The 54798-nt window shown below is 72.7% G+C and carries 54 protein-coding genes, 1 rRNA gene, 2 pseudogenes and 1 riboswitch (1 of these 58 only partly in view); of the genes and pseudogenes, 23 read left to right on the top strand and 34 right to left on the bottom strand.

The window, feature by feature from the left end; genetic code table 11:
• The 5 genes in view from ACFYUS_RS12560 to ACFYUS_RS12540 are tightly spaced (each overlapping or abutting the next) and all read left to right on the top strand, a layout consistent with a single transcriptional unit that may run on beyond the window.
• On the top strand, positions 1-1350 hold the 3' portion of the coding sequence (locus ACFYUS_RS12560) for a glycosyltransferase (protein WP_388849343.1). The gene continues 1278 nt to the left of window position 1, outside the view; the window shows 1350 of its 2628 coding nt (coding positions 1279-2628); the start codon falls outside the window, past its left edge; the stop codon is at positions 1348-1350.
• Positions 1347-3002: an ArnT family glycosyltransferase gene (locus tag ACFYUS_RS12555; protein ID WP_388849340.1), complete on the top strand. Its 1656-nt coding sequence runs from the start codon at positions 1347-1349 to the stop codon at positions 3000-3002. The genes ACFYUS_RS12560 and ACFYUS_RS12555 overlap by 4 nt, the downstream gene beginning before the upstream one ends.
• On the top strand, positions 2999-4387 hold the full coding sequence (locus tag ACFYUS_RS12550) for an alkaline phosphatase family protein (RefSeq protein WP_388849337.1): 1389 nt from the start codon (positions 2999-3001) through the stop codon (positions 4385-4387). Before ACFYUS_RS12555 ends, ACFYUS_RS12550 begins: the two co-directional genes overlap by 4 nt.
• Positions 4384-5643 carry a hypothetical protein gene (locus tag ACFYUS_RS12545; RefSeq protein WP_388849334.1) on the top strand — a complete coding sequence of 420 codons (1260 nt, stop codon included), beginning with the start codon at positions 4384-4386 and terminating at the stop codon, positions 5641-5643. The genes ACFYUS_RS12550 and ACFYUS_RS12545 overlap by 4 nt, the downstream gene beginning before the upstream one ends.
• Positions 5640-6854: an endo-1,3-alpha-glucanase family glycosylhydrolase gene (locus tag ACFYUS_RS12540; protein WP_388849332.1), complete on the top strand. Its 1215-nt coding sequence runs from the start codon at positions 5640-5642 to the stop codon at positions 6852-6854. The genes ACFYUS_RS12545 and ACFYUS_RS12540 overlap by 4 nt, the downstream gene beginning before the upstream one ends.
• On the opposite strand, the gene ACFYUS_RS12535 is transcribed toward ACFYUS_RS12540, so the two are convergent.
• Positions 6796-8580, bottom strand: a complete 1785-nt coding sequence (locus ACFYUS_RS12535; RefSeq protein ID WP_388849330.1) for a fibronectin type III domain-containing protein — start codon at positions 8578-8580, stop codon at positions 6796-6798. The genes ACFYUS_RS12540 and ACFYUS_RS12535 overlap by 59 nt on opposite strands.
• Positions 8581-8876: 296 nt before the next feature.
• Between ACFYUS_RS12535 and ACFYUS_RS12530 the strand changes: the two genes are divergently transcribed.
• Both ACFYUS_RS12530 and ACFYUS_RS12525 read left to right on the top strand, forming a co-directional pair.
• Positions 8877-10010, top strand: a complete 1134-nt coding sequence (locus ACFYUS_RS12530; RefSeq protein WP_388849328.1) for a cytochrome D1 domain-containing protein — start codon at positions 8877-8879, stop codon at positions 10008-10010.
• A gap of 7 nt (positions 10011-10017) precedes the next feature.
• Positions 10018-10680 (top strand): annotated as a pseudogene (locus ACFYUS_RS12525) (DedA family protein); the annotation flags it as partial.
• Between the two features lie 16 nt (positions 10681-10696).
• Here the strand turns inward: ACFYUS_RS12525 and ACFYUS_RS12520 are convergent.
• The 6 genes from ACFYUS_RS12520 to ACFYUS_RS12495 form a co-directional block, all read right to left on the bottom strand.
• A complete protein-coding gene (locus ACFYUS_RS12520) occupies positions 10697-11404 on the bottom strand; it encodes a DUF6230 family protein (protein WP_388849325.1) in 708 nt (235 codons plus the stop codon).
• Entirely contained in the window at positions 11401-12021 is a 621-nt protein-coding gene (locus tag ACFYUS_RS12515; RefSeq protein WP_388849322.1) for a hypothetical protein, read from the bottom strand. Before ACFYUS_RS12515 ends, ACFYUS_RS12520 begins: the two co-directional genes overlap by 4 nt.
• Positions 12018-12404, bottom strand: a complete 387-nt coding sequence (locus ACFYUS_RS12510; protein WP_388849319.1) for a DUF6114 domain-containing protein — start codon at positions 12402-12404, stop codon at positions 12018-12020. The genes ACFYUS_RS12515 and ACFYUS_RS12510 overlap by 4 nt, the downstream gene beginning before the upstream one ends.
• A complete protein-coding gene (locus ACFYUS_RS12505) occupies positions 12398-13162 on the bottom strand; it encodes a DUF6230 family protein (RefSeq protein ID WP_388849316.1) in 765 nt (254 codons plus the stop codon). Before ACFYUS_RS12505 ends, ACFYUS_RS12510 begins: the two co-directional genes overlap by 7 nt.
• On the bottom strand, positions 13159-13638 hold the full coding sequence (locus tag ACFYUS_RS12500) for a DUF6114 domain-containing protein (protein ID WP_388849313.1): 480 nt from the start codon (positions 13636-13638) through the stop codon (positions 13159-13161). Before ACFYUS_RS12500 ends, ACFYUS_RS12505 begins: the two co-directional genes overlap by 4 nt.
• 86 nt (positions 13639-13724) lie before the next feature.
• Positions 13725-14411 (bottom strand): cholesterol esterase, encoded by a 687-nt coding sequence (locus tag ACFYUS_RS12495; RefSeq protein ID WP_388849310.1) that lies wholly within the window; start codon positions 14409-14411, stop codon positions 13725-13727.
• A gap of 135 nt (positions 14412-14546) precedes the next feature.
• On the opposite strand from ACFYUS_RS12495, the gene ACFYUS_RS12490 reads away from it, so the two are divergent.
• A complete protein-coding gene (locus tag ACFYUS_RS12490; RefSeq protein ID WP_388849307.1) occupies positions 14547-15209 on the top strand; it encodes a TetR family transcriptional regulator in 663 nt (220 codons plus the stop codon).
• Here the strand turns inward: ACFYUS_RS12490 and lepB are convergent.
• Both lepB and ACFYUS_RS12480 read right to left on the bottom strand, forming a co-directional pair.
• A complete protein-coding gene (gene lepB, locus ACFYUS_RS12485) occupies positions 15153-15758 on the bottom strand; it encodes a signal peptidase I (RefSeq protein WP_388849304.1) in 606 nt (201 codons plus the stop codon). The genes ACFYUS_RS12490 and lepB overlap by 57 nt on opposite strands.
• 103 nt (positions 15759-15861) lie before the next feature.
• Complete coding sequence (locus ACFYUS_RS12480; protein WP_388849301.1) at positions 15862-16902, bottom strand: AraC family transcriptional regulator; 1041 nt, start codon at positions 16900-16902, stop codon at positions 15862-15864.
• A 152-nt stretch (positions 16903-17054) separates the two neighbouring features.
• Between ACFYUS_RS12480 and ACFYUS_RS12475 the strand changes: the two genes are divergently transcribed.
• Positions 17055-17468: a Rieske (2Fe-2S) protein gene (locus tag ACFYUS_RS12475; RefSeq protein ID WP_388849298.1), complete on the top strand. Its 414-nt coding sequence runs from the start codon at positions 17055-17057 to the stop codon at positions 17466-17468.
• Here the strand turns inward: ACFYUS_RS12475 and ACFYUS_RS12470 are convergent.
• Complete coding sequence (locus tag ACFYUS_RS12470) at positions 17455-18135, bottom strand: cysteine hydrolase (protein ID WP_388849295.1); 681 nt, start codon at positions 18133-18135, stop codon at positions 17455-17457. The two genes, ACFYUS_RS12475 and ACFYUS_RS12470, sit on opposite strands and share 14 nt — an antisense overlap.
• A gap of 76 nt (positions 18136-18211) precedes the next feature.
• Here ACFYUS_RS12470 and ACFYUS_RS12465 point away from each other — a divergent pair, with 76 nt between their 5' ends.
• Complete coding sequence (locus ACFYUS_RS12465; RefSeq protein ID WP_388850573.1) at positions 18212-18679, top strand: pyridoxamine 5'-phosphate oxidase family protein; 468 nt, start codon at positions 18212-18214, stop codon at positions 18677-18679.
• Between the two features lie 3 nt (positions 18680-18682).
• On the opposite strand, the gene ACFYUS_RS12460 is transcribed toward ACFYUS_RS12465, so the two are convergent.
• Positions 18683-19585 carry a LysR family transcriptional regulator gene (locus ACFYUS_RS12460; RefSeq protein ID WP_388849292.1) on the bottom strand — a complete coding sequence of 301 codons (903 nt, stop codon included), beginning with the start codon at positions 19583-19585 and terminating at the stop codon, positions 18683-18685.
• A 73-nt stretch (positions 19586-19658) separates the two neighbouring features.
• Here ACFYUS_RS12460 and ACFYUS_RS12455 point away from each other — a divergent pair, with 73 nt between their 5' ends.
• Positions 19659-20699, top strand: coding sequence for a DMT family transporter (locus ACFYUS_RS12455; protein WP_388849289.1), 1041 nt, complete (start codon positions 19659-19661; stop codon positions 20697-20699).
• A 95-nt stretch (positions 20700-20794) separates the two neighbouring features.
• On the opposite strand, the gene ACFYUS_RS12450 is transcribed toward ACFYUS_RS12455, so the two are convergent.
• The 3 genes from ACFYUS_RS12450 to ACFYUS_RS12440 all read right to left on the bottom strand — a co-directional run bounded on the left by ACFYUS_RS12450 (position 20795) and on the right by ACFYUS_RS12440 (position 23481).
• Positions 20795-21073 (bottom strand): hypothetical protein, encoded by a 279-nt coding sequence (locus ACFYUS_RS12450; RefSeq protein ID WP_388849286.1) that lies wholly within the window; start codon positions 21071-21073, stop codon positions 20795-20797.
• The gene (locus ACFYUS_RS12445) at positions 21070-21933 is read right to left on the bottom strand and encodes an oxaloacetate decarboxylase (RefSeq protein ID WP_388849283.1); all 864 of its coding nucleotides are present in this window, start codon (positions 21931-21933) and stop codon (positions 21070-21072) included. Before ACFYUS_RS12445 ends, ACFYUS_RS12450 begins: the two co-directional genes overlap by 4 nt.
• Positions 21934-22146: 213 nt before the next feature.
• Positions 22147-23481, bottom strand: coding sequence for an aminotransferase class I/II-fold pyridoxal phosphate-dependent enzyme (locus ACFYUS_RS12440; RefSeq protein WP_388850570.1), 1335 nt, complete (start codon positions 23479-23481; stop codon positions 22147-22149).
• 35 nt (positions 23482-23516) lie between these two features.
• Between ACFYUS_RS12440 and ACFYUS_RS12435 the strand changes: the two genes are divergently transcribed.
• Complete coding sequence (locus ACFYUS_RS12435; protein ID WP_388849280.1) at positions 23517-24221, top strand: pyridoxamine 5'-phosphate oxidase family protein; 705 nt, start codon at positions 23517-23519, stop codon at positions 24219-24221.
• A gap of 45 nt (positions 24222-24266) precedes the next feature.
• The gene (locus ACFYUS_RS12430; RefSeq protein WP_388849277.1) at positions 24267-24911 is read left to right on the top strand and encodes an FMN-binding negative transcriptional regulator; all 645 of its coding nucleotides are present in this window, start codon (positions 24267-24269) and stop codon (positions 24909-24911) included.
• A 46-nt stretch (positions 24912-24957) separates the two neighbouring features.
• On the opposite strand, the gene ACFYUS_RS12425 is transcribed toward ACFYUS_RS12430, so the two are convergent.
• From ACFYUS_RS12425 to ACFYUS_RS12415, 3 genes are all read right to left on the bottom strand, one after another.
• On the bottom strand, positions 24958-25923 hold the full coding sequence (locus ACFYUS_RS12425) for a DMT family transporter (RefSeq protein WP_388849274.1): 966 nt from the start codon (positions 25921-25923) through the stop codon (positions 24958-24960).
• Positions 25924-26101: 178 nt separating this feature from the next.
• Positions 26102-27118 carry a DMT family transporter gene (locus ACFYUS_RS12420; RefSeq protein WP_388849271.1) on the bottom strand — a complete coding sequence of 339 codons (1017 nt, stop codon included), beginning with the start codon at positions 27116-27118 and terminating at the stop codon, positions 26102-26104.
• A 41-nt stretch (positions 27119-27159) separates the two neighbouring features.
• Complete coding sequence (locus ACFYUS_RS12415) at positions 27160-27744, bottom strand: Clp protease N-terminal domain-containing protein (RefSeq protein ID WP_388849268.1); 585 nt, start codon at positions 27742-27744, stop codon at positions 27160-27162.
• Positions 27745-27940: 196 nt separating this feature from the next.
• Here ACFYUS_RS12415 and ACFYUS_RS12410 point away from each other — a divergent pair, with 196 nt between their 5' ends.
• Together ACFYUS_RS12410 and ACFYUS_RS12405 are read left to right on the top strand one after the other, a co-directional pair.
• On the top strand, positions 27941-28165 hold the full coding sequence (locus ACFYUS_RS12410; protein WP_189803716.1) for a hypothetical protein: 225 nt from the start codon (positions 27941-27943) through the stop codon (positions 28163-28165).
• 69 nt (positions 28166-28234) lie between these two features.
• Positions 28235-28663 carry an SRPBCC family protein gene (locus tag ACFYUS_RS12405; RefSeq protein ID WP_388849265.1) on the top strand — a complete coding sequence of 143 codons (429 nt, stop codon included), beginning with the start codon at positions 28235-28237 and terminating at the stop codon, positions 28661-28663.
• A gap of 64 nt (positions 28664-28727) precedes the next feature.
• On the opposite strand, the gene ACFYUS_RS12400 is transcribed toward ACFYUS_RS12405, so the two are convergent.
• Complete coding sequence (locus ACFYUS_RS12400) at positions 28728-29336, bottom strand: PadR family transcriptional regulator (RefSeq protein WP_388849262.1); 609 nt, start codon at positions 29334-29336, stop codon at positions 28728-28730.
• A 110-nt stretch (positions 29337-29446) separates the two neighbouring features.
• Positions 29447-30646 carry an erythromycin esterase family protein gene (locus tag ACFYUS_RS12395; RefSeq protein ID WP_388849259.1) on the bottom strand — a complete coding sequence of 400 codons (1200 nt, stop codon included), beginning with the start codon at positions 30644-30646 and terminating at the stop codon, positions 29447-29449.
• 69 nt (positions 30647-30715) lie between these two features.
• Between ACFYUS_RS12395 and ACFYUS_RS12390 the strand changes: the two genes are divergently transcribed.
• Both ACFYUS_RS12390 and ACFYUS_RS12385 read left to right on the top strand, forming a co-directional pair.
• Positions 30716-31459, top strand: a complete 744-nt coding sequence (locus ACFYUS_RS12390; protein WP_388849256.1) for a TioE family transcriptional regulator — start codon at positions 30716-30718, stop codon at positions 31457-31459.
• Positions 31456-32241 carry a GNAT family N-acetyltransferase gene (locus ACFYUS_RS12385; RefSeq protein WP_388849253.1) on the top strand — a complete coding sequence of 262 codons (786 nt, stop codon included), beginning with the start codon at positions 31456-31458 and terminating at the stop codon, positions 32239-32241. The genes ACFYUS_RS12390 and ACFYUS_RS12385 overlap by 4 nt, the downstream gene beginning before the upstream one ends.
• 30 nt (positions 32242-32271) lie before the next feature.
• On the opposite strand, the gene ACFYUS_RS12380 is transcribed toward ACFYUS_RS12385, so the two are convergent.
• Positions 32272-33237 (bottom strand): MarR family transcriptional regulator, encoded by a 966-nt coding sequence (locus tag ACFYUS_RS12380; RefSeq protein ID WP_388849250.1) that lies wholly within the window; start codon positions 33235-33237, stop codon positions 32272-32274.
• Between the two features lie 283 nt (positions 33238-33520).
• On the opposite strand from ACFYUS_RS12380, the gene ACFYUS_RS12375 reads away from it, so the two are divergent.
• From ACFYUS_RS12375 to ACFYUS_RS12365, 3 genes and pseudogenes are all read left to right on the top strand, one after another.
• A complete protein-coding gene (locus tag ACFYUS_RS12375; RefSeq protein WP_388849247.1) occupies positions 33521-34753 on the top strand; it encodes a hypothetical protein in 1233 nt (410 codons plus the stop codon).
• Positions 34754-34866: 113 nt separating this feature from the next.
• Positions 34867-35205, top strand: a pseudogene (locus tag ACFYUS_RS12370) (GNAT family N-acetyltransferase); the annotation flags it as partial.
• 289 nt (positions 35206-35494) lie between these two features.
• Positions 35495-36304 carry a PhzF family phenazine biosynthesis protein gene (locus tag ACFYUS_RS12365; protein WP_388849244.1) on the top strand — a complete coding sequence of 270 codons (810 nt, stop codon included), beginning with the start codon at positions 35495-35497 and terminating at the stop codon, positions 36302-36304.
• A 240-nt stretch (positions 36305-36544) separates the two neighbouring features.
• Here the strand turns inward: ACFYUS_RS12365 and ACFYUS_RS12360 are convergent, their stop codons facing one another.
• Both ACFYUS_RS12360 and ACFYUS_RS12355 read right to left on the bottom strand, forming a co-directional pair.
• Positions 36545-37336, bottom strand: coding sequence for a CPBP family intramembrane glutamic endopeptidase (locus tag ACFYUS_RS12360; RefSeq protein ID WP_388850567.1), 792 nt, complete (start codon positions 37334-37336; stop codon positions 36545-36547).
• Between the two features lie 129 nt (positions 37337-37465).
• Positions 37466-38965 carry a glutamate--cysteine ligase gene (locus ACFYUS_RS12355; protein ID WP_388849241.1) on the bottom strand — a complete coding sequence of 500 codons (1500 nt, stop codon included), beginning with the start codon at positions 38963-38965 and terminating at the stop codon, positions 37466-37468.
• A gap of 479 nt (positions 38966-39444) precedes the next feature.
• Between ACFYUS_RS12355 and ACFYUS_RS12350 the strand changes: the two genes are divergently transcribed.
• Both ACFYUS_RS12350 and ACFYUS_RS12345 read left to right on the top strand, forming a co-directional pair.
• Positions 39445-40035: a hypothetical protein gene (locus tag ACFYUS_RS12350; protein WP_388849238.1), complete on the top strand. Its 591-nt coding sequence runs from the start codon at positions 39445-39447 to the stop codon at positions 40033-40035.
• Between the two features lie 332 nt (positions 40036-40367).
• Positions 40368-40574: a DUF5999 family protein gene (locus tag ACFYUS_RS12345; protein ID WP_388849236.1), complete on the top strand. Its 207-nt coding sequence runs from the start codon at positions 40368-40370 to the stop codon at positions 40572-40574.
• A gap of 78 nt (positions 40575-40652) precedes the next feature.
• Here ACFYUS_RS12345 and gcvP read toward each other — a convergent pair whose 3' ends face one another.
• The gene (gene gcvP / locus ACFYUS_RS12340; RefSeq protein WP_388849233.1) at positions 40653-43538 is read right to left on the bottom strand and encodes an aminomethyl-transferring glycine dehydrogenase; all 2886 of its coding nucleotides are present in this window, start codon (positions 43536-43538) and stop codon (positions 40653-40655) included.
• Between the two features lie 179 nt (positions 43539-43717).
• A riboswitch (glycine riboswitch) is annotated at positions 43718-43817 on the bottom strand.
• Between the two features lie 113 nt (positions 43818-43930).
• Here gcvP and ACFYUS_RS12335 point away from each other — a divergent pair.
• Entirely contained in the window at positions 43931-44305 is a 375-nt protein-coding gene (locus tag ACFYUS_RS12335; RefSeq protein WP_388849230.1) for a PRC-barrel domain-containing protein, read from the top strand.
• A gap of 51 nt (positions 44306-44356) precedes the next feature.
• Here the strand turns inward: ACFYUS_RS12335 and ACFYUS_RS12330 are convergent, their stop codons facing one another.
• From ACFYUS_RS12330 to rrf, 11 genes are all read right to left on the bottom strand, one after another.
• Positions 44357-45712 carry a DNA polymerase IV gene (locus ACFYUS_RS12330; RefSeq protein WP_388849227.1) on the bottom strand — a complete coding sequence of 452 codons (1356 nt, stop codon included), beginning with the start codon at positions 45710-45712 and terminating at the stop codon, positions 44357-44359.
• Between the two features lie 83 nt (positions 45713-45795).
• Complete coding sequence (locus tag ACFYUS_RS12325; protein WP_388849224.1) at positions 45796-46407, bottom strand: MerR family transcriptional regulator; 612 nt, start codon at positions 46405-46407, stop codon at positions 45796-45798.
• Positions 46408-46599: 192 nt separating this feature from the next.
• Positions 46600-47073, bottom strand: coding sequence for a bifunctional nuclease family protein (locus tag ACFYUS_RS12320; protein ID WP_030686418.1), 474 nt, complete (start codon positions 47071-47073; stop codon positions 46600-46602).
• 89 nt (positions 47074-47162) lie between these two features.
• On the bottom strand, positions 47163-47909 hold the full coding sequence (locus tag ACFYUS_RS12315; protein WP_388849221.1) for a MerR family transcriptional regulator: 747 nt from the start codon (positions 47907-47909) through the stop codon (positions 47163-47165).
• Between the two features lie 31 nt (positions 47910-47940).
• Positions 47941-48882 carry an FHA domain-containing protein gene (locus ACFYUS_RS12310; RefSeq protein ID WP_388850563.1) on the bottom strand — a complete coding sequence of 314 codons (942 nt, stop codon included), beginning with the start codon at positions 48880-48882 and terminating at the stop codon, positions 47941-47943.
• A gap of 80 nt (positions 48883-48962) precedes the next feature.
• A complete protein-coding gene (locus ACFYUS_RS12305) occupies positions 48963-49982 on the bottom strand; it encodes a DUF881 domain-containing protein (RefSeq protein WP_388849218.1) in 1020 nt (339 codons plus the stop codon).
• On the bottom strand, positions 49979-50311 hold the full coding sequence (locus ACFYUS_RS12300) for a small basic family protein (protein WP_015032176.1): 333 nt from the start codon (positions 50309-50311) through the stop codon (positions 49979-49981). Before ACFYUS_RS12300 ends, ACFYUS_RS12305 begins: the two co-directional genes overlap by 4 nt.
• Positions 50308-51237: a DUF881 domain-containing protein gene (locus ACFYUS_RS12295; protein ID WP_388849215.1), complete on the bottom strand. Its 930-nt coding sequence runs from the start codon at positions 51235-51237 to the stop codon at positions 50308-50310. Before ACFYUS_RS12295 ends, ACFYUS_RS12300 begins: the two co-directional genes overlap by 4 nt.
• 101 nt (positions 51238-51338) lie before the next feature.
• On the bottom strand, positions 51339-53834 hold the full coding sequence (locus tag ACFYUS_RS12290) for a sugar phosphate nucleotidyltransferase (protein WP_388849212.1): 2496 nt from the start codon (positions 53832-53834) through the stop codon (positions 51339-51341).
• A gap of 116 nt (positions 53835-53950) precedes the next feature.
• Positions 53951-54559 (bottom strand): CDP-alcohol phosphatidyltransferase family protein, encoded by a 609-nt coding sequence (locus ACFYUS_RS12285; RefSeq protein ID WP_388849209.1) that lies wholly within the window; start codon positions 54557-54559, stop codon positions 53951-53953.
• 147 nt (positions 54560-54706) lie between these two features.
• Positions 54707-54798 (bottom strand): 5S ribosomal RNA (gene rrf, locus ACFYUS_RS12280); the annotation flags it as partial.

Genomic DNA, 54798 nt, shown 5'->3' with positions numbered 1-54798 from the left:
GCCCCCGGCTCCGCGCCCCCCTCCCCCACCGCCTCCGCGCCGGCGGCTCCGGAGCATCCCAAGAACACCAAGCACCCCAAGCACCCCAAGTACCTGACCTACCGTTACGACATCGCCGGCACCGTCACCATCGGCTCCCAGATCCGCCTGCCCGAGCTGGAGTTCTTCCGCGCCCAGTGGGTGCCGCCCGGCGCCTGCGACATCACCGTCCGCGTCGGCGACGTGGGCCGCCGGCTCCCCCGCCACCGCGCGGTGATGACCGAGATCCCCGGCCTCGGCGAACCGCAGCCCACCACCGTGCAGTACGAGGAGCAGCTCGGCCGGCTCGGCGCCAACTTCCGCGTCGACATCGGCGACCCCATCGACGTCCTCGTCAGCCCGCTCCTCGCCCGCTCCCCGCACGTCGTCTACACCAACGTCCTGGAGGCGCTGCTGCGCTTCGTGCTCGTCTCCCGCGACCGGATGCTCCTGCACTCCGCGTGCGTCGAGCTGGGCGGCACGGGCGTGATGCTCTCCGCGCTCACCGACACCGGCAAGACGTCCACCGTCCTGCGGCTGCTGAGCGAACACGACGGACGGTTCCTGTCCGACGACATGACCGTCGTCGACGCCGGCGGCAACGCCCTGTGCTTCCCCAAGCCGCTCACCATCAGCGCGCACACCCTGCACGCCGTGCGCTCCGACGACCTGACCCCCCACGAATGGCACCGGCTGCAGCGGCAGAGCCGCCTGCACTCCAAGGAAGGCCGCTCCTTCGCCTTCACCCTCGCCCGCCACAACCTGCCCATCATGGGCATCAACGCGATCACGCAGATCCTGGTGCCCCCGCCGAAGTACGCCGTCGACAGGCTCGTGGACTGCCGGCTGAGCAGCGCGGTCAAGGTGAGCGAACTGTTCGTCATCGAGCGCGGCGAGCCCCGCCTGAGCGACCTCGGCCACGACGAGACCGTGAACCGGCTGCTCGTCAACACCGAGGACGCCTACGGCTTCCCGCCCTTCCGGTACTTCGCCCCCGCCATCACCGTCGACGGACTCGACCACGCCCAACTGCGCGGCCGCGAGCGGGACATCCTGTCCGGCTTCCTCTCCGGCGTGCGCACCCGCGTCCTGGCCTCCGACCGGTTCGGCTGGGCCGACGAGATACCGCGGCTCCTCGCCGCGGACCGGCCCGCGGTCAACGGCCACTCGATCCCCCTCGCCGACGGACACCCGTGGCCGCACTGGGCGCCGGAGGCACCGGAACGCGAACGGCCCCTGTCCGTACGCTCCGGACTCCTGCCCCTCCACCACGCCGTCCCGACCGACTCCGGCGCCTCCCGCCCGGAGGACCCCGGCGGGAGGACGCCATGAACCGTCCCGCGTACTCCGCCACGGACACGACGGCCGCCCCCGGCACGGGGGGTGCCTCCGGCGGCCCCCTGAGGACGGCCGGGACCGCCTCCACCGGCACCGCCGCCCGCCCGCGCCGCCCCACCGCCTCCTGGGCACTGCGCAGCGCCCTGCCGCTCACCGCCATCCTCGCCCTGGCCGCCTTCCTGCGGTTCTGGCAGCTCACCGCGATCGGCTTCAACAGCGACGAGGCCGTCTACACCGGCACCGCCGCCTCCCTGGCCGGCGACCCGAGCATGCAGACGGTGTTCCCCGTCTTCCGCGCCCACCCCGTGCTCTTCGCGAGCGTCCTGTCGCTCTTCCTGCGCGGCGGTGCCGACGAGTTCACCGCCCGCGCGGTCGCGGCCGGGATCGGCGTCGTGACCGTCGCCGTCACGTATCTGCTGGCCCGGAGGCTCTACGGCCGCGCCGCGGGACTCGCCGCCGCGCTGCTGCTCGCCGTCATGCCGTACCACGTGGTGGTGACCCGGCAGGTGCTGCTCGACGGGCTGATGACGCTGTGCGCCACGGTCGCGCTCTACTGCGTCGTGCGGTACGTGCAGGCGGGCCGCGACGGACTCCCCTGGCTGCTCGGCGCCGCGGGGGCGCTGGGTGCCGCGGCGCTCTCCAAGGAGACGGCGCTGGTCCTCGTCTGCGGTCTGTACGTCTTCTTCGTCCTCAGCCGCTCGGTGCGGATGCGGTGGCGGCACGCCGTTCTCGCCACCGGCGTCCTCGTCCTCGTCTTCGCCGCCTTCCCGCTCGCGATGTGGCTCGCGGGCCGCGGCGCCACCGGGCAGAACTACCTGTTGTGGCAGCTGTTCCGGCGCGCCAACCACCCGATGGGGTTCTACGCCTCGACGGTGCCGCAGGCCCTCGGCTGGGCCGTGCTCGCGGCCGCCGCGATCGGACTGGTGTGGCTGCGCCGTCGCAACGGCTGGCGCGAGGGCCTGCTGCTGTGCTGGATCGCCGCGCCCGTGCTGTTCTTCACCCTGTGGCCCGTCAAGGGATTCCCCTATCTGCTGCCGATCGCACCGCCGCTCGCCGTGCTGGCCGGGCGCACGCTGGGCGCGCTCGCCGGGCTCCGGATACGGGCCGGCCGGCTGCGGGTGCCGGCCCGCCGGCTGACCGCCGCCGGAGCCGTCCTCGTCGCGCTCGCCGTCGCGCTGTCCCTCGCCCTGCCTTCCGCCGCCCGTGTCACCGCCGTTCCGAAGGGCTCGTTCCTGGCCGGTTCCGGCGGCCTGCCGGGCGGCCGCGAGGCGGGCCAGTGGGTGCGCGGCCACGTGCCCGGCGGGGCACGGCTGCTCGCCGCCGGCCCCTCGGTCGCCAACGTGCTCCAGTTCTACGGGGGCAAACCGGTCTCGGCGCTGTCGGTGAGCGTCAACAAGCTCTACCGCAACCCCTCGTACACGCCGGTGCCCAACCCCGACCGCTCGCTGCGCGACGGCGAGTTCCAGTACCTCGTCTGGGACTCCTACACGGCCCACCGCGCGCCCTTCTACGGCGCGAAGATCAAGAAACTGGTCGACAAGTACCACGGCTCGGCCGTCTACACCTCCGCCGTGCGCGTTCCCGTGTCCGCCACCGACCCGACGCCCACTCCGGTCATCGTCATCTATCAGGTGCGTGCGTCATGAAGCCGCTGACCGTCCGTCTGCTGACCGCGCTGGCCGGCGCGGCGCTGCTGCTCGGCCCCGCCTCGGCCGCGGCCTCCGCCTCCGCCGGCACCGGCACCGACCCGGGCGGCGGGACCGCCGCCGAGCACCGCGCGACCACCCCCGTCCAGCACTTCATCTACGTGATGCAGGGCCCCCGGACCTTCGACAACTACTTCGGCACGTACCCCGGGGCCGACGGCGTCCCCGCCGGCGCCTGCCAGCCGCGCACCGTCCACGGCCCCGCCTCCGACTGCGTACGGCCCTACGCCCTGCACGCCAAGGCGCCCGCCCCGCTCTCCCCGAGCCGGAGCATCATCGCGCAGCAGATCAACGGCGGCCGGATGGACGGCTTCGTGTCCGCGTACACCCGGCAGGGCAGGGACGGCACGACCGTCATGGGCCACTACGACGCCCGGGACCTGCCGTTCGACTGGGCCGCCGCCCACCGGTACGTGCTCTTCGACAAGTTCTTCTCCGCCGTCCCCTACGGCACCGCCACCGAACGCTCCTACTGGGTCTCGGGGTCCGCCCCCACGGCGGGCGACCACGCCACCATCTTCGACCGGCTCCAGCAGGCGGGGGTCAGCTGGAAGTTCTACGTCGAGAACTACCGGCCCGCCGAGAACTACCGGGTCCCCGGCGCCACCCAGCCGGTGCGCGCCCCGCTGCTCGGCCACGCCCGCTTCGTCGACGACCCCGCCCTCGCCTCCCACATCGTGGACCTGGACCAGTACTACCGCGACCTCGACAACGGCACCCTGCCGTCGGTGGCCTACATCGCCAGCTCCGGCTCCTCCGAGCGCTCCGCGCGGTCCATCCCGCCCGGCCAGAAGCTCATCCGCTCGCTGGCCACGCAGCTCGCCCTCAGCCCGTACTGGGACAGCTCGGCCCTGCTGTGGAGCCACGACGGCTCCGGCGGCTGGTACGACCACGTGGCCCCGCCGGCCGCCGCCGACGGTCCGCGCGGCCTGCGCGTACCGGCCGTCCTGATCAGCGCCTACGCGCCGGCCGGGCACATCGACCACCGGGTGCTCGACTCGTCCTCGGCGCTGCGGTTCATCGAGGACAACTGGAACCTGGCACCGCTCGGCGGGCGGGACACCACCGCCGCCAGTCTCGCCGCCGCCTTCGACTTCTCCGCCGCTCCCCGGCCCCCCGAAGTGCTCGCCGGCCCCACCGAGCGGCCCTCCGTCCGGCCGGTCGACACGGCGCTCGTGTACGGGGTCTACGGCGGGATGATCGGCGGAGCCGCGCTGCTCGTCACCGGCACCGCCCTGTACGCCGCCCGCCGACGCTCCGCGGCGGCGCCGGCCCCCGCGGGCCCGTCGGAGCCGTCCCCCGTGCCGGAAGGGAGCCGGCCGTGAACCGCCGTACCGCCCGCCGTACCGCGGTCGCCGTCCTCGCCCTGCTCACGGCCCTGCTGCTGGCCTTCGCCGGGCCGGCCGCCGCCGCCCACCGCTCCGCCGACCCGCCGGTCACCGTCACCTTCCGCACGGTCCCGGCGGTGCCCGGGGTCCGGCTGGTCTTCGCCGGCACCTCCCTCGTCACGGGCGCCGACGGCACCGCCTCGTACACCGGCGCCCGGACCGCGGACCGCAAGTCGCTCCAGCTGCTCGACACCTCGGTCAGCACCCCGGACGCCCGCTACCGCTTCGCCCGCTGGGCCGGCCAGCGCGACCCGGACCAGACGTTCCGGCCCCGCGTCGACGGGCTGCCGCTGCGCGCCGACTACACCATCACGGCCGGGTTCGCCGTGCAGTACCCGGTGACCGTCTCCTTCACCGACCAGCACGGCACTCCCCTGGACCCGTCCCGGGTCTCCGCGGTGAAGGTCAAGGGCTCCGACGCCCGCACCACCGACCTGTCCGTGTCCGGCACCACCTGGCTGGACGGGACCGTGCCCGTCTTCCGCAACAGCCGTCTGACGCCCGTCCCGGTCGACTACACCCTGCGGAGCCTCGTCTACGACGGCGCCGAACTCGCCGACGCCGGACGGCAGGGCTTCCGGCCCGGCGCCGACCGGCACCTGACGTTCACCGGCGCCTTCCACGACCTGACCGTCACCGCCCACGACGCGCTGTTCGGCTCCGCCGCGGGCGACCGGGCCACCGTCACCGGCCCCGGCGGGCAGGCCACGACGGTGGCGCTCGGACCGGACCACACCGCCGTCCTCCCCCATCTGCCGCGCGGCCGGTACACCATCGAGGTCAAGGCCCCCGGTGGCACCACGAGCCCGCGCGAGGTCCAGCTGTCCCAGGCGGTCACGGCCGATGTGACCGTGGTCAGCCTGACCGACGTCCTCGTCCTCGCCGGTGCCGGCCTGCTGGTCGTCGGGATACCGGTCGCGATCAGGCTCCGGCGCCGGACCCGCCGCACCGCCGCGGGCCCGGCACCGGACGACGGGGCGAAGCCGGGCCCCACCGAGCCGCGTGGTCCCGTACCGCCGGAAGGTCCGGAGTCACCACCGGAAGGTCCGGAGTCACCGAGGGAAGAGACGGTGTCACCACCGGAAGAGCTGGTGTCACCACAGGAAGAGCCGGAGTCACCGCCGCTGCCCGAGCAGTCCGAAGGAGAGGAGAAGGCACCCAGCTCCTCGCGCCCCGGGGCGGCGGCCCGATGATGAGGCGGCTGTGGGCGCTCCTCGCCGCGCTCGTCCTGTGCTGGCCGGGCCTGAGCGCCGCGTCGCCCGGCCCTCCGCCCGCCGCGCCCGTCCCCTCGGACGCCTCCAGGCCGCCGCTGCTGGCCTACTACTACCAGTGGTTCAACCCCGAATCCTGGCAGCGGGCCAAGACCGACCTGCCGCTCGCCGGCCCGTACTCCAGCGACGACGCCCAGGTGATCGACCGGCAGATCGCCGAGGCGAAGTCCGCCGGGATCGACGGGTTCCTCGTCGGGTGGAAGCACGGCGCCGTGAACGACCGGCGGCTGCGCAAGCTCGTCGACGCCGCCGAGGCGAGCGGCTTCAAGCTCGGCTTGGTCTACCAGAGCCTGGACTTCCACCGCCGCCCGCTGCCCGTCGCCCGGGTCGCCGCCGACTTCCGGTACTTCCGCGACCACTTCGCCGACAGCCCCGCCATGCTGCGCGTCGCCGGACGCCCCCTGACCGTCTGGAGCGGCACCTGGCAGTACTCCCACGCCGACGTCGCCCGGGTCACCTCGGCCGTCCGCGGCCGACTCCAGGTGCTGGCCAGCGAGAAGAACGTCGCCGGCTACCAGCGGATCGCCGACGTCACCGACGGCGACGCCTACTACTGGTCCTCCGCCACCCCCGGGACCACCCCCGGATACGCGGAGAAGCTCCAGGAGATGGCGCGGGCCGTGCACGCCGACCACAAGACCTGGGTGGCGCCCTGCGCGCCCGGCTTCGACGCACGGCTCGTCGGCGGCACCCAGCCGGTCCCCCGCAGGGACGGTGCGACGCTGAGGGCCGAGTACGCCGCCGCACTCGGCTCCTCACCGGACGTCATCGGCCTGATCAGCTGGAACGAGTACTCCGAGAACACCCACGTGGAGCCCTCCCGGGACCACGGCGACTTCTTCCTGGGGGTGCTGCGCGGGCTGCGCGGCGTCCCCGCGGGCGTCCCGGCCGTGCAGAGCCCGAGCAGTCCCGCCCGGCCGGTCGCCCGGCCGGACCCCTCCCGCAGCTACTGGGCGTTCGTCGGCGTGGCCGCCCCCATGCTGCTGATCACCCCGCTCGCCGTGCGCCGCCTGCGCGCCGCCCGGCGTGGGCCCGCCCCGGTCGCCGGGGAGCGGACGGGCCCGGGCCGAGCTGTCAGCAGGTCACCGGAGTCGACGTCCCCGCCGTGTTCCCGGCCAGATCGCGTGCCCTGACCTCGTAGGTGTACGAGGCCGGGCACACGGCCGTCTTGTCGCTGAAGGTGAGCACCTCCCGCGGGACCGTGGCCATGTACGTGCCGTCGCGGTACACGTCGTAGGTCGCGAGCTGCGTGTCGTCGGTGGCCGCGCCCCACGTCAGCTTCATGGTGGTGGAGGCGGTGCGGGTCACCGTCAGGGGGGAGGGCGCGGTGGGCGCGGTGCCGTCGGCGGAGAGGTTGTAGGTCTGCGCGTCGAACGTGTTGCCGAGGGAGTCCGTCGGGGTCACCGTCAGCGTCGAGCCGTTGACCGAGACCAGCAGGAAGTGGTGCACATTGGCGTCGGCGGCGGGCACCGGAATCGAGGAGGGGCAGCGCTTGCCGACGTTGGAGCTGTAGGACCAGCCGAGGGCGTACGCGTCCGTCGGGGAGCAGCCGTGGCCGCCGATCGAGCTGAGCTTGGCGCCGGCGCCGCCGGTCACGTAGCTGGGCACGCCCCCGGGCGGGGCGACGTTGCGCTGGTAGATGTGGGAGTGGCCGTTGAAGACCAGGCCCACGCCGTTGTCGTGCAGCAGCTGCTCCAGGGAGTTGCTGCTGCCCGGGTTGTTCTTCAGGTACTCGTCGTCCGGCTCGGTCGGGTCGTCGGAGCGCAGCGGGAAGTGGAAGGCGGCGACCTTGACGCCGCCCGGGTGCGCGGCGAGGTCCTGCTGGAGCCACTGGTACTCGGCCGAGGTGGTCGACCAGTGGGCGGCCGCGTCCACCTGGTAGATGGCGCAGTGGTCGGTGCCCTCGCAGTTGTTCCCGTCGGCGTCGCCGACGTTGCCGTCGCTCCAGGACGCGTCGAGCACGTAGAACCGGACTCCGCCGCTGCTGAAGGCGTAGTACGTCGTCGGGTAGGTCGCCGGGGTGCTGTTGAAGAACGACGGGTAGCCGACCTGGGCGTAGACGCCGTTCGAGGCGGCGGCGACGGCGCTCTCGGGCCAGGTCGACAGGAGGGTGGCGGTGCGGCCGTGGTTGCCGGTGGTGGCGAACATCGGCAGGACCTGGCCCGGCGCCGCGTAGTACTCGGGTGCGAAGACCCCGCTGATGTTGACGCCGGACTGCTGGAGGTCGCCGTAGTTGGTCGGGCTGCCGCTGGGGTAGGCCACGTCGCCGGTGGACAGCGCGAAGCGGGCGCCGCTGGCGGCCAGCCGGGACATCACGTTGGCCTGGTCCTGGTTGACGGCCCCGCTGTTGACTCCGTTGCTGGTGGTGTCGCCCCAGTCGCCGAACACCGCGAACGTGAAGGGCGTCGGGGAGCCGTCCGGCACCATCGTGGTGAAGGAGGGCGAGGGGTTGGTGCCGAGCAGGTCGATGGGGGTGGCGTCGCCGGTGAAGACCCGGTAGCAGTACGGGGTGTCGGGGCTGAGGTTCGGCACGGTCACCGAGTTGCTGTACTCGGTGACCCCGTTGACGGTCATGGTGGTGCCGAGGGTGGCGGAGGTGACCGAGTTGGCCGTGCAGTTGCCGAGCGGCCCGTACTTCACGGTCTGCCGACTGCGGGTGGTGGTCGCCCACGTCACCCGGGTGGAGGTGGGGGTCAGGTCCGTCAGATAGGGGGCCCGGGTGAGGACCGGGGAGGCGCCCGGCAGGTCGGCCAGGGCGGGCGCGGGCGCGGCGAGGGCCGCCGACAGGGCACCGAGCGCCACGGCGGCGCCGGCGAGGTGGAGGCCTCGGCGGCGTCCGACGGATGCGAACACAGGCATGTCACGGGTCCTTTCAGCCTCCGCTGCGGCCTGTCTGGGGCGTCGGCCGGGCGACGGGGACGGAGGCACCCCCGGGAACGTATGCGCGGCCGGAGGCCGGGACGGGCCAGCGCGGCCGGACCGCGGTCCCCGAACCGCCGCATTCACCCGGTCGGGGGCCATGGCGTGGGCCGGTCGGGCGACTCGGCGTGTCCTTCGGTCTCTCCCCCCGTCCGGTGCGGGAAGAAGGGACAGGACCCATGCGCTCCCGCGCCCTCGCCGGGGGTCGCCCCATCGCGCCCCCTTGGAGGCCCCCCGTGCCGGCTCGCGACTCGCAGGAAGCCACCCGCCGTCGGTCCGTCGGCCGGCTCCGCGCGGCACTGGCCACCGCGGCCGTCGCCGCCTCGACGGCCGTCGCGCCCGCCACGCCCGCCGCGGCGACACCGCGGCCGCACGACGACACGCCGGCGTCCGACCGCGCCTACGTGGCCAACACCACCGCCAGGACGCTGTCGTTCCTCGACACCGACGACCGGACCGTCACCCACACGGTGGCCGTGCCGTCCGGCGCGGCCGACGTGGGGGTCTCCCGGCGCATGCACCGCGCCTACGTGACCGGCGGCAGCGGCTCGCACACCGTCAGCGTCGTCGACACCGACCGGGCCAGGGTCGTCGGCACGATCCGGGTCGGCGACCGGCCCGAGGGCATCGCCGTCAGCCGCGACGGCCGGCGCGCCTACGTCGCCAACGCGGACTCCGGCACCCTGTCGGTGATCGACACCGCCCACGACCGGGTCATGCGCACGGTGCGGGTCGGCTCGTTCCCCCGGGGCGTGGCGGTCTCCCCCGACGGGAAGCGCGTGTACGTCGCCAATCTGCTGTCCGGCAGCGTGTCGGTGATCGCCGCCGCCCCCGGCCGGGTCGTGGCGACCGTGTCGCTGGGCGCCGGCACCGCCGCGTACGACGTGGCCCTCAGCCCGGACGGCACGCTGGCGTACGTGAGCACGGGCAACGGGACGGAGTACGTGTCCGTCCTCGACGCCCGCGCGGCCACCTTCCTCGACGCCGTGCCGGTCGAGGCCGGCGCGGAGTCGCTGGCCGTGTCGCCCGACGGGGCGTCGGTGTACGTGACCTCCGGCTTCGGGAGCGAGGAGGTGTCGGTCATCGACACCGAGGTCGGCACCGTCGCCCGCAGCTTCCGCGTCCCCGGCGGCGCCGAGGGCCTCGCGCTGGGCTACGAGGGGCAGCAGATGTACGTCGCCACGGGGATCGGCTCGCACTCCACGGTCTACGTCGACACCGAGACCGACCGGGTCATGGGCACCACGACGGTCGGCTCCGGGCCGATGAGCGTGGCCGTGGAGTCCGAGCCGGAGCCGGTGGAGTCGCGGGCCGGTACCGGTCGGCGGGTCCACTGGAAGACGGGGCAGAAGCAGGCGGCCGCGCACTGACGGTCCTGTGCACACGACGATCCTCGCGTCCGGGGTCTCCGACTGGTGGTCACCCGACCACTGGATCTCCACGTTCGGCCTGATCGGCATCCTGGTCATCGTGTTCGCCGAGTCCGGGCTCTTCGCCTTCCTCCCGGGCGACTCGCTGCTCTTCACCGCCGGCCTGCTGGTGGCCGACGGCCGGTACATCCACCAGCCGCTGTGGCTGGTGATCGTCCTGGTGGTGGCGGCGGCCGTGCTCGGCGACCAGGTGGGCTATCTGGTCGGCGCGTTCCTCGGGCCGAGGATCTTCAACCGGCCGGACTCCAGGTTCTTCAAGCGGGAGAGCCTGGACAAGGCGCACGGGTTCCTCGAGAAGTACGGGCCGAAGGCGATCGTGCTGGCCCGTTTCGTGCCGATCGTACGGACCTTCGCGCCGATCGTGGCGGGTGCCGGGCGCATGAGGTACCGCACGTTCGTCACGTACAACGTGATCGGCGCGATCGGCTGGGGCGCGGGCGTCACGCTCGCCGGCTACTGGCTCGGCCAGGTCGGCTTCGTCAAGGACCGTGTCGAGCTCATCCTCGTCTCGATCGTCCTGCTCTCGCTGGTCCCGGTGGTCTTCGAGGCCGTCCGGGCCCGCCGCAGGGCGAAGGACGACCGCGCCGACGCGACGGGGCCGCCTCCTCCGGACGGGCCCTGACGGGTCACGGCGTGCCGGGCGTCCCGGTGGGTGCCGCCGGGGCCGGGCAGGCGACCGTGCCGGGCCGTACGGAGAGCGAGAGCTTCGGGGTGGTGAGCAGGCCCGGGATCTGGAAGTCCTGGGCGGTGCCGGTGATCCGGTCGAACTTGGCGTAGCGCGCCTGGATGCCGAAGCGGTGCTGCGGGCTGTCCAGCGGGTTGGGGACGTACGCGCCGGTGGCGTCCTTGACGGTCCGCACGTCGGCGCCGTTGACGTTGAGGTCGACGATGCCGTCCATGTCGAGGACCCCGGTGGCGTCGCGCAGGTCGAGGACGGTGTTCTTCGTCCTGATCTCCCAGGAGCCCGGGTTGTCGTCGCCGAGGGTGAGCAGCAGGGTGTACGTGGCTCCCGCGATCTGCTGGCGCTGGCTCAGGCAGAGGCCGTTGATGACGCCGTCCGCGAAGCCCATGCGCAGGACGCGCTCGCTGCCGGTGGAGCCGTCGGGCCGTACGACGGTCTGGTCGATGACGGCGGCGCCGTACTGCGTCCCGTACAGGCTGCTGGTGGTGAAGTCGACGGGCCGGTCCTGGATCCGGAGGCCGACGGCGAGCGCCCCGCTCGCCATGGCGGTGCCGAGGCCGCCGGCGGCGAGGAGCGCGGGCAGGGCGACGGCGAGGGACCGGCGCCAGTGGGTGCGCCCTTCCTCACGGGTCCTGATGTCACGGGTCCTCATGGCGTGGTCACCGAGATGGTTCCGGGGAGGTGGACGGGGTTGTCGGTGGAGTCGAGGGCCGCGTGGTCGTCGACCGTCCGGATCGCGTAGATGTCGCCGGTGAAGTCCTCGGCCCCGGCGGTGAGCGGGATGAGGGAGCCGAAGAAGTCGAGCAGTCCCTGCACGCCGCAGATCTTGACGAGGACGCGGACGCAGACGTTGGTGATGTTCCCCCACATGGTGGTGGTCTCGGCCTTCCCTGCGCTGTCGTAGCCGCCGAGCGAGCCCTCGGCGGGCACGTCGATGGTGACGGTGTGTCCGGCCGCCCGCTGGACCACGTTCATGTGCGAGCGGATCTGGAGCTTGGTGAAGGTGTACTTGGTGGTGGTGCGCGTGGAGCCGTCGGAGAGCCGGATGGTGACGTTCTTCTCGACCGTCATGGAGACCGCGACCATGCTGCCGATGGTGACGTGCAGCGGGTCCGGGGAGGGCAGGAAGGGCACGCCGAGGGGATCGACCGCTGCGGTCTCGCCGGAGGCGCTGCTCGGCTGCCCGGACCAGACGGCCGTGACGACGGCGAGGAGCAGGGCCGCCGCCACGGCGAGGGCCCGGTGGCGCCCGCGCACCCGGGCGGTCATCCTTCCACCGCCCGGCCGCGCGGGCGTTTGACGCCCCAGCCGACCATCATGGAGCCGCCGAGCACGCCGAGCACCATGCCGAGCAGGAAGCCGCCCAGGTTGGAGACGACGAGCGAGACGACGGCGAGGACCGCGCCGATGAGCCCGAAGGTGTACCGCTGGGCGGGCAGTGCGAGCGGGATGAGGCCGCACAGGATCATCCCGCCGCCGACGAGGTAGCCGGCCACCCCGCCGAAGCCGGTGCTCACGATCAACTGCAGGGAGCTGAGGGAGAACTTGAGGACGGTCCAGCCGCCGGCGACCAGCCACACCCCGCCCCAGAACGGCCGGGTGCGGCGGAACGCGCGGAACCAGGCGTACGCGGCCCTCGCCCGGCTCAGCACGCGTTCACCGTTCCCGCGACGACCCTGAGCTTCAGGTCGGGCAGTACGAGCGCCCCGGCCATCTCGGCGTCGTACGCGGTGGCGTTCAGTCCGTGCAGGGTGATGGAGCTGCCGCCCTCGCCGCCGGCCGAGCCGAGTCCGAAGCCGCCGGGCAGGGCGCCGGTGAGCGGTTTGCCGGCGACGGTGACCTGGTCGGCGGACTGGCCGAGCACCGCGTTCTGGAGGGTGGTGGGCCCGTACGCCTGGAGTTGGGTGGCCTGGATGTAGAGGTTCGAGGCGTCGATGTCGGTGGTGAAGGCGGCGGGCGGGGTCGCCGTCACCGTCTGGCCGCCCGTCAGGAGCAGCGAGTACGGGACTCCGGCGATCGTCTGGTGGACGATGCCGCACAGTCCGGCGAGATGGGCGCTGGCGAAGCCGACGCGCGCCATCGCGGTGGTGGTGGTCGAGGTGCCGTCGGGGCGTCCGACGGCGGGGGTGTTGACGATGGCGCCGAAGCCGCTGCCCTCGACCCCGTTGGAGGTCAGGGTGAAGGGCTGCCCGGTGACGCTGAAGTTGGCGGCGAGGGCGCCCTGCGCGAGGGCGGTGCCGAGGGCGCCGATGGCGAGGACGGAGGGGACGAGGGCGAAGGCGCCGCGCCCCCAGCGGGTGCCGCGGCGGGTGCCGTCGGCGGCCTGGGCGAGCATCCGGGCGTTCCAGTCGGCCGCGGCGCGGCCGCCGGCGCGCAGGCCCGCCCGGGCCTTGGAGGTGAAGGGTTTCACGCGACCCCGCTCCCTTCGGCGGTCGGAGCCGTACGGCGGAAGAGGCCCCGGTTCCTCCGGGCGGGCTTCTCCGGGAGCCAGGCGAAGGCCATGGAGCCGCCGAGGACCGAGAGGACCATCCCGACGAAGAGGCCACCGAGGTTGGAGAGGGGGAAGGAGGCGACTCCCGCGATCACCGCGATGACGCCGGCGGTGTGCCGCTGCCCGGGGAGCAGCAGGATGAGCAGGGCCATCGCCATCAGGAGGACGCCGCCGGCCATGCCCGCGATGCCTCCGACGCCGACCTGGAGGATCTTGCCGAGCGGTGCCATCGGCAGGAAGAAGATGACGAAGCCGCCGAGTCCGGTCCAGAGGGCCGCCCAGAACGGTCGGGTGCGGCGCCAGCGGCGGAAGGCCAGGCGTGCGCGGCGCGGCCGGCCCGTGGTGGGGCCTTCGGTCGGCTCGGTCGACGGATCGGTCGGCGGATCGGTGGTCATGGGGGCCTCGCAGCGGTGGGTCGGGGTGGGAGGGCCGGGGCCCCGCGCCGCAGGGAAGGCGCGGAGCCCCGAGGTGGTGCGTGCGGTCAGGCTCCGCAGGTGGTGTCGCCGTGGGCGATTCCGATCGCGAGGTCCGGCAGGGTGATCGCGCCGGCGATCGTGGCCCCGTTGGCGTCGGCGTTGAGGTTGGCGATGTCGGTCCGGCCGCCGGTGGCGTCGAGACCGAACTGGCCGGGGGTGCCGTCGTTGATGCCGGTGCCCTTGATCGCGGCGCCGTCGGCGGCCGCGCCGATGACGTTCGGGGTGGTGTCGCTCGCGTTCAGCGTGGCCTTGGCCGCCTTGAGCGCCTGCGCGTCGAGGACGAGCTTGTTCGCCTGGAGCCCGGCACCAGCGACGAGCTGGTCGCTGGTGAGCGGGGTCGCGGCGGCGGGCGAGGAGATGTTGAGCGACCAGGTGCCGAGGTTGCCGATCACCGGGAGGTTGACCGACTGGACGGCGTGGACGCAGATGCCGTCCAGGCCCGCCTTGGCGATGCCGACCTCGGCGGCGCCCTTGGCCCCGCCGGCGTCGATGGTGTGCATGACCGCGCCGATGCCCTGCGGCGCGGCGACCGTCTTGGAGCTGAGGGTGAAGGGGACGCTCGTGAGCGAGAGGTTCGCGGCGAGCGCGCCCTGCACCATGGCCGTGGCCATGGCGGCGATGGCGGCGGTGGCGGGCACGGCGAGGAACGCCGATCTGCGCCAGCGGGTGATGCCTCTGGTCTCGTGCTGCATGGGATCTCCAACCTTCGTGCCGCACCGGTCGAATGACACTTCGCGGCTGCCTGTTCGAGAATTGGACACTCTCTCTAGAAGTGTCAACACTTCTGACAATCCTGGGGAGTTTTCCGCCTGGACTAGGCTTGGCCGATGCCACGGTTCAGGGAGACGGTCCGGACGCTGCTGCGGGAGCGCCTGCTGGACGCCGCGTACGAGGCGGTCGCCGACCGCGGCTTCGGCAAGCTGCGCATGGCGCACCTGGCCGGCGCGGTCGGTGTCAGCCGGCAGACGCTGTACTCGGAGTTCCCCTCCAAGGAGGCGGTCGGCGAAGCCCTGTTCCAGCGCGAGCTGGAGCGCTGCCTCGTCGGCATCCAGCAGGGCCTGGACGCGCACCCGGACGACCTGCGCGCGGCCGTGGAGGCCGCCGTCGGCTTCACCCTCACGCTGGCCGGCCGGAACCCGCTGATCAAGGCCGTGCTGACCAGCACCGGCGAGGACGGACTCCTCTCGTACCTCACGACCCGGTCCGCGGCCGCCTTCGACACGGCGACGGAGATGTGCGACGCGTACGTCACGGACGCCTGGCCCGCCATCGACCCGGTGGCCCGCGAACTGGCCGTGGACGCCGCGGTCCGGCTGACCGCCAGTCACATCGTCCAGGCCGGCCCCTCCCCCGAGGAGTCGGCCCGCCGCATCGCGGACACCGTGGTCCGGGTCGCCCTGAGCACGGGCCGGGAGCGGATCCCCGAGCAGGCGTCAGGGGCTCGGCCCCCGGTACTCCTCCAGGACGGGCCGGTTGCCGATCTCCGGTGACGCGGAGACGGGGAAGGCCCGCACGCCGACCCGGCCCTCGATCCGGTCGAGCGCCCCCCAGCCGTACGTCCGCGAGTCGTCCGACAGGTCGGGGTTGTCGCCCAGGTAGAAGAAGGCGCCCCCGGGCACGGTCACCAGCTCGGGCCGCGCCGACCGGGTCCCGTCGGGCCCGCAGCAGGCGCCCGTGCGACGGACCCCCGCCCACTGGGACGCCACCACCCGGCGCACGGGCCCCCGCCCCCGCTCCTGGACGAGGACCTGGAAGGGCTCGTCCGGTGTGGAGACGATCCCGACCCGGTCGCCGGGCAGGGCGATCACCCGCTTGACCAGCAGGGCGTCCCTCCCGGTGGCCCGCAGGAGCACGACGTCGAACCGGTGGGCCCCGCCCGCCGAGCCCGGGGCGGCGAGGACCCGGTCGCCCTGGTGGAGGGTGGGGGTCATGCTGGTGCCGTCGACCCGGACGCCGAGGGCCGTGACGGCGACCCCGGCGATCAGGCAGAGCAGGACACCGGTCCCGAGGACGGCGCCGGCCGCCCGGCGCGGGTTCATCGGCGTCGGGTGAGGTCCGGCGGCCAGGCGGCGCCGGGCCGGTCGATTTCGGTCATGGCGGGAAGGTAGGCCGGGCGGCGGGCGGCGGCTGTGACCGTACCGCTCAGGGTTGTTGACCGCGCGTCTGATAAGACCTGGGCGTCTCTCCGGTCCACCGCCTGAACGCCCGGTGGAACGCGCTCGGTTCGGAGAAGCCGAGCTCCCGGGAGAGCCGCTCGATCGACACCCGGCCGCCGGCCAGCTCGGCGATGGCGTGGTCGCGCCGCACCTGGTCGCGGAGCCGCTGGTACGTGGTCCCCTCGGCGGCCAGTTGGCGCCGCAGGGTCTGCGGACTGACGGACAGCCGGTCGGCGAGCTGCTCGGGCGTCGGCACCGGCCCGGCGGGCAGCGCCCGGCCGATCAGATGCCGCACCCGCCCGGTCACCGTACTGTCGTGGTCGGCGCAGACGAGCACGTCGGCCGGGGCGCGGCGGAGGAAGGCCTTCAGCGCCGCCGCGTCCCGCAGGACGGGTTCGTCGAGGTCCGCGCGGTCGAAGAGGGCCGCCGTCCGCTCGGCGCCGAAGACGCAGGGCGCGCCGAAGAGGAGGGCGTACTCGCGGGCGTGCGGGGGCTCGGGGTGGACGAACTCGACCCGGCGCAGGCCGATCCGGCGGCGGACGAGCCAGCCGGCGAAACGGTGCGCCACCAGGACGGTGGACTCCGCGGCGAAGTGGAGGGGGTCGTCGTACCCGGAGACGTCGAACTCCATCCGCGCCTCGTCGAGTCCCCCCGCATCACCGCCCTCCCCCGCGGCGGGCTCGACGAGCCGGAAGCGCGGGCCGGCCGGGAAGAGGGAGTAGAAGGTCCGCGCGCGCCGGAACGCCTCGCGCAGGTCCCGGCTGCCGTGGACCACGACGTGGGCCATCATCGCGAAGGTCCCGACCTTGCTGGGCGCGCCGCCGAAGCCGATCAGCTCGTCGTCCAGCGTGGCCCACGCCATCCTGACGAGCTGCGAGAACTGCTCCGCCGGGACCCTGGCCCGGGGTTCCTCCAGAAGCGCGGAGGGCAGTCCGGCGCGGGCGAGGAGCGGGCCCGGGGCCACCCCGCGCCGTTCCGCGCCGAGCAGCACGGCCCGTACGTGATGGGTACCAACCGACGAGTTCACCGAAGCTAGACACTTTCATCGAAGGATGTCCAGGTTCCGACACTCTACTCAGAACTGTAAGGCTCTCGAAGTACGCATCCCGCGAACGGGACACAGCTCACAGCCGTACCGTCACCCATGCAACAGGCACACCGAGGAAAGAGGGGCAGTACATGAGCGGAGTGGCACGCCGGACGGTGGTCGCGGCGGCGGGCGGCGCGGGCCTGGCGGCGGCGCTCGCCGCCTGCGGGAGCGGCGCGGACGACAAGGGCGCGGCGCCCGGGGAGGCGGCGCCCGGGGGCACGGCCCTCGCGCGGACCGGGGACATCCCGGTGGGCGGCGGGAAGATCCTCGCCGACAAGGGCCTGGTGATCACCCAGCCGAAGGCGGGCGAGTTCAAGGCCTTCTCCTCGAAGTGCACCCATCAGGGCTGCGCCGTGAGCAGCATCAAGGACGGCGCCATCGTCTGCCCGTGCCACCAGAGCCGGTTCGACATCTCGGACGGCAGCGTGAAGTCCGGCCCGGCGACCGCGCCGCTGCCGCCGGAGCCGATCCAGGTGGTGGGCGAGGAGATCAGCCCCGGCTGACGCCGCCCCCGGAACTCCCGGAGCCCCTGGGGGCCTTCCAGCACCCCAGCACCTCGTCGGTCGTGGTGACGGTGGCGACGAGCGCGAGGGTGTGACGGATCATCGCGGGGGTGTAGTCGGCCGGCACTCCCGCGATGGCGTCCCCGGGCACGACGACCGTGTAGCCGAGGTTCACGGCGTCGAAGACCGCGTTGGGCACGGCCACGTTGGCGGAGACCCCCGTGACGATCAGCGTGCGGCAGCCGAGGTTGCGCAGCAGCGCGTCGACGTCGGTGCCGGCGAGCGGCGAGAGCCCGTGCAGGCGCCGGACCACGAGGTCCTCGTCGGCGACCTCGATCGGTTCGGCGATCCGTACGGCGCTGCTGCCGCTGTGCTGCTGCACCGGCAGCCGGGCGGCGGCCCTGAAGAGCCGCGCGTTGCTGTTGGCGCCCCGGCCGTCGGGGCGCCGCTCGGCGACGGCGTGGATCACCTGGACGTCCGCCGCGTGCGCGGCGGCGACGAGCCGGGCGACGTTCCGCAGGGCGCCCGACGCGCGGGCGACGGCGGCCAGTTCGGGCAGGGCGCTGTCGGGGCCGACGACCCCGCGCTGACATTCGACGGTGAGCAGCGCGACTCCGCCGTCCGGGCGGATCCGCTCCCCGAGCCGTTCTCTCGGACTCTGACCCATGGTCCCCCCTTGCACGCGTGCGGATGGCCCCCCATGCTTTCTGACGTCTCGTCAGAAATCCAGAAGGGTGCGGATGATGACCGTCGCACAGCGCCGTGGACGCCGGATCATGATGACCCCGGCCGAGCTCGACTCGTTCCTCGCCGAACAGCGCACCTGCCGGGTCGCGACCGTCTCCGCCGACGGCCGTCCGCACGTGAGCGCGCTCTGGTTCGCCTGGGACGGCTCCTCGCTGTGGCTGTACTCGATCACCCGCAGCCGCCGCTGGGCGGAGCTGCGCGCCGATCCGAGGATCGCGGTCGTGGTGGACGACGGCGAGGAGTACGGGGAGCTGCGCGGCGTGGAGCTGTCGGGCACCGCCGTCTTCGTGGGCGAGGCGCCGCGCACGGGCGAGCCGTGCCCCGAGCTCGACGCGCCCGAGCAGCTCTTCGCCGCCAAGAACTTCGGCCTGGACGCCATGCCGCACGACGGCCGGCACGCCTGGCTGCGGCTGACGCCGGAGAAGATCGCCTCCTGGGACTTCCGCAAGCTCGCGACGCTCTGAGGGTCAGTTCCCCAGCGGCTCCGCCGCCGCCCGCAGCGCCTCGACGACCGCCCGCACGGAGGGGCGGCGGCCCGCGTCGGCGCGCCAGGTGGCGTAGATGTGGCGCCGCACCTTCTGCCGTACGGGCACGAAGGCGACCCCGTCGGGCACGGGACGCCCGAGCCGGGGCGTGACGCACACCCCGAGCCCGGCCGCGACCAGGGCCAGCTGGGTGTGGTGCTCCCCCGCCAGGTGCGAGATGCGCGGCTCGATGCCCTGCGAGCGGAGCGTGAACATCAGCCAGTCGTGGCAGAACTCGCCCTCGGGCCAGGAGACCCACTCCTCGTCGGCGAAGTCCACCAGGTCCACCGCCTCCCGCCCGGCCAGCGGATGCCCGGCGGGCAGGGCGACGTCGGCGGAGTCGTCGAGGAGGTGGGCGCGCTCCAGGCCGCCGGGGACGGGCGCCCGCTTGTTGCTCCAGTCCAGGACGATCGCCAGGTCCGCGTCCCCGCGCAGGACGGCCCGCACCCCCGGCTCCGGCTCCAGTTCCGTCGTGCGGACGCGGAGCTCGGGGTGGCCGGCGCGCAGGGCGGCGAGCGCGGCCGGGAAGAGTCCGCGCGCCGCCGTCGGGAAGGCCGCGATCCGCACCTCGCCCACCACCCGCCCCCGCTGGGCCTCGATGTCGGCCTGGGCCATCTGGACCTGGGACAGGATCCGGGCCGCGTGCTCGGCGAGCAGCAGCCCGGCGTCGGTGAGCCGCACGCCCCGGCCGTTCTTGGCGAGCAGCTGCTGCCCGACCTCGCGCTCCAGCTTGGACAGCTGCTGGGAGACGGCCGAGGTGGTGACGTGCAGGCCGTCGGCCGCGCCGCTGACCGAGCCGTGCCGGGCGACGGCGTCGAGGGTGCGGAGGCGCTCCAGGTTCAACATGTAAGGAATACTAAGGGGAGGGGTCGAGGAATTCTCGCTTGTTCTAAGAGGTTGTTCCCGCCACCCTGAGTGCATGAGCCCCGCAGCCCCGCCCTCCCCGTCCCCCGCCCCCGCCTCCCGCCTCCTGGACTGGCGCGTCCGGTTCGGTGCCCTGGCCCTCATCTGGGGCTTCAGCTTCCTCTTCATCAAGGTCGGCACGGAGGGCTTCGCGCCCTTCCAGGTCACGTTCGGCCGGCTGCTGTTCGGTACGGCGGTGCTCGCCGTCGCGATCGTCGTGAAGCGCGACCGGCTGCCGCGCGGGGCCCGTGTGTGGGGGCACCTGGCGGTCGCGGCCTTCCTCCTCAACGCGCTGCCGTTCTCCCTCTTCGCGTACGCGGAGCTGACGATCCCCTCGACCCTGGCGGGCATCTGCAACGCGACGACCCCGCTCTGGGGCATGCTGCTGTCGCTCGTGGCGCTCTCCGAGGACCGCCCGACCCGGGTCCGCGCGGCCGGTCTGGGCATCGGCTTCGTCGGCGTGCTCACCGTGCTCGGCGCCTGGCAGGGCTTCTCCGGTCTCGACGTGACCGGCACGGTGCTGGCCCTGCTGGCCTCGTTCAGCTACGCGGTCGGCTGGATCTACGTCCGCAGGACCCTGAGCGGCACCGGCGTCTCGAACCTCTCCCTCGCCGGCTCCCAGGTCGGGCTCGCGACGCTGCAACTGGCGGTGGTCACCCCCCTGTTCACCTCGGTCCCGACCTCGGTCGAACTCGCGCCGCTGCTGGCCGTGATCGCACTCGGCGCGCTCGGCACGGGGTACGCGATGCTGCTCCAGTACGGCGTCGTCGCGGAGGTCGGCCCGACGACGGCCTCCATGGTCACGTACTTCATCCCGGTGATCGCCACGGCGGCGGGCGTCGCCCTCCTCGACGAGCGGCTCACCTGGAACACCCCGGTGGGCGCGGTCGTGGTCCTGGCGGGCGCGGCCCTCACCCAGACCCGCGGCTCCGCCCGGACGGCGGGCGTACGCGCCTCGGGCGGGCGCCCCGCCCCCTCCCGTGCCGCTCTCCGCGACCCCGGCGACTCCCGCGACTCCCGCGACTCCCGCAAGGACAAGATCGCTCCTCGGGCGTGACGCGCCTCGCCCTCCCCCGGCACGGCGGGGCGCGGGGCGCGGGAACGGCCGGACACCACGAGGACGGTGTCCGGCCGTTCCGTGCGCGCCGGGCGTCAGTCGCCGTCCGGGCGCGCTCCGCCGAAGAGCGCCTGGAGGGCGTCGACGGCGCTGCCGTCGTGATCACTGCCCGCCGTGCCGCCGCTGCCGTACTGGATGTTGGCCGCGCGGTCGACCTCCACGACGGAGTCGGCGTGCGAGTTGTCGATGACGGTCAGCAGGCTGCCGCCGGCCGCGGCGGGCGCGGCGCCCGCCGCGAGGAGGACGGCGGCCAGACCGAGCGTCGTCAGCGGCAGCCCGGCCCCCGCCCCCTGGCGCGGGATCGCCGGGCTCATGCGCCCACCCGCTCGGGCGCGGTCTGGCGGCGGGCGATGTTCCGCTCCAGGAGGCGGGTCGAGGCGGCGACCCCGACGCCGGACTCGGGGTCGAAGGACGGCAGCCTGCCGTTGGCCCGCTTCAGCGCGACGAGGGCCGAGTCCATCGCCTCGTGCGCCGCGAAGAGGCAGGGCGTGCTGTAGATCGCCACCTCCACGCCCAGTTCGGAGAGTTCGTCGAGCGAGAGCCGCGGCGACTTGCCTCCGGCGATCTGGTTGAAGAGCAGCGGCTTGCCGCCGGCCACCTCACGGATCCGGCGGATCCACTCGACGCTGCGTACGCCGTCGACGAGGACCACGTCGGCGTCGGTGGCGGCCAGGCACTCCGCCCGCCGGAGGATGTCGGCCTCGTCCGTGGCGTCCGTCCTGGCCACGACGACCATGTCCCGGCGGGTCTCCAGGACCATCTGCAGCTTGGCGAGGTACTCGTCGAGCGGCAGCACCTGCTTGCCGTCCGCGTGGCCGCACCGGCGCGGCCGCTTCTGGTCCTCCAGGATCACGCCCGAGGCGCCGATGCGCTCCAGGCCCTCCACCACGTGACAGGCCACCTCGGGGTCGACGTAGCCGTCGTCGATGTCCACGAGCAGGTGGTGCCGGGGGAACGCGCCGCGCAGCCGCTGCACGAACGCCACCATGTCCGGCCAGGCGATGAAGCCGATGTCGGGGAGCCCGTAGTACGAGGCGGCGAAGCCGAACCCGGAGACGAACATCCCGTCGTAGTGGTCGGCGGCGACGGAGGCCGAGTACATGTCGTACACGCCGATCAGCGGGGTCGTCCCCGGGGCCGCGACGGCCTCGCGCAGACTGCTTCCGTAACTCAACGCATGACTCCTGGTCAGTTCGGGGGAACACGGCATCGATGAAGAACCGCCGCAACACGGCGGGGCTTTGCCAAAGCCTGATGATTTCCTGAACCAACAGCGAACATTGCTGTACGAGCGCTTTACTCACTCTCCCGGCGTAGCTCTTTCACCGGAGAAACGTCACGCGTGCGGGGAACGGGCGCGGCCCGCGCGGCAGATGGGGAGACGGGCCTACCCGTAGCTCCGCGCGGGCGCGGGCCCGGCCGCCCCGGCGACGGCGTCGGCCAGCGGCTCCACGTCCGCGACGGCGAGGCCGGAGACGGTGAGGCGGACGGCCGGCCCCGTGTCCATCCGGAAGCGGGCGCCCGGAGCGACCGCCCAGCCCGCGGCGAGGAGCCGGGCCACCGCGCCGGTCTCGTCGGACACCGGCACCCAGACGTTCATGCCGCCGCGCCCGTGGGCCTCGACGCCGCGCCGGGCCAGGGCCCGCACGAGCCCGTCGCGCCGCCTGCCGTAGGAGCGCGCGACGACGGCCGGGTCCACCGCCTCCGCGGCCCAGAGGTGCGCGACGGTCCGCTGGAGCAGCCTGCTGACCCAGCCGGGGCCGAGCCGCTGCCGTCCGAGCACCCGGTCGACGGTCTCGGCGTCCCCGGTGAAGGCGGCGATCCGCAGGTCGGGCCCGTACGCCTTGGCGACCGAACGGACCAGCACCCAGCGGTCGGTGACGCCGGCCAGCGGGTGGAGGGGCTGCGCGACGATGCCGTGCCCGTGGTCGTCCTCGACGAGCAGGACGCCGGGGTGTCCGGCGAGGACCCGCCGCAGCTCCCGGGCGCGGGCCTCGGTGACGCAGGCGCCGGTGGGGTTCTGCGCCCGGTCGGTGACGATCACCGCCCGCGCCCCGTCCTGCCGGATCGCCCGCTCGACCGCCTCCGGCAGGGGCCCCTCGTCGTCGACGGCGATCGGCACCGGGCGCAGTCCGAGCGCGGGCACGAGGTCGAGGAGGCTGCCCCAGCCCGGGTCCTCGACGGCGACGGCGTCGCCGGGCCTGAGGTGGGCGGTGAGCACGCGCTCGACGGCGTCGAGGGAGCCCGAGGCGACGCCGACCGGTCCGGCGGGCACGCCGTCCGCGTCGAAGGCGGCGCGCGCGAGGCGCCCGAACTCCTCGTCGACGGGGGCCTCTCCGTACAGGCCGGGCCGCTCCGCGTACTGCCGGGCGACCTCGGCGAAGGCCTCGCCGAGAGGGGGAAGCAGGGCGGGGTCGGGGCTGCCGTTGCTCACGTCCCGGACCCCCGCGGGCGCCTCCACCCGGATCGATCCGCGCGCGGTCGTGGCGGGGCGCGGCCGCACCCGGCTGCCGCGCCGCCCGTCCGTCTCGATGACCCCGCGCTCGCGCAGGGTGCGGTAGGCGGCGGCGACGGTGTTCGGGTTCACGCTCAGGGTGAGCGCCAATTCCCGCATGGGCGGCAGCAGTTGGCCGGGCTGCAGCGCACCCGCACCCACTCCCCGCTCGACGCTGGCGGCGATGTCCGATGCGCGACGGCCTTCGATCCGGTAATCTCCTAGCACAAACATGATTATGCACTAGTGCAATGGAGTACGCAATGAGCGCCGCCGACACGAGCACCGTGACCGAGACGTCCGCGCCGGCCGAGGCCTACACGCCGACCGACCGGACCGTGCCCACGCGCAACCGCGGCCGCGCCTCGTACGACAAGGCGCTCGTCCACGCGATACTCGACGAGGCCTACGTCTGCCACCTCGGCTTCGTCCGCGACGGCGCCCCGGTCGTGCTCCCGACGCTCTTCGGCCGGGTCGGCGAGCGCCTGTACGTCCACGGCTCCACCGGCTCGCGGCCGCTGCGCGCGGCCGGCGACGGCGTGGCGGCCCCGGGCCTGCCGGTCTGCCTGACCGTGACGCACGTCGACGGCCTCGTGCTCGCCCGCTCCGCCTTCCACCACTCGCTCAACTACCGCTCGGTCGTCGTCCACGGCACCGCCCACCAGGTCACCGACCCGGAGGAGCTGCGCATCGCCCTCGACGCCCTCGTCGACCAGGTCGTCCCCGGCCGCTCCGCCGAGTCGCGCCCCGCGAACGCCAAGGAGCTCGCCGCCACCGCCGTGATCCGGCTCGACCTGGACGAGGTCTCGGCGAAGGTCCGCGCCGGCGGCCCCAACGACGACGCCGAGGACCTCGGACTGCCGTACTGGGCCGGCGTGGTCCCCGTCCAGGGCGGCTACGGCGCCCCGGTCCCGTCCGGCGACCTCGACCCGTCCGTCGCCCTGCCCGCCCACCTCGCCGCGCTCTGAACCGCACCCCGAGCCGCGCTCCGACCGAGGAAGGACGGACCGACGATGCTGATCCACCCCTGGGACGCCGCCCGTGACGAGGGCGAGTGGCGCGACTGGCTCTCCCGGCACGACTTCGGCCAGCTCGCCGTCAACGGCCTGGCCGGCGAGCCGCCGTGGGTGCAGCCGACGCACTTCCGGTACGACGCCGAGCCCGGCCCGTACGGCCGCGCCCTGACCCACCTGGCCCGGCCCAACCCGCTCTGGCGCGCGATCGAGGCGAACCCGACGGTGCTCCTGAGCGTGGTCGACGACTACGTCTACGTGCCGGGGCACTGGACGGCCCCCGAGGGCGCGCCGTCCGAGCACGGCACCCCGACCTCGTACTACGCGGCCGTCCAGCTGCGCTGCACCGCGCGCGTGGTCGACGACCCCGAGGAGAAGGCCGTCCTCCTCAACCGTCAGGTCGCCCACTTCCAGCCGGAGGGCGGCACCGCGCCCGCCGCCCCGGGCGAGGCGCCGTTCGGCAGGCTCCTGTCGGGGATCCGGGTGCTGAGCCTGGAGGTGACCGACGTACGCGCGAAGTTCAAGTACGCGGGGAACAAGCCGCAGGAGGTCCGGGACCGGGTCTCGGAGCGGCTCGCCGAGCGGGCGGGCCCGGGCGACCTGAGCGCCAGGGCCCACCAGCGGCGCCGCCGTACGGACGGATGACACCGGTGGGGGCGGGCTCGTGGAGCCCGCCCCCACCGACGACCGTCTACACCGTCACGGGCTCCCGCCTGCGCGCCTCCGCCGCCGTCCGCGCCTCCGTCAGGGCGAGGCCCGTCACGGCGGCGAGCAGCAGCAGGGTGCCGAGCACGATCGCGGCGGTGAGCCGCTCGCCGAGCAGCGAGACCGCGATCAGGGCCGCGCTCACCGGCTCCAGGAGCATGATCACGGAGACGGTGGCGGCCCGGACGACGGCCGCCCCGGCGAAGTACAGCGCGTAGGCGAGCGCGGTCGGCACGGCCGCCACGTAGACGAGCAGCAGCACCACGCTCACGGGCTCGTCGGTGTGCGGGACGAGGCCCTCCGCGAGCGCCGCGGGCAGCAGCCCGGCGGCCCCGATCGCGAAGGCCCAGGTGGTCGTCGACAGGGCGTCCGTACCGCCGCCGTCCCGGCCGAGCCACCGGGTGAGCAGGGTGATCGCCGCGTATCCGGCCGCCGAGACCACCGCGAGGACGACGCCGAGGGGACGTACCTCCGTGGCCCCGCCGCCCAGGACGAGGACGAAGAGCCCGGCGAGCGCCCCGGCGACGGCGGCGATCCCGCCCCGGCCGAGCCGCTCCCCCATGGTGAGCCGGGCGCCGATCGCGATGAGGACGGGTCCCGCGCCCAGGGTGACGACGGTGCCGACGGCGAGGCCGGTGGCCTCGACGGCGGCGAAGTAGGCGCTCTGGAAGACGGTGAGACCGATGCCCGTGCCGAGGATGCGGGCCGTCCGCCGGCCGCGCGTCTCGCCCGCGGTGCGGGCGGCGGGGCGCCGGGGCCGCAGCGCCAGCGCGCCGAGGAGCAGGACGAGGCCGCCGACGCAGCGCCAGAAGGAGAGGGCCAGCGGGCCCATGTCGCTGACGCGGAAGATCAGCGAGGCGGCGGCACCGGCCGTGCCCCAGGCGATCCCGGCGACGATCAGATAGAGGAGGCTCCGCCCGACGGACAGGGCGGATCCCGAGGAGTTCGACACGTGGGTTCTCCGTGGAAGACAGGAGGGAAAGGTGGTCGCTGGGCTCCGCGCGCGGGCAGCGACGAACCGCCCGGCGGCGAGGAGTCGCCCGCCCGGGCCCGGTCTTCGTCGAGGAGAGCCTCTCCGCGCGCGCTAGGCGGCGGGAGGCGGAAGCACGGTCGCATGCATGGTCCGCACCCTACGAGGCGGTCCGGCCGGCCGACAACTCCGCGTCCCGCTCCGTGGACCCCTCCGCGCCGGCGACCGGACCGGAACCGGCCACCGGCCCGCTCGCGGGTGCCTTCGGCGTCGAGGACTGGGCGATGAAGGCCCCGACCAGGACCACCGCGCCGCCGACGATCTGCGGCGCGTCCAGGTGCTCGCCGAGCAGGATCCAGGCCAGGACGGTGGCGATGACCGCCTCCAGGCAGGCCACGACGCCCGCGACCTGCGGGGAGAGCCGGCGCACCGAGATGACCCCGGTGACGTACGCGAGGACGGTGGCGATCAGCACGATCCAGCCGAGCAGCAGCCACGCGGGCACGCTGGTCCCGTTCATGTCGGCCCGTCCGCCGAGGACGCCCCATTCCATGCCCCAGGGCCGGGCCACGACGGTGAGGACGAGGGCGCCGATGAGCAGTCCGTACGCGATGACACCGACCGGATCGGCCCGCTCGGCCTGTTCGGCCTCGTCGGCGCCCTGGTCGGAGAGGACGAAGTAGCCGACCTGGCAGCAGGCGGCGGCGAGGGCCAGGAGCAGGCCGAGGACGTCGAAGCTCAGCCCGGACCAGACCTGCACGACGCAGGCGAGACCGCCGGCGGCGAGGACGACGCCGAGGGCGGCGGCGCGGGTGACGGGTCGGCGCTGGACGAAGCGGACCCAGCCGAGGACGAGGGCCGGGGCGAGGTACTCGATGAGGAGGGCGACGCCGACGGGTATGCGGGAGAGCGAGGCGAAGTAGAAGGCCTGGACTCCGGCGACGGCGAGCAGCCCGAAGCCCACGAGGAGGGCGGGTTTGCGGCGCAGGAGGTCCCGGTGGCGCCAGGCCACCGGCAGCATGACGAGCGCGGCGCCGGTGACCCGGAGCCACACCACGTGGAGCGGGTCGAGCCCCGCCTCGATGAGCGGCTTGGCCGCCACTCCGGAACCGCCGAATGCGAAGGCCGAGGCCAGGGCGAGTCCCAGGCCGGCGCTTCTCCCCTGAGACGCGTGCATCGGGCCATCATGACAGGGCGCCGTCAGGGCCGTAACCCCCGTTACACCTGTTGAGACGGCTCCTCGTCGCGGACGGTCAGGAGGCCGGTGACACGGGCGGTCAGGGCGGCCGGTTCGACCCCCGCGCGGCGCAGCACCTCGACGGCCCGGCTCTCGGGATCGGCGGCGACGGCGGCGAGCAGGTCGAGGCCGCGGGCCTGGGGCTCGCCGCGCTCGACGGCCCGCCGGAAGGCGCTCTCCAGGGCGGCGGCCGCGGCCGGCGACCAGGGGGAGGGCCGGGTGCCCGGGGATTCGGCCCCGCGGGCGGCGGGCAGCAGGCGCCGGGCCGCCGACTCCTCCTCCGAGCGCTGCCAGCGCAGTCCGTAGCCGATGGACCGCTGGACGAGATAGCCGAGGACGCGGGCGAGCTGATGGCCGCCCTCGAAGGCGGCACCGGCCTCGGGATCGGACTCGATCAGCGAGTGCAGGAGGTGGGCGGTGTCGATCTGGCGGTCGCCGTCCCTGAGCGCCCTGCGGCGCGCGCCCGACACGACCGTCGCGAGCGACGGCGTCAGGAAGGGCGCGAGCTCCGCGCGCGGGGCGACGGAGGACGGGAGCGGCTGAGGGCGCGGGACGGGATGGTGCACCCTCCCACCTCATCAGGCCGGGGCGGCCCGGGCATCACCGGGGAGAAGCATGTCCGCATCCCACCGGAGTTGGGCACGGGCGCGCGGTTGCTCCTCCTTACGGATGAGATCGCGCGTGTTGCCCCTGAGAGGCGCGCGCCGCCTTGCCATGCGCCCCCACTGCAACCATCGACCCTCCCCCGCTCGTCCTCCGGTCGTGTTCTGGATGGTGGCTCTGCTCTCGTGCGACGGGCGGCAGTACGTGTACCGGGTGTACGCACCCCGGGAGGCGCTGCCGGCCGATCTGTTCTGGGCGGCCTTCCACTGCCACGAGGAGGACGGGGCACCACGGGCCTCCGACAGCTTCGACGCGGCCGAGATCTGGTGGATCGGCGACGGCGCGGGACCGACGGCCGCAGAACTGACGGTTCATCAGTATTGAATGTTCACGGCCGCCCCGCTACGTTCCGCGACACCGTAACCCAGTTGGCACGCGTGAAGGGGTGGTCTCATGGCCGAAGTCAGCGCGGAGGCACGGATCGAGGCGCCGACCGGAAAGGTCTGGGCGCGGCTCACGGACTTCTCCTCGTACGGCGAGTGGAACGCCACCCACACCAGCTTCCCGAACGGCGGCCCGGCCACCCTGGAGGCGGGCGCCACCTTCACGGAGAACATGAAGCTGATGGGCTTCCCCGCCGAGGTGCTGTGGACGGTGGAGGAGCTGGAGTCCGAGCGGGCGTTCGCCATCAGGGGCAAGGGCCCGATGGGGGTCGTCGTCGGCACGCGCTACTCGCTGACGGCGGACGGGGACGCCACGACGGTACGGATCGACGGGGAGTTCACCGGTGCGGCGGTCTCCCTGATGGCGGGCAAGCTCAAGGACTCGGCGACGGCGGCGCTGACCGAGTCCCTGCGCAAGCTCGCGGGCCTGGTGGCCTGAGCCGTACCACCGGAAAAGGACCGGGGCCCCGCGACGGTCGTCGCGGGGCCCCGGTCGTCGTTCGTCAGTCCTCGTCGGCGAGGATCAGATACAGCTTCTTGCGGGCCTCGTTGATCACGGCGACCGCCTTCTGCCGCTGCTCGGGGCTGCCGGTCTTCCAGACCTGCCCGAACGCCTCCATCAGACCGAAGCCGGCCTGCCGGATCTCGTTCACGGCGTCCCAGTCGACCCCTCGCCCGGCCTCCTCCCACGGCGCCTCGGGGCCTTCGTCGGCCTCGGCGCGCCCGGTGTCGGTGAGCGTGAACAGCTTCTTGCCGCCCTCGCTCGCGCTGGCGATCAGCCCCTCGTCCTCCAGCATCTGGAGGGTCGGGTAGACCGAGCCCGGACTGGGCTTCCAGGCCCCGTCGCTGCGCTCGCCGATCTCCCGGATCATCTCGTAGCCGTGCATCGGGCGGTCCTTGAGCAGCGCCAGGATCGAGGCGCGCACGTCACCGCGCCGCGCCCGCCCCCGGCCGCCGCCACGCCCGGGCCTGTCGAAGGGCCCGCCGAACGGCCCGCCCCGGAACCCGGGCCCGAACGGCCCGAACGCGGCACGCCGCCCTTCGAAGTCGCCCCGAGGCCCCGGGCCGCAGCCTCCACGACCGTGACCGTGCTCATGTCCGTGTGAACGCATCGCAACGCTCCTTCCGTCGAGATTCCATCGTCGAACTGTCGCGATGCCTCAACGATATATCGGAACTGTTCGGCGAGCAATACCCGACAGGTCGGTGACGAAGAACGGCGCTAGCTCCGCGGAACGTCCCTGAAGAAGACGAGGCCGTCGCTCCCCGCCAGATGGGCCGGATCGAACGGGGCGTAGCCGAACCAGGGGGACACGCGCGGCACGGGCCGCGCGGCACCGAGGGCCGCGGCGAGGCGCCGGGCGTCGACGACACAGCGGTCCTCGGGGAGCGCGTACAGGAGTCCTTCGACGGTGTCCGGCGGCGGCGCGTCCACGCCCTGGTGCCGGATCGCGCCGAGGGCCATGGGGACGAAGGCGTACTCCTCGCCCAGTTCGGCGCTCACCAGCGCACCGGCGCTCCACCACTCCAGCGGCTGCCCGCCCATCCGCATCGAGCTCTTCTCCCGCTGGAGGTGGGAGTTGTGGGAGTAGACGAACACCGGGCCGCGCTCGGCGAGCGCGAGCAGGTTGAGGGACATCATCCGGTCCCGTACGGCCACCAGCCGGGTCAGGCGGGCGGGTGAGGTGTCCGCCATCCCGTGGTGGTAGCGCAGCAGACCGAGCGCGGTGCGCCCGTACAGACGGGCCCGGTCCCACTCCTCCCGCGGGCCCGCCGCGATCAGGTGCGGCCGCTGCTCGTCGAGCAGCTCCACGAGATCGTCGGCGAGCAGCCGCAGCCGGCGGGCCTCCTCCGAGCGCCCCACGGACCGGGCCGGCTCCATCATCGCGGCGGGCTCGGTCCACCCCTCGTCGCCGCCGAGCAGTCCGTCGAGCTCGGAGCGGGTGCAGGGCAGCAGGCCGGCCTCCACCCGGTCCGCGAGGTAGCCGTGAAGCGCGGTGAGGGCCTGCCGGGGACTCTCGGCCCCGGTGATCTCCAGCGGGCCGTCGAAACCGGCGAAGCGGAGCCGCTCGGCCGGGGACCGGCCCTCGTTGTACGCGCGCATCCAGCGCACGAGCTCGCGGTTGGCCGCGGAGGCGCCCCAGCCGTGGCTGAAACCGTGCTCCATGACCTCGTCGAGGGAGCCGGTGCCGGAGGTGACGTGGTCGTCCACGGCCAGGCCCCTCAGGCAGTCGGTCTCGACCGCGATCGTCCGGTACCCCTCCTCGACGAGCTGCCGGAAGAGCTCGTTGCGCAGGTCGAGCAGAGCGTCCTCGCCGTGGGTGGGCTCGCCCAGGGCGAGCAGCCGGGGCCGGGCCGGAAGCAGCCCCAGGACGGAGGCAGCGTCGACGGCACGGGCGGTGTCCTTGATGTCAGTCGCCATGCCTTCCACGCTATCGTTGAACATTCGGTGGAGACTTTTTCGCGAAGAACCCGCGATACCGTCGACTTCATGGGGAAGAACCTTCAAACCACCGATCACCTGAGGCCGATCGATCTGGCGCGCGGGCACGGTCTGTCCACGCAGGCGATCAGGAACTACGAGGAGGCCGGCATCCTCCCCGCCGCCGCCCGCACCCCCCACGGCTACCGCACCTACACCCCGCTGCACGCCGGCGCCCTGCGCGCCTTCCTGGCCCTGCGGCCCGGCCACGGCCACCCGACGGCGACGGCGATCATGCGGGCCGTGAACCGGGGCTCGACCGACGAGGCCTTCCGTCTGATCGACGAGACCCACGCCCAACTCCTCGACGACCGGCGGACCCTCCGCGCCGTGGAGTCCGCCCTCGGCGACCTGGACCGGGAGCCCCCGACGGCCCCCGAGCCCGGCGGCACCCTCATCGGCCCCCTGGCGAGGAGGCTCGGCATCCGTCCCGCGACCCTGCGCAAGTGGGAGCACGCCGGACTCGTCCACCCTCACCGCGACCCCCGGACCGGCTACCGCGTCTACGACGAGGCCGCCGTACGAGACGCCCGGCTGGCCCATCAACTCCGGCGCGGCGGCTACCCGCTGGAGCGCATCGCCCCCCTGATCGCCCACGTACGCACGGCCGGCGGCCTGGAACCGCTGGAGGCCACGCTGACCGACTGGCACGGCCGGCTGTCCGCCCGCGGCCGCGCGCTGCTCGCCGGGGCCGCGGAGCTGGAGGCGTATCTCCGCGCGCGTGGACGAGTTCCGGCAGGATCGAGGCCATGACGACACATCCGCTCCTGCGCGAAGCCCAGCGCCTGTGGGAGGAACTGGCCCGCGCACCACGGCCGTTCCCGCCCGCGGGCGATGTGGACGTGATCGTGTCCCCCCGGTCGGAGCTGTGCCCGGCCGGCTGGGTCGGGGTGGTCGCGCTCGGCGGATCGGCGCTCGTGACCGTGCCCGACGGGAGCGCCGCCACGACCGTGCGCGCCGCCCTGGCGGGGCTGCCGGTGGAGGCGCTGAGGGATGCGGCCGCCGTTCGCGGGGTACTGCCCGTGGCCGGGGTGCTCGGCCCGGCGGCGCTCTCGTACGCGTCCCCGGAGGGCTTCCGCCCGGCGGCGCTGTCGTACGCGTCCCCGGAGGGCTTCCGCCCGGCCACCGCCTCGTCACGGGTGGAACGACTCCCCGGCGACCACCCGGCACTGCGCGCCCTCGAAGCGGCATCCGGCCAGGACGACTCCGCGGAGGCCTCCCTGGACGCGATCACCTCGCCCGCGTTCGTGGCCCGCGAGGACGGCCGGGTGGTGGCCGCCGCCGGATACCGGGCCTGGCCCCGCCGGACCGCCCACCTCTGCGTGCTGACGGCACCGGAGGCGCGGGGCCGCGGGCTCGCCCGTACGACGGCTTCGGAGGCGGTCGCCCATGCCCTCGCCGCCGGCCTCCTGCCCCAGTGGCGCGCGCGGTCCCCGGCCTCCCGGCGGGTCGCCGCCGCACTCGGCTTCGAGGAGCTGGGCGCCCAGCTCTCCTTCGAGATCGCCCAGGGGTGTCGCGCCGCCGTCCCGGTCTGAGCGAGAAGCCCCCGTCAGGGGTGTCGTGCCTCAGAGCCAGCCGCGGCGGCTCGCCTGGACGCCGAGCTGGAATCGGGTCCGGGCGCCGAGCACCTCCTGAAGACGGGTGATGCGGCGGGCCACCGTCCGTTCGCTGACGCCGAGTTCGCGGGCGATCGACTCGTCGGTGAAGCCGCCGCTGAGGTAAGTGAGGAGCTGTCGGACCTCGGCGGTGGGAGTCGCGCCGAGGTCGTCCGCCGTCTCGGCGGCGGGCAGCGGGACGCCGATCCGCCAGAACGACTCGAAGATGCCGGTCAACGCCTCGAAGAGGTCCGACCGCTGCACGACGATGTGGTGGCGGCGGTCCCAGTCGCTCGCAGGGGGGCACACGAGGGCGAAACGGTCGTCGCAGATGGCCATGTTCAGGGGGACGTCGGGAAAGACACGCGCGCGCTCACCGAGGTCGACGGAGGCCTGGACCGCTTCCCGGGCAGACCGGTCGCGCAGGACGTGGGATCCGTAGACGACCGAGCAGGTGACGCCACGCGACAGCGCCTCCCGGAAGCCGGGAGCCAGGGTGTTGGGCCGCGCCGACCGGCCGGTGTAGCCGATGGTCAGGGCACGGACCCGCTCGGTGGCCTCGTCGTAGATCCGCCGGACGAGTGCGCTGCGGGCCTCCTGCGTCCGGGCGATCTCGATGTAGTCGGCTCCTCCGGCATGGTGGTCGCGCCAGAAGCGGGACAGGTCCTCGATGCCGGCACGCAGCGCGCCGAGCTCTCTGCTGCGGCTCTCCACCACGCCGTCGAGCGCGGCGCGCGGAGGGCAGGCGACCAGCCGCGACCCTTCCGGCTCCACCAGCCCGAGGGCGGCCAGTTCATCGACCGCGGCACTCATGGCCTGCGGGGTCACGCGCAGGCTGTTCGCCAGTTCGGACACGGCCATCGGGCCGCGCTCGACGAGGGCGAGGTAGGCGTTCTCGGCCGTCGCGCCGACACCCACACCACGGAGCGCATACATATATTGATTGTCACATACATATATCAGGGTGGACGAGTGTCATGGGACACAGCGCCCCACGCCCCTTTCGTCACGACAGGCACGGCGAATACAGGCACGGCGAATGCCGCACCCTCCGAGGGCACGAGACCTGTCACCTTCCTGTCATGCCGGATTCAGACAAACGTCAACCCTTCATCGGAGCACGGGATCCCTCGCACACTCTGCGTACGGCACAGCCGACCGCCACCTCGCCTCGCGGTGGCGCTCCCGCACGTCGGCTCGCACACCTAGGAGTTCCCCCGTGAAGAAGACCCTGGCCTGGGCTGTCACCGTGGTGACCGCGGCCACCTGCACCCTCGGTACCGCCCTGCCGGCCACGGCCGCCGACGCCCCGGCGTCCGCCGCCGTCACGTCCGCCCTCACCCCCGGCGCCGCGTTCGACACCTCCCGCCTCTCCCCGGAGGCGAAGGCCCTCGTCGACCGGATCGTGGCCGAGCTGCCGGCCGACTGGCAGCAGCACCGCGACGCCGCAGCCGCCAAGTTCGGCATCCACGACACCCAGTGGGCCGGCATCCGCGACAGCGTCCTCGACCCGGGTGACTACCAGTGCCAGGACACGGCGCTCAGGGACTACCAGAGGACCCTGCTCCAGGGCGCCGACTTCAATCTCCTCTTCTTCCTCTACTTCCTGGGCGTGTTCGACATGCCCACCTATGACGCGCTGTACTTCGGCAGCCAGTCGAAGGACAGCACCTTCGGCGTCGACGGCGAGTACACCAACGAGCTGACGGCCGAGGGCAAGGACCTGAAGAGGTTCTGGGACATCCCCTCCGACGACATCCAGATCGTGCCGATGCACGGCGGCGAGGTCTTCTCCTCCCCGGAGCGGCTGGCCCCCATCGTGAGCCTGATGTACGGCATCCCGGAGGAGAACCACGAGGCGGCACTGGCCCTGGCCAAGCTGTTCGTCTACGTGATCCACCTCGACCCCGTCCTCCAGGGCGGCGACAACCCGTTCTTCACCCTCAACGCGTTCGCCTACACCGAGAAGGGCGACCCGAACCCGGCAGGCGTCTCCGACCGCATCGTCATGGGTGACGGCATCCTGGAGGCCATGAAGGCCATAGGCCTGGGCGACACCGCCCCGCGCGCCGTCCTCGCCCACGAGTTCGGCCACCACGTGCAGTACGAGGACGACCTGATCGGAACCGACGTCGGCACGCCGGAGGGCAGCCGCCGCGTCGAGCTGATGGCGGACGCGTTCGGTACGTACTTCCTCACGCACTCGCGCGGTGAGGCCCTCAACGCCAAGCGGGTGCTGGACTCCGAGAGGTCCTTCTACGCGGTCGGCGACTGCGGCTTCACCAGCCCCGGCCACCACGGCACGCCCGACCAGCGCTTCGCCGCCTCCTCGTGGGCCGCGAGCGTGGCCGATGCCGCCGCCGACCAGGGGCACATCCTGCCCTCGCGGACGTTCGACGGTCTGTTCGAGGCGAAGCTCCCCGACATCGTGAAGCCCGACGCGACGAACTAGCACCCGGAGGGGTCCCTCCGGCCGGGTGGAGCGTGGCGAGCGGCGGTCTCCCGCAGACCGCCCCGGGTCGGCCCGCGCGGGCGCCCGCTCCTCCGGCTTGCGATACTCCGGCCATGCCCCTCGCCCACCGCCCGCTCCACATCCAGCTCACCGCCCCCGGACAGGTGGACGACGGGCTCGCGGCGGCCCTCGCCGACTGCTGGACCGAGGTGAGCGACGCGGGCGGGGCGGCCGGGTTCCCCTTCCCGCCGGTCGACCCGGCCGAGGTCGCCGCCGCGGTCGACCGCATCGTCACGGGGCTCGACCCGGCGAGCAGCCGTCTCGTCGTCGCCATGGTCGACGGCACCCTCGCGGGCTGGCTGTGCCTCCGCCGCGACACCTTCCCCCTGGTCGCGCACTGGGGCACCCTGCACCACGTCCAGACCCGCCTCGGGGTGCGCGGCCGGGGCATCGGCGCGGGTCTGGTGCGGCGCGCCCGGGAGATCGCCCGCGACGAGATGGGCCTGGAGCAGCTGCGGCACGCGGCGGCACCGGCCTGGAGGACTTCTACGGCCGGCTCGGCTGGCGGGAGGTCGGGCGCTGGCCCGGCGCCCTGCGCCTGGCCCCCGACGACGACCGCGACGAGATCCTCATGGTCCTCGCGCCCCTGTGACCCGGGCGGGACGACGTGCGACGGGACGGGTCCAGTTCCCCGCGATTGGCCTTGGCCCGCGGGTTTCCCCGCCCGGTACGGTCGTCGGCATGCGCATCCGAATCGTCGACGCCTTCACCGACCGGCCCTTCTCCGGCAACCCGGCCGGAGTCCTGCTCCTCGACTCCTTCCCCGAAGACGCCTGGCTCCAGAAGGTCGCCGCGGAGGTCAACCTCTCCGAGACCGCCTTCGCCCACCCGCTGCCCGCCGGCGGCGAGGCGGACTGGGCCCTGCGCTGGTTCACCCCGACCACCGAGGTCGACATGTGCGGCCACGCCACCCTGGCCACCGCGCACGTCCTGCACACCACCGGCGCCGCGAGCGGCACCGTCCGCTTCACGGCCCGCTGCGGCATCCTGATCACCACCGCCGAGGCCGACGGCACGATCACGATGGACTTCCCGACCTCCTCCCTCACCCCGGTCCCCGCCCCCGAGGGCCTGGAGAAGGCGCTCGGCGCCGAGATCGTCGCCGTCCACGACACGGCCGCCCACATCGGCGACCTCGTCGTCGAGCTGCGCGACGAGGCGACGGTCCGCTCGCTCACGCCGGACTTCGCGGCCCTGAAGGTCCTCTCCTCGCGCGGCATCATCGCCACCGCCGCCGCCGAACGCCCGGACAGCGGATACGAGTTCGTCTCGCGCGGCTTCTTCCCGGCCGTCGGCATCGACGAGGACCCGGTGACGGGCAGCGCCCACACCGCGCTCGCCCCGTACTGGTCGGCCAGGTTCGGCCGCGAGGAGCTCACCGGCTTCCAGGGCGGTGCCCGTACGGGCCTCGTCCGCACCCGCCTGCGCGGCGACCGCACCCTCCTGAACGGCCACGCCGTCACGGTCGTCGAGGGCGACCTGCACGTCTGACGTACGAGAGGGGGGGGGGGGGCCCCGCCCCCCCCCCCCCCCACCCCCGGCCCGCCCCCCGGGGGGGGCCCCCCCCCCCACCCCCCCACCCCCCCCCACCCCCCCAACGCCCCCCCGGGGCCGCCCCCCCCCCCCCCCCCCCCCCCCCCCCCCCCCCCGGGGGCGCCGCGCCCCCCCCCCCCCGGCCGGCCGGGGGGGGGGGGGCCCCCCCCCCCCCCCCCCCCCCTCTTCCGCGTCCCGTCACGCGGTGGGCAGCCAGCCCACCTTCCCGGCAAGCAGCCCGTACCCGACGAAGGCCACGATGTCGAGCAGCGCGTGCGCCACGACCAGCGGCCCGACGCGCCCCCAGCGGCGGTAGAGCAGCACGAAGACGACGCCCATCACCATGTTGCCGATGAAGCCGCCGACCCCCTGGTAGAGGTGGTACGAGCCGCGCAGCACCGAACTCGCCACCAGCGCGGCCATCGGCGTCCACCCCAACTGACCCAGTCTGCGCAGCAGATAGCCGACCACGACGACCTCCTCCAGGACGGCGTTCTGGATCGCCGAGAGGATGAGCACCGGGTACTTCCACCACACGTCGGGCAGCGACTCGGGCACCACCGTCAGGTTGAACCCGGACGCCCGAGCCACCAGGTAGAAGGCGAGGCCCGCGCTCCCGATCCCCGCCGCGACCAGCGTCCCGCGCCCGAGGTCGGGCCAGGGCCGGGTCCGGTCGAAACCGATGGCCCGCAGCCCCCGCACTCCCGGTCCCTCGCGCCACAGCAGATGGGCGACGAGCACGACCGGCACGAGCGCGGTGGCGATGCCGAAGAGCTGCCAGGACAGGTCGAGCCAGGGCCGGCCGGGGGCGTACGAGCCGTTGAGCGTCGCCGCCTGCTCCTTCAGCGCCCCCGGCTTGGTCAGCGAGCCGATGAAGCTGATGAGCGCCGACACCCCGCTCGCCCCGAGCGAGAGGGCGAGCACGATGAGCGTCTCGGAGCGCAGCACGCCGCGCGGCAGGCCGTCGGGGGGCAGGGAAGCGTCCCTCAGTCGTTGCTCCGACACCACACCTGTCTCCACTTCCCCGTCGCGGGCTCACGCCGTTCCGGCGGCCCCGGCCGACCGGGACCACCTGGACATGATCGCCCATGGACGGGGACGAGGAGGAAGGGGCGGAGGTCAGTCGATCCCCACCGGCCAGGTGTGCACCGGCTCGCCCGCGAGCATGAGCGTCCGGTACCGCCGGGTGGTCGCCGCGAGGGCCGCCTCCCGGTCGAGGCCCGACTCCAGGGCCCGGTGGAAGGTGTCGGCCTGCCAGGAGGCGCCGTTCACCCGCCGCAGACAGCGCTGCTCGATCACCCCGAGGTAGAAGTCCCGGTCGGCCGGCTCGATGTGCCAGGCGTCGAGCCCCGCCGCGGCGAGCGGCAGCAGTTCGTCGAGGACGAGCCGTACGGCGGGCAGGGTGGCGATGCCGCCGGCGCGCCCCGCGCGGGGCCAGCGCAGCTCGGCCTCGATGCCGTGGCGGCAGGCGGTGTCGAAGTTGGCCTCGGCGTCCTGGAAGGTCATCCGCTTCCAGACCGGCCGGGGGTCGTCGGCGAGCGAGCGCACGAGCCCGTAGTAGAAGGCCGCGTTCGCGATCACGTCGGTGACGGTCGGTCCCGCCGGCAGGACCCGGTTCTCGACGCGCAGGTGCGGGACCCCGTCGACCCAGCCGTACACCGGCCTGTTCCAGCGGTAGATCGTGCCGTTGTGCAGGATCAGCTCCTGGAGGCGCGGCACCCCGCCCCGGTCGAGGACGAGCAGCGGGTCCTCCTCGTCACAGAGCGGCAGCAGGGCGGGGAAGTAGCGGACGTTCTCCTCGAAGAGGTCGTACACGGAGTCCACCCACCGCTCCCCGAACCAGGTGCGCGGCCGCACGCCCTGGGACTGGAGCTCGGGCGGCCGGGTGTCGGTGGCCTGCATGAAGAGCGGTGGCCGGGACTCGCGCCACACTTCGTGGCCGAAGACGAAGGGCGCGTTGGCGCCGAGCGCGATCTGGACGCCGGCCACGGCCTGCGCGGCGTTCCACACGGGGGCGAACCTGGCCGGTGTCACCTGGAGGTGGAGCTGCACCGAGGTGCAGGCCGCCTCGGGAACGATCGACTCCGTGGTGCACAGCAGGCGTTCGACGCCGTGGATGTCGAGGGTGAAGTCCTCGCCTCGGGCGGCGAGGATCTGGTCGTTGAGCAGGGTGTAACGGTCGTTGTCCGAGATGTTCTCGGGGACCAGGTCGCGCTGGGCGAGCGTGGGGAGTATGCCGATCATGACGACGTTCGCGTCGAGTTCCGCCGCCTTGCGGTCGGCATATCCGAGGCCGGTTCCGATCTCCTCCGCGAGCCGGTCGAATACGCGCCCGTCGAGCTGGTGGGGCGCGATGTTCACTTCGAGGTTGAACATTCCGAGTTCCGTCTGGAAATCGGAGCTGGCGATCTTTTCGAGAACCGGTCCGTTCAGCATCCGGGGCATCCCGTCGGAGCCGGCGAGATTGAGTTCGATCTCCACGCCCATGAGATTGCGCGGCCGGTCGAACCTCTTCTCCGCCAGCAGTCGCGCGAGCCCCGCGAGACACTGCTGGAGCTTTCTCCGGTACTGCTGCCGGTCGGACGGGCCGAACCCGTCGGCCACGACCTTCTCCCCCATCGAAGCGTCCCTCCCGAGTGGGCGGCCGCCAGGACGGCAGCGCGTCACGGACGATGATGCCCACCCCGCTGATCCACAACGCCTGCGGAATCGGCCTGTCGGAGGATAGGCTGGACGAAGCACTCCACCGGCACATTCCGACGGCAAGGAACGTGCGACATATAGCAATGTCATATTACCCACGGAGCCAGGGTCTGAATTCGGCCGTCCGCCTTCACGCGGAATACGCAGGTGGGAGCGGTACCGCCCTCGCGATTCCGCTTGGGCTCCCCTTCATTACGGCCTGTTGACGTCTTGTCAGGAATATCCGCGAGGTCTAGCGGAAACACTGTGTGAACACGTGTCGTATAAACTCCGCGGACGAGGCAGAGTGTTGGCGCCCGGCCATGGCCTCTCGGCCCCTCTCTGGCCCGGCCGCCGACAGCGCCGTCGTACCTGCCCACGCATCACCGTGTCTCCTGAGTGAGAGGCGACCCACCATGCTCCGACCCTCCCCGGCCCCCGCGCCGGCCCTCCGCAGCGTCCTCGCGGCCCTCGGCTCGCCGACCGCCGTCCGCGAGCCGAGAACTCCCGCGCTGCGGGCCGCACAGGGACCGCTGAGCCCCGAACACCCCCTGCCCGTACACGTCCTGGGCGTCACCGGGGGTCCGGGACACACACCCCGCACCCGACTCGCAGGCTGGCGTTTCCTCATCCGGAACGGGGACCGGGCGATCGCCGCCGCGGACACCATGCTCACCCCGGACGGCTGGGTCTTCTCGCACTTCTTCGAGGGACCGTACGTCTCCGCCACGGAACGGGCCCTGCTCCAGGCCGAGGCCCTGCCCGCCACCTACCAACCGCGGCTGCTCTCCGTGCCGGAGCTCTACATGCTGACCCTGTGGCTGCACGCCGGCCCGGAGGCGGACGGCACCCCCGCCGCCCCGGCCGCGGCCGATCTGATGGTGCCCCTGGCCCCCGCACCCCCGGGGATCGCGGCCCATCTCCCGTACCAGGTCGCCGAACTCCTGCCCGTGCTCAGCACACGACTCGCGCCGCCGCCCCTCCTGGGCTCGCCGGCGTCCGCCTGATCCACCGCACACGCGCCACCGCCCCGTGACCCGGCCGGGTCACGGGGCGCACTCCTGTCCGAGCCGTGCTTCCGAACGTCCCGCCCGAACGCCCCTCCCGTACGGACTAGCCCGCTGGGACCACCCCGAACCACCCGAAGAGACGGTGCAGTTGACCTGAACCGCCCCTGCGGGTGATGCGTCTTCCCAGGAGAGGACGAGCTGTCGCGAAATACCTGCGGAAGACCGTCCGTGGGGCAAGACTGGGACCGGAACCGAACCGACCGACGGGGGCGGCCATGAGCGCACAGAGCCGCAGGACATCCACCACGACGCAGCGAAAGAACCCACCCATGTGCCAGCACCAGCCTGCCTGTCCCACCGCCGACTCCCCCGACAGGGAGGCGGCCCGCCTGATGGCACACCACCCGGAGCAGGGCTGGAGCCTGCTGTGCAACGGCGTCCTGCTCTTCGAGGACACCGGTGAACTGCTGCCGGACGGGCAGATCATCGCCCCGCACCGGCCGCTGACGGCGGGACAGGTGACGACCGCCGCCTGACGGCGGCAGGACACCGTACGAGGGAAACGCCGAGGGCCGGCCCGGAGGAGATCCTCCGAACCGGCCCTCGGCGCGTGCTCAGTTGTCGTACTCGTCCAGCGGCGGGCAGGAGCAGACCAGGTTCCGGTCGCCGAAGGCACCGTCGATGCGGCGCACCGGCGGCCAGTACTTGTCGGCGGCCGAGACACCGGCCGGGAAGACCGCCTCTTCACGGGTGTACGGGTGGTTCCACTCGCCGCCCAGCGCGGCCGCGGTGTGCGGGGCGTTGTGCAGCGGGTTGTCGTCACCGGGCCACTCGCCGGAGGCGACCTTCTCGATCTCGCCGCGGATCGCGATCATCGTGTCGCAGAAGCGGTCGAGCTCGGTGATGTCCTCGGACTCGGTGGGCTCGATCATCAGCGTGCCGGCCACCGGGAAGGACATCGTCGGCGCGTGGAAGCCGTAGTCGATGAGGCGCTTCGCGATGTCGTCGACCGTGACGCCCGTCTCCTTCGAGAGCGGACGCAGGTCCACGATGCACTCGTGGGCGACCAGACCGGCCGGGCCGGTGTAGAGGACCGGGAAGTGCGGCTCCAGGCGCTTGGCGATGTAGTTCGCCGCGAGCACGGCGACCTGCGTGGCGCGCTTGAGGCCCTCGCCGCCCATGAGGCGCACGTACGACCAGGAGATCGGCAGGATGCCGGCGGAGCCCCAGGGGGCGGCCGAGATCGGGCCGACGCCGGTCTCCGGGCCCGCGGTGGGCTGGAGCGGGTGGTTCGGCAGGTACGGGGCGAGGTGGGCGCGGACGCCGACCGGGCCGACGCCGGGGCCACCGCCGCCGTGCGGGATGCAGAAGGTCTTGTGCAGGTTCAGGTGCGAGACGTCGCCGCCGAAGTGACCCGGCTTGGCCAGACCGACCAGCGCGTTGAGGTTGGCACCGTCGACGTACACCTGACCGCCGGCCTCGTGGACCTCGGCGCAGATGTCGGCGACGTGCTCCTCGAACACACCGTGCGTGGACGGGTAGGTGATCATCAGGACGGCGAGCTCGTCGCGGTACTGCTCGATCTTGGCGCGCAGGTCGACGACGTCGACCTCGCCGTCGTCGGCGGTCTTGACGACGACGACCTTCATGCCGGCCATGACCGCGGAGGCGGCGTTGGTGCCGTGCGCGGAGGACGGGATGAGGCAGATGGTGCGCTGCTCGTCGCCGTTGGCGCGGTGGTAGGCGCGGACGGCGAGGAGACCGGCCAGCTCGCCCTGGGAACCGGCGTTGGGCTGGATGGACACCTTGTCGTAACCGGTGACCTCGGCGAGGCGCTCCTCCAGCTCGTTGATGAGCGTGAGGTATCCGGCGGCCTGCTCGACCGGCGCGAACGGGTGGATCTGCCCGAACTCGGGCCAGGTCACCGGCTCCATCTCGGTGGTCGCGTTCAGCTTCATGGTGCAGGAGCCGAGCGGGATCATGCCGCGGTCGAGCGCGTAGTCGCGGTCCGCGAGCTTGCGCAGGTAGCGCAGCATCGAGGTCTCGGAGCGGTGCGCGTGGAAGACCGGGTGGGTCAGGTACGCGTCGGAGCGCAGCAGACCGGCCGGGAGGGTGTCCTCGGTGGCGGCGTCCAGGGCCTCGATGTCGGCGGTGACGCCGAAGGCGCCCCAGACGGCGGCGAGCTGCGCGCGCCCGGTGGTCTCGTCGCAGGAGATCGAGACGAGGTCGGCGTCGACGCGGTGGAGGTTCACCCCGGCCTCGCGGGCGGCGGCGACGACCTCGTCGGCCTTGCCGGGCACGCGGACGGTGAGGGTGTCGAAGTACGAGCCGTGCACGACCTCGACGCCACCGGCGGTGAGACCCGCGGCCAGGATGGCGGCGTAGCGGTGCGTACGCTGCGCGATCTGCTTCAGACCGTCGGGGCCGTGGTAGACGGCGTACATGCCGGCCATGACGGCGAGCAGCACCTGAGCGGTACAGATGTTGCTGGTGGCCTTCTCGCGGCGGATGTGCTGCTCGCGGGTCTGCAGGGCCAGGCGGTAGGCGCGGTTGCCGTCGGCGTCGACGGACACGCCCACGAGGCGGCCGGGCAGGGAGCGGGCGTGCTTGTCCTGGACGGCCATGTAGCCGGCGTGCGGACCGCCGAAGCCCATGGGGACACCGAAGCGCTGCGTCGTGCCGACGGCGATGTCGGCGCCCAGCTCGCCGGGCGAGGTGAGCAGGGTGAGCGCGAGGAGGTCGGCGGCGACGGTGACGATCGCGCCGAGCTCGTGGGCGGCGTCGATCAGCGGCTTGATGTCGCGGACGGCACCGGAGGCGCCCGGGTACTGGAGGAGCACGCCGAAGACGCCGCGCTCGGCGACCTCGGCGGGGATGCCCTCGCTCAGGTCGGCGACGACGACCTCGACACCGGTCGGCTCGGCGCGGGTCTCGATGACGGCGATGGTCTGCGGCAGGGCGTCGGCGTCGATGAGGAAGACGCCGTTCTTGACCTTGCCGACGCGGCGGGAGAGCGCCATGGCCTCGGCGGCGGCGGTGCCCTCGTCCAGGAGGGAGGCGCCGGAGGTGGGCAGACCGGTCAGGTCGGCGACCATGGTCTGGAAGTTGAGCAGGGCCTCCAGGCGGCCCTGGGAGATCTCCGGCTGGTACGGCGTGTAGGCCGTGTACCAGGCGGGGTTCTCCATGACGTTGCGGAGGATCACCGGCGGGGTGAAGGTCCCGTAGTAGCCGAGACCGATCATCGGGGCGAGGACCTGGTTGCGGTCGGCGAGCGTGCGCAGCTCGGCGAGGACCTCGGCCTCGGTGCGCGCGGCCGGCAGGCCCAGCGCCTCGGCGTTCTTGATGACGTCCGGCACCGCGGCGGCCGTGAGCTCGTCGAGCGAGCCGTAACCGACCTGGGCGAGCATCTTGGCCCGCGCCTCGGCGTCGGGGCCGATGTGCCGCTGCTCGAACGGGATGCCCTGTTCGAGCTCGGAGAGCGGAGTGCGGTTGGCGGTCATGTACGGAGGCCTCCTGGTCGTCACGACCTGCGAGGGGCACCACGGCGCGGGTACCCGGACGGCCTCCCCCTCTGTCATCTCAACCTGAGAGTTTCACCGGCACGCCTCGCGGCCCGCCGGCTTTCACCGTCGGTGAGAGCGCGATGCCGTCGGACATCCGCTCTGCTTTCCAGAGTGACCTCGTCCGCGCGGTACAGGGGCCTGAGAGATTCCGGGGAGGATTTGCTCCTTCGGCGCCCACCGGAAGGTTTCTCCGGGGGACTCTCCCGCACGGGGTCGACAGCCACAACCAGCCTACCAGCGAGGTTGCGGCTCCCATCGCTCAAGTGGCCGACATCCCAGATGTGCACTTTCGTAGGGGTGTAGAGCAGTTGCGACCAGTTGGAGGGACCGTGCAGACCGATATCGATCCGCGCAGCCTGATCGGCCGCAAGGCGTTCGACCGGAACGGGCACAAGATCGGAACCGTGGACGAGGTGTACCTGGACGACGCGACCGGCATCCCCGAATGGGCCGCGGTCCGCACGGGCCTGTTCAGCCGGGACGCCTTCGTCCCCCTGGAGCCGAGCGCCCTGCTCGACGACGGCCTCCACATCCCGTACGAGCGGGCCCTCATCAAGGACGCCCCCGACTTCGGGGTGGGCCGCCACCTCTCCCCCGAGCAGGAACTCCAGCTGTACCGCCACTACAGCCTCGCCCTGCCTCCCCCGCCCACGGACGCCCCGGACACCGACTTCGGCCGCCTGGCGGGCCAGGACGGCGCCTGAGGACCCGCCCCGAGGACGGACCCACCCGCGCGACGGTGCGGGTGGGCACCGTCACGCCGCCTCGTCCCCCCGCACCAGCGGCAACGGCTCCGCCGGTTCGAGGTCCGGGTCGTCCACGGAGAAGGTCCGCACCCGCCCCGGCCCGGACCAGGGGTCCTCGAACCGGACCGTGACCCGCCCGACCCCGCTCCCCTGCACCCACCCGGCCCCGTGCACCGCGTGCCGCACGTCGTGCCCGGGCGCCCACACCCGCTCGGCGCTCTCCGCCGCGGGGGGAGGCGCCTCCTCCACCTCCGAGGGCGCGATCTCCTCCGCGGGCCGCTCCGAGGCCCCCGCCTCCGCCTGGGCGAACAGATCCTCCTGCGTGTAGTCCGCGAGCCCCGTCACCCCCACTCCCAGCAGCCGCACGCCCCCGGTCGTGTCCACCGCCTCCAGGAGCCGCCCCGCCGCCTCCCGTACGACCCCCGGGTCGTCCGTCGGCCCCCGCAGCGTCTCGGACCGGGTGAGCGTCGAGAAGTCGTACCGCCGCACCTTGAGGACGATGGTCCGCCCGGAGTGCCCCGAGGACCGCAGCCGCGCGACGCACCGCTCCGCGAGCCGTTCGACCTCGACCCGGATCCGCACCCGGTCGTGGAGGTCCACGTCGAAGGTGTCCTCGACCGAAACGGACTTGGTCTCCCGCTCGGCCACCACGGGCCGGTCGTCGTACCCCTGGGCCATCCGGTGCAGCGAGGCCCCGTGCGCCCGTCCCAGGAGCCGTACGAGCTCGTCCTCGCCCGCCTCCACGAGGTCGGCGACGGTGCTCATGCCGGCCCGGCGCAGGTGCTCCCCGGTGGCCGGCCCGACCCCGGGCAGGATCCGTACCGACCGCGGCCCGAGCAGCTCCCGCTCCGTCCCGGGCGCGATGACGACGAGCCCGTTCGGCTTGGCCTCCTCGGAGGCGATCTTCGCGATCATCTTGGACCCGGCGAGCCCCACGGACCCGGTGAGTCCGGTCGTCGCGAGGATGTCGGCCCGCAGCCGCTCCCCCGCCGCCCGCGCGCTCGCGCCGTCGTCGGCGACGCCGCCGGCTTCGAGGTCGACGAAGGCCTCGTCGAGGCTGAGGGGCTCCACGAGCGGCGAGAGCCGCCGGAGCAGCTCCATGACCTGCTCGCTGATCGAGCGGTAGAAGGCGAAGCGCGGCACGAGATAGGCCGCGTTCGGCGCGAGCCGACGCGCCTGGCCCATCGGCATGGCCGAGTGCACCCCGAAGCGGCGGGCTTCGTAGGAGGCGGTGGCGACCACGCCCCGGGGCCCGAGGCCGCCGACGACCACGGGCTTCCCGCGCAGGCTGGGCTTCGACGCCTGCTCGGCGGAGGCGAAGAAGGCATCCATGTCGAGATGCAGGATCGTGGGCGCGGCTCTCACACGTCCGATGCTGCCTCACGCCACTGACAACGCCCCCACGGAACACCCGGGCGGATCCGGCCCGCCCGGGCCCCTCGGCGCGCTCACACCGCCTTGTCGCGCCGCCTGCGTGCCAGCTCGTCGCCCGGGTTGTGCCGGACCAGCGTCTCGCCGGTGTCGACCCGCTCCCCGTGGAGCTGCGAGAGCGCCGCCTCGACGTCGCGCCAGACGACCCCGACGGCGATGCCGAAGACGCCCTGCCCGCCCTGGAGGAGGTCGACGACCTCGTCGGGCGAGGAGCACTCGTACACCGTGGCCCCGTCGCTCATGAGCGTCATCCGCTCCAGGTCCCGGAAGCCCCGGGCGCGCAGGTGCTGCACCGCGGCCCGGATGTTCTGGAGGGCCACCCCGGTGTCGAGGAAACGCTTGACGATCTTCAGTACGACGACGTCGCGGAAGCTGTAGAGCCGCTGCGTCCCCGACCCGTACGCGGGCCGCACGCTCGGCTCCACGAGCCCGGTGCGCGCCCAGTAGTCCAGCTGGCGATAGGTGATCCCGGCGGCCGCGCAGGCCGTCGGCCCGCGATAGCCGATCACCGCGTCGGCGACGCCGTTGTCCGTCCCGAAGTCGCCCACACTGCCGTGAAGCGGATACGGACCGCTCTCCCCGGACACGCGTCCGAGCGAGCTCCCTGCCGTACCGTCCGCGCTGCTCATCACGCCGACCCTCCGTCCTTGACCTGCCCACACGAAGGTAGGCAGTCACCCGGGGTGCGTCAACGATCGCCACACTCGGCACGCCGAGTGATAATCACCCTGAGAGTGGTTTCGCGTGTCCCTCTCCGGGGAAAGGCTACTCGAATGCTCTGACGGCACCCCGCGAACGGCCTCCGGCCGCACCGCTCCGTCTCACTGACTGCTGCTGCCGAAGTCCTCCGGTGAGATCTGGTCGAGGAACTCGCGGAACTTCTCCACCTCGTCCTCCTGCTCGTCCGGAATCGCGATACCGGCGTCGTCCAGCACACCGTCGCTGCCGAAGATCGGCGTCCCGGTCCGCAGGGCCAGCGCTATCGCGTCCGACGGCCGCGCGCTCACCTCGACGCCGCTGGCGAAGACCAGCTCGGCGTAGAAGACCCCGTCGCGCAGATCCGTGATGCGGACCTCGGTGAGCTCCTGTCCCACGGCCTCCAGCACGTCCTTGAACAGGTCGTGCGTCAGCGGCCGCGGCGGGGCCATCCCCTGCTGGGCGAAGGCGATCGCGGTCGCCTCACCCGGTCCGATCCAGATGGGGAGGTACCGATCGCCTCCCACTTCACGCAGGAGCACGATCGGCTGGTTGGAGGGCATTTCCACCCGGACACCCACAACGTCGAGCTCGTTCACACAGCAACCCTAGGACGTGCCCGACCGGTTTGGATAGTCGGGCCCCCCGAGCGACCCCTACCGGGCCCTCCCCGGGGCCCCTTCCCGGATCACTGGAGCCGGATCCCCAGCGCGGCCTGGACGAGTGCCGCGTGCAGCCGCACCGACTGTGCGGCGAGCTCCTGCGCGGTGGCCTCCGCATGGGCCCTGGTCTGCGGGTTGCGGTGTCGGCGCAGCGGCGCGACCACCTGCTCGATCAGCCCGGCCTCCCGGTCGGCGGCCGCCTTGACGGCCCGCAGATGCCGGGGTTCCAGACCGAATCGCCCCAGATCCGCGACGAGTCGCGCGACGGTGACGGCCTCGGCGTCGTAGCCGCCGCCCTCCGCCTCGGCGATCAGACCGTACGACTCCCACTCGGCGAGCTCGGTCTCGGTCACCTCGGCGGCGGCGATCAGTTCGGCCCGGCCGAGCCGCGCGACGGTCGGCGCGTCCGCCTCGTCCTGCTCCCAGGGTCCTTCGAGCAGGTCCCGCCGGCGCCCGGGCGCCGGAAGCTTGATCTGCTCGCCCCGCTCAAGGGCGTCGAGGTGCTCGCGGATGACCTTCAGCGGAAGGTAGTGGTCCCGCTGCATCCGCAGGATGCGGGCGAGCCGCTCCACGTCCTGCGGGCTGAACTTCCGGTATCCGGAGGCCGTCCGCCGGGGCTCGACCAGCCCCTCGGCCTCCAGGAACCGGATCTTGGAGATCGTCACTTCGGGAAATTCGTCGCGCAGCTGGCTCAGCACCGTGCCGATGCTGACCAGCCGGTCGCCCGCGGTGGCGGTGCCGGATCCGGCACCGCCCGTCGGTGTTCGCAGCATGGACCTTCCCTGAAGGGGCTTCCCCGAGGCGTCACACGCCTCGCTGGCTCGAGTAGAAGACCAGCCGGTACTTGCCGATCTGCACCTCGTCGCCGTTGGACAGAACGACCGAGTCGATCGGCTCACGGTTGACGTACGTGCCGTTGAGGCTGCCGACGTCAGCGACAGTGAAGCTGCCGTCCTGCCCCCGCCGGAACTCGACATGCCGCCGGGAGACCGTGAAGTCGTCCAGGAAGATGTCGCTCTGCGGGTGACGGCCGGCCGTCGTCAGCTCGCCGTCGAGCAGGAAGCGGCTGCCCGAGTTCGGCCCCCGGCGCACCACGAGGAGCGCGGAGCCCAGCGGCAGCGCCTCCACGGCGGCCAGCGCCTCGGGAGACAGCGACGGAAGGGCGGTCTGACCGGTGACCTCCGCGTCGTACGCCTCAAGCCCCGAGATGGAGATCGTCGACGTCGTCTCCGACGCGCGCTCGGGAGCGATCCCGCCCCGCAGCGGCGTACCGCAGTGGGAGCAGAAGCGGCTGTCGGCGGTGTTGCGGTGACCGCACCTCGTGCACACCGGCATGGACGCATCCTCCTGCCGCGGCTGCCCCGCGGAGGTCTGTGTCGCGTACGGATCGGGCGTAAACCCTCCACCCGTACCTGAGGTTGATGGTTCCCCGAAACCTATGCGGGCGGCCCCGGCGGGGTCAACAGAAGACGCGCCCGGCGTGCCCGAAATGTCACCGCCCCGGCCGGCGACCTCGTCACGGAAGAGGGGGCGCTCGCCGCCCTGCTCCTCGCTCTGGGCGTGGCGCGACGCGGCGTGCTTGGCGCTGCCGCCGTCCTCGCGTCCGCTCTTGCCGAACAACTTCGCAAAAAAACTCACGGGCGATTCCCCTTGACCGAAACAGACCCGCCCGTGGGGCAGGACGAACCGAAATCCTTCACACCTGCCGACCCGGACACCTTCACAACGTCCGTATCCTCCGGACAGTTTCCACCACGCACCACCATTGTGGTACGCCGACCCCCCGCAACGTCATGCCCTTGTCGCGGGACCCCCTCGCCCTCCTCTCACTGGGAGGACGACTGAGCGTAGTCAGGCCGCTTCGCGGGTCGCAAGGCGTCGACGACGATCTTCGCCGCCCGCTCCACCGTGGCCGTGGCCTGCTCCTTCTCCAGGGTCTGCACGACACCGCCGGGGATGTTGAGCGCGGGCTCGAGATCCTCCGGCTTGCCGATGACCTTGAAGACGTACGGAGCGGTCACCTTCGTTCCATCAATCCGCATGTCATCACCGCTACCGGTGAAATAACTGTCCGCGACCACCCGGACACCGTTCACCTGGATCGCCTCTGCGCCCGCCGCGCGCAGCTCCTGGATGGCGTCGAGCAGCATGTCCGACTCGACCGCCCCGGTGGGATCCCCGACGGTGAGGGTGATGCCCGGCCCCTCGGCCGCGACGGAACCGGCCAGGATGCCGAGCTGCCGCTCCTTCTCCTGGGTCTGCTTGCGCGCCTCCTCGGCCTGGTCCGAGCTGGACTCCAGCTCGGAACGCTGCTTCTCCAGGCGGGCCTTCTCGTCCTCCAGGCGCTGGGTGCGGTCGTCGAGTTCGTCGAGGATCCGCACGAGGTCCTCCTGCCGGGCCCCGCGCAGCGCGCTGTTCTCGCTCGTCGAGGAGACCTGGATGGCCAGGCCCAGACCGAGCACGAACAGCAGCAGCGCGACGACGAGTTGGGCCCGGGTCACCCGCGGCGGCCACAGGGCCGCGACGAGCCTCCGCCGCCCACTCGGCTCGGCGACGGCCGGAGCCGAGGACACGACGGGCGCCTCGGGCACCCGTACCTCCTCGGGCTCGGCGACCTCGGGCTCGGCGATCTCCGGCCTCACGACCGCAGGCTTCGCAGCCTCGGGCTCGGCGACTTCAGCCTTGGCGGCTTCGGTCTTGGTCACCTCGGCGGACCCGGACTCACTGCCCCCGACCTGCTCCGGGCTCTCCGGCTTCACCGGGCTCTCGGAGTCCTGCGGATTCTCGGGATTCTGCGGATTCTGCGGGTTCTCGGGATTCTGCGGGTTCTCACTCATCGGCCTCACGCCCGGAAGACGTGACGCCGGATGGCGGCCGCGTTGGAGAAGATGCGGATGCCGAGCACGACGACCACACCGGTCGACAGCTGCGCGCCCACGCCCAGCTTGTCGCCGAGGAAGACGATCAGCGCGGCCACGACCACGTTGGACAGGAAGGAGACCACGAAGACCTTGTCGACGAAGATCCCGTCGAGCATGGCCCGCAGGCCGCCGAAGACCGCGTCGAGGGCGGCGACCACGGCGATCGGAAGATAGGGCTCGACCACCGCCGGAACCTCGGGGCGGACCAACAGTCCGACCACGACTCCGACGATCAGGCCCAGTACGGCGATCACGATGTGCCCTTCCCTGTGTCGGCCGTGGCCCGACCGGAGGGCGTCGCCGCCCCGGCCCCCCTCGGCTCTGCGGTACGTACGGCCAGGCTCGGCGCGGCCGGCAGGCGTACGTCGCCCTCGGCCGAGATCCTGCTCCTGATCCCGAAGTTCTCCACCAGCACGTGCAGGTACTGCCCGTCCGCACTGTCCTGGAACGCGGTGCTCAGCCGCTGTCCGTCCCCGATCGCGAGGACGGTGTAGGGCGGCACCAGCGGCTTGTTGTCGACCAGTATCGCGTCACCGGCGGCGCGGATCGCGGACAGCGATGTCAGCCGCTGACCGTTGATCGCGACGGCCTCGGCGCCCGACTCCCACAGCCCGTTGATCACCCGCTGCATGTCCCGGTCGCGGACCCGGCCCGTGTCGGAGAAGCCGCTGCTCTCCCGCGGCCCGCCGCCCCCGGTGTCGGTGCCCTTGGCGTCGTCGACGACGAGCTTCACACCGGGACCGTGCACGGGCGTCGCGCCGGAGAGCAGCGCCACGAGCTCGGCCTGGTCGCCGCCGTGCTGCTGGAGGGCCTGTCGCTGGCGGTCCCCGACCTCGGTCCGGATCCGCTCGACGTCCGTCTCCAGCCGGTCGGCGGTCGACGTCTCCTTGTCGATCCGGTCGATCAGGTCCTGCCGCTCCTTGGCGACGACCGGCGCGGCGACCCGCGCCTCGGCCGCACCGACGGTCACGACGACGGCGGCGAGCAGAAGCCCGGCGGCGACGCCCAGCTTGGCCCGCAGGTTACGGGGCAGCCCGCCGCCCTCGGCCGCGCGCCGCGCAGTCGCCTCGGCATAGCCGTCGTCGAGCGCGTGGTCGATCACGTTGTTCAGCAGCGACATCGAGGCGTCCGGACGCGGCGGCGGTGATCCGGTGCTCCGAACGGGGGGCTGCTGCGACATGCCGCACATCGTCGCACGTCGTACGGCCTACCGCCGAATGGCCCCTCCTTACGGACGGGAGGCACCCCTCGGGCGCCTCCCGTCCCAGCCGGCCCGGACCGTCAGCGACCTGCGCTGTCGACCACTTCGGCCCACTCGTCGAGCAGGGCCTGCGCGGAGGCGTCGTCGGGGCCCTCCGCCCACAGATGGGTGACGGCCTCGGCGGGGTCGGGCAGCACCATCACCCACCGCCCGTCGGCCTCGACCACCCGGACTCCGTCGGTGGTGTCCACGAAGCGGCTGCCCGCCGCCTCCACCACCCGACGCATGACGAGCCCCTTCACGGCCCACGGCGTCGCGATGTCCTTCTTCAGGACGTGCGCCCGCGGGATCCGGGCGTCGATCTGGCTGAGCGTGAGCTGTGTCCGCGCCACGAGCCCGATCAGCCGCACGAAGGCGGCGGCCCCGTCGAAGACGCTGCTGAACTCGGGCACGATGAACCCGCCGCGCCCGTCACCGCCGAAGATCGTCGACTCCTCGCGTCCGACCCTCGTGAGGTCGTCGGGCGAGGTGGTCGTCCATTCGACCTGGGTGCCGTGGTACGCGGCGACCTGCTCGGCGATGCGTGTCGTGGTGACGGGCAGCGCCACCCGCCCGGAGCGCCGCTCGGCCGCCACCAGGTCGAGCATCACCAGGAGCGCCCGGTCGTCCTCGATGATCCGCCCCCGCTCGTCCACGAGCGAGAGCCGCTCGCCGACGGGGTCGAACCGCACGCCGAACGCGGCCCGCGCCGAGGCCACGATCTCCCCGAGCCGTACGAGCCCGGCCCGCCGGCTCTCGGCCGACTCGGTGGGACGGGACTCGTCGAGCCCGGGGTTGATGGTCAGCGAGTCGACCTGGAGCCGCCCGAGCAGGCTGGGCAGGACGAGCCCGGCGCTGCCGTTGGAGGCGTCCACGACGACCTTCAGCCCCGCCTCGGCGATCCCTGTGGTGTCGACGTTCCGCAGCAGCGACCCGGTGTACGAGTCGAAGACGCTGGCGGGGAAGGAGAGGTCGCCGATCTCACCGGGGAAGGCCCGCCGGTACTCCTGGCGCGCGAACACCCGGTCGAGTTTCCGCTGCCCGCCCTGCGAGAGGTCGGCCCCACGTTCGTCGAAGAACATGATGTCGACGGAGTCCGGCACACCGGGCGAGGTCCGCACCATGATCCCGCCGGCGCTTCCGCGTGCGGTCTGCTGCCGCGCCACGGGCAGCGGGACGTTCTCCAGGTCCCGTACGTCGATGGCGCTGGCCTGGAGCGCGGAGATCACCGCCCGTTTCAGCGCCCGGGCGCCCCGGGAGTGATCACGCGCGGTGGTGACGGTCGCCCCCTTCTTCAGGGTCGTCGCGTACGCCCCCGCCAGCCGTACGGCCAGCTCGGGGGTGATCTCCACGTTCAGGATGCCGGAGACCCCGCGCGCCCCGAAGAGATGGGCCTGCCCCCGGGACTCCCAGATGACCGAGGTGTTGACGAAGGCACCGGCCTCGATCGTCTTGAAGGGGTAGACGCGCACGTTCCCCTGCACGATCGATTCTTCCCCGACGAGGCACTCGTCCCCGATGACGGCTCCGTCCTCGATCCGGGCGGCCCGCATGATGTCGGTGTTCTTCCCGATCACGCAGCCCCGCAGATTGCTCTGCTGCCCGATGTAGACGTTGTCGTGGACGACGGCCTTGTGCAGGAAGGCACCGCTCTTCACGACCACGTTCGAGCCGATGACGGTGTGCTCACGGATCTCGGCGCCGGCCTCGACCTTGGCGTAGTCCCCGATGTAGAGCGGTCCGCGCAGCTCCGCCTCGGGGTGCACCTCGGCGCCCTCGGCGACCCACACCCCGGGCGAGATCTCGAAGCCGTCGATGTCGACCTGGACCTTGCCCTCCAGGACGTCCGCCTGGGCCTTCACATAGCTCTCGTGGGTGCCGACGTCCTCCCAGTAGCCCTCGGCGACATAGCCGAAGATCGGCTTGCCCTCCTTCATGAGCTGCGGGAAGACATCGCCCGACCAGTCGACCGGCACGTCCGCTTCGACGTAGTCGAAGACCTCGGGCTCCATCACGTAGATGCCCGTGTTCACGGTGTCCGAGAAGACCTGCCCCCAGGTGGGTTTCTCCAGGAAGCGCTCGACCTTGCCCTCTTCGTCGACGATCGTGATCCCGAATTCCAGCGGATTGGGCACCCGGGTCAGACAGACCGTGACGAGGGCGCCCTTCTCCTTGTGGAAGGCGATGAGATCGGAGAGGTCGAAATCGGTGAGTGCATCCCCCGAGATGACGAGAAAAGCGTCGTCCTTCAACGCTTCCTCGGCGTTCTTCACACTTCCCGCTGTACCGAGTGGCTTTTCCTCGTTGGCATACGTGAGCTCCATCCCGAGCTCTTCTCCGTCGCCGAAGTAGTTCCTGACGAGAGAGGCGAGAAACTGCACGGTGACGACGGTCTCGTTGAGACCGTGCCTCTTGAGCAGTCGTAGGACGTGCTCCATGATCGGCCGGTTCACCACCGGCAGCAGAGGCTTGGGCATGCTCGAGGTCATGGGGCGAAGGCGGGTTCCTTCGCCACCGGCCATCACGACGGCCTTCATGTCGGAAGCGTCCTCCTTGAAGAGACGACGGTCCTGCCGACTTCACCTGTCCGTTCAGGGGCCCTCGGACGTCCTCGTTGTTGCCGGCGACGCTGCTCGACACAGGACAGACGGGCTCAATCGGCCGCGGTATCCGCCTTCACGAGTCGACGGACCTGGACCACGTAGAGGATCCCTGCCCACCAATAGAGAGTTGTACCCCATCCGGCGAAGGCCCACCCGAAAACTTCAGCGAGTGACGAGAGCCAGCCCGTTCCGTCACTGAGAAGCAGCAACGGGAACGCGTACATCAGGTTGAAAGTCGCAGCTTTCCCGAGGAAGTTCACCTGCGGCGGCGGGTACCCGTGCCGGCGGAGGATTCCCACCATCACGAGCAACATCAACTCGCGGGCGAAAAGGGCGGCGGTCAGCCAGATCGGCAGGATCTCGCGCCAGGTCAGCCCGATGAGCGTGGAGACGATGTAGAGCCGGTCTGCGGCGGGGTCGAGGAGCCGGCCGAGGCTGCTGATCTGGTTCCAGCGCCGTGCCAGTTTGCCGTCGAGATAGTCGCTGACGCCACTGAGCATCAGCACGAGCAGGGCCCAGCCATCGCTGTTGGGGCCGCCGAACACGGGCCGGAGGATCAGCCACAGGAAGAGCGGCACCCCCACGAGGCGAGCCATGCTCAGAATATTGGGGATGGTGAGGACCCGGTCGGTCTGAACGCGAGTCTCCTGGACCTCCACCCGGGGGCCTCCTGCTGGGAACGTACGGACGATGCCCCCCGACCTTACCCTCAGCCACCACGCCCAGACGCACAGGGTCCCCTACGACTCCGGAACGCAAAAATGCCTCAACCCCCGGACAAAGTCCGGGGGTTGAGGCTAAAAATTGTTCGGCGGCGTCCTACTCTCCCACAGGGTCCCCCCTGCAGTACCATCGGCGCTGAAAGGCTTAGCTTCCGGGTTCGGAATGTAACCGGGCG

This window comes from Streptomyces sp. NPDC004284, from assembly GCF_042874035.1.
GTDB lineage: Bacteria > Actinomycetota > Actinomycetes > Streptomycetales > Streptomycetaceae > Streptomyces.
The sequence above is the reverse complement of the archived record's forward strand: the minus strand, read 5'-3'. Positions and strand labels throughout refer to the sequence as shown.

Excerpts from the sequence above, each read along its gene's own strand:
- ACFYUS_RS12555 (WP_388849340.1), top strand. The coding sequence starts at position 1,347 with ATGAACCGTCCCGCGTACTCCGCCACGGACACGACGGCCGCCCCCGGC.
- ACFYUS_RS12550 (WP_388849337.1), top strand. The coding sequence starts at position 2,999 with ATGAAGCCGCTGACCGTCCGTCTGCTGACCGCGCTGGCCGGCGCGGCG.
- ACFYUS_RS12540 (WP_388849332.1), top strand. The coding sequence starts at position 5,640 with ATGATGAGGCGGCTGTGGGCGCTCCTCGCCGCGCTCGTCCTGTGCTGG.
- ACFYUS_RS12535 (WP_388849330.1), bottom strand. The coding sequence starts at position 8,580 with ATGCCTGTGTTCGCATCCGTCGGACGCCGCCGAGGCCTCCACCTCGCC.
- ACFYUS_RS12520 (WP_388849325.1), bottom strand. The coding sequence starts at position 11,404 with ATGAGGACCCGTGACATCAGGACCCGTGAGGAAGGGCGCACCCACTGG.
- ACFYUS_RS12515 (WP_388849322.1), bottom strand. The coding sequence starts at position 12,021 with ATGACCGCCCGGGTGCGCGGGCGCCACCGGGCCCTCGCCGTGGCGGCG.
- ACFYUS_RS12500 (WP_388849313.1), bottom strand. The coding sequence starts at position 13,638 with ATGACCACCGATCCGCCGACCGATCCGTCGACCGAGCCGACCGAAGGC.
- ACFYUS_RS12495 (WP_388849310.1), bottom strand. The coding sequence starts at position 14,411 with ATGCAGCACGAGACCAGAGGCATCACCCGCTGGCGCAGATCGGCGTTC.
- ACFYUS_RS12490 (WP_388849307.1), top strand. The coding sequence starts at position 14,547 with ATGCCACGGTTCAGGGAGACGGTCCGGACGCTGCTGCGGGAGCGCCTG.
- lepB (WP_388849304.1), bottom strand. The coding sequence starts at position 15,758 with ATGAACCCGCGCCGGGCGGCCGGCGCCGTCCTCGGGACCGGTGTCCTG.
- ACFYUS_RS12475 (WP_388849298.1), top strand. The coding sequence starts at position 17,055 with ATGAGCGGAGTGGCACGCCGGACGGTGGTCGCGGCGGCGGGCGGCGCG.
- ACFYUS_RS12470 (WP_388849295.1), bottom strand. The coding sequence starts at position 18,135 with ATGGGTCAGAGTCCGAGAGAACGGCTCGGGGAGCGGATCCGCCCGGAC.
- ACFYUS_RS12465 (WP_388850573.1), top strand. The coding sequence starts at position 18,212 with ATGACCGTCGCACAGCGCCGTGGACGCCGGATCATGATGACCCCGGCC.
- ACFYUS_RS12460 (WP_388849292.1), bottom strand. The coding sequence starts at position 19,585 with ATGTTGAACCTGGAGCGCCTCCGCACCCTCGACGCCGTCGCCCGGCAC.
- ACFYUS_RS12455 (WP_388849289.1), top strand. The coding sequence starts at position 19,659 with ATGAGCCCCGCAGCCCCGCCCTCCCCGTCCCCCGCCCCCGCCTCCCGC.
- ACFYUS_RS12450 (WP_388849286.1), bottom strand. The coding sequence starts at position 21,073 with ATGAGCCCGGCGATCCCGCGCCAGGGGGCGGGGGCCGGGCTGCCGCTG.
- ACFYUS_RS12435 (WP_388849280.1), top strand. The coding sequence starts at position 23,517 with ATGAGCGCCGCCGACACGAGCACCGTGACCGAGACGTCCGCGCCGGCC.
- ACFYUS_RS12430 (WP_388849277.1), top strand. The coding sequence starts at position 24,267 with ATGCTGATCCACCCCTGGGACGCCGCCCGTGACGAGGGCGAGTGGCGC.
- ACFYUS_RS12420 (WP_388849271.1), bottom strand. The coding sequence starts at position 27,118 with ATGCACGCGTCTCAGGGGAGAAGCGCCGGCCTGGGACTCGCCCTGGCC.
- ACFYUS_RS12405 (WP_388849265.1), top strand. The coding sequence starts at position 28,235 with ATGGCCGAAGTCAGCGCGGAGGCACGGATCGAGGCGCCGACCGGAAAG.
- ACFYUS_RS12400 (WP_388849262.1), bottom strand. The coding sequence starts at position 29,336 with ATGCGTTCACACGGACATGAGCACGGTCACGGTCGTGGAGGCTGCGGC.
- ACFYUS_RS12395 (WP_388849259.1), bottom strand. The coding sequence starts at position 30,646 with ATGGCGACTGACATCAAGGACACCGCCCGTGCCGTCGACGCTGCCTCC.
- ACFYUS_RS12390 (WP_388849256.1), top strand. The coding sequence starts at position 30,716 with ATGGGGAAGAACCTTCAAACCACCGATCACCTGAGGCCGATCGATCTG.
- ACFYUS_RS12385 (WP_388849253.1), top strand. The coding sequence starts at position 31,456 with ATGACGACACATCCGCTCCTGCGCGAAGCCCAGCGCCTGTGGGAGGAA.
- ACFYUS_RS12380 (WP_388849250.1), bottom strand. The coding sequence starts at position 33,237 with ATGTATGCGCTCCGTGGTGTGGGTGTCGGCGCGACGGCCGAGAACGCC.
- ACFYUS_RS12365 (WP_388849244.1), top strand. The coding sequence starts at position 35,495 with ATGCGCATCCGAATCGTCGACGCCTTCACCGACCGGCCCTTCTCCGGC.
- ACFYUS_RS12355 (WP_388849241.1), bottom strand. The coding sequence starts at position 38,965 with ATGGGGGAGAAGGTCGTGGCCGACGGGTTCGGCCCGTCCGACCGGCAG.
- ACFYUS_RS12350 (WP_388849238.1), top strand. The coding sequence starts at position 39,445 with ATGCTCCGACCCTCCCCGGCCCCCGCGCCGGCCCTCCGCAGCGTCCTC.
- ACFYUS_RS12345 (WP_388849236.1), top strand. The coding sequence starts at position 40,368 with ATGTGCCAGCACCAGCCTGCCTGTCCCACCGCCGACTCCCCCGACAGG.
- gcvP (WP_388849233.1), bottom strand. The coding sequence starts at position 43,538 with ATGACCGCCAACCGCACTCCGCTCTCCGAGCTCGAACAGGGCATCCCG.
- ACFYUS_RS12325 (WP_388849224.1), bottom strand. The coding sequence starts at position 46,407 with ATGAGCAGCGCGGACGGTACGGCAGGGAGCTCGCTCGGACGCGTGTCC.
- ACFYUS_RS12315 (WP_388849221.1), bottom strand. The coding sequence starts at position 47,909 with ATGCTGCGAACACCGACGGGCGGTGCCGGATCCGGCACCGCCACCGCG.
- ACFYUS_RS12295 (WP_388849215.1), bottom strand. The coding sequence starts at position 51,237 with ATGTCGCAGCAGCCCCCCGTTCGGAGCACCGGATCACCGCCGCCGCGT.
- ACFYUS_RS12290 (WP_388849212.1), bottom strand. The coding sequence starts at position 53,834 with ATGAAGGCCGTCGTGATGGCCGGTGGCGAAGGAACCCGCCTTCGCCCC.